The sequence below is a fragment of the Haladaptatus sp. HS23 genome (genome assembly GCF_056892285.1).
On the sequence record NZ_JBXGLH010000006.1, the window covers coordinates 230,685 to 286,878 of the forward strand.

57 protein-coding genes, 1 tRNA gene and 7 pseudogenes (1 of these 65 running past the window's edge) are annotated in these 56,194 nt (G+C 51.9%); 27 read left to right on the plus strand and 38 right to left on the minus strand.

Annotated elements, in window-relative coordinates; translation table 11 throughout:
* Positions 1-88: 88 nt before the first annotated feature.
* The 6 genes from AC1XDK_RS17530 to AC1XDK_RS17555 all read left to right on the plus strand — a co-directional run bounded on the left by AC1XDK_RS17530 (position 89) and on the right by AC1XDK_RS17555 (position 3,519).
* Positions 89-394: a hypothetical protein gene (locus tag AC1XDK_RS17530; RefSeq protein WP_483351258.1), complete on the plus strand. Its 306-nt coding sequence runs from the start codon at positions 89-91 to the stop codon at positions 392-394.
* A 524-nt stretch (positions 395-918) separates the two neighbouring features.
* Positions 919-1,003, plus strand: a tRNA-Leu gene (locus AC1XDK_RS17535).
* 108 nt (positions 1,004-1,111) lie between these two features.
* Positions 1,112-1,390: an ArsR family transcriptional regulator gene (locus tag AC1XDK_RS17540; RefSeq protein ID WP_483351259.1), complete on the plus strand. Its 279-nt coding sequence runs from the start codon at positions 1,112-1,114 to the stop codon at positions 1,388-1,390.
* Between the two features lie 229 nt (positions 1,391-1,619).
* Positions 1,620-1,988 (plus strand): hypothetical protein, encoded by a 369-nt coding sequence (locus tag AC1XDK_RS17545; protein WP_483351260.1) that lies wholly within the window; start codon positions 1,620-1,622, stop codon positions 1,986-1,988.
* A 581-nt stretch (positions 1,989-2,569) separates the two neighbouring features.
* Positions 2,570-3,046 (plus strand): helix-turn-helix domain-containing protein, encoded by a 477-nt coding sequence (locus tag AC1XDK_RS17550; RefSeq protein WP_483351261.1) that lies wholly within the window; start codon positions 2,570-2,572, stop codon positions 3,044-3,046.
* On the plus strand, positions 3,043-3,519 hold the full coding sequence (locus AC1XDK_RS17555; RefSeq protein ID WP_483351262.1) for a PIN domain-containing protein: 477 nt from the start codon (positions 3,043-3,045) through the stop codon (positions 3,517-3,519). Before AC1XDK_RS17550 ends, AC1XDK_RS17555 begins: the two co-directional genes overlap by 4 nt.
* A 255-nt stretch (positions 3,520-3,774) precedes the next feature.
* Here the strand turns inward: AC1XDK_RS17555 and AC1XDK_RS17560 are convergent, their stop codons facing one another.
* A complete protein-coding gene (locus AC1XDK_RS17560; RefSeq protein ID WP_483351263.1) occupies positions 3,775-3,999 on the minus strand; it encodes a DUF7961 domain-containing protein in 225 nt (74 codons plus the stop codon).
* Between the two features lie 301 nt (positions 4,000-4,300).
* Between AC1XDK_RS17560 and AC1XDK_RS17565 the strand changes: the two genes are divergently transcribed.
* The 4 genes from AC1XDK_RS17565 (at position 4,301) to AC1XDK_RS17580 (ending at position 9,600) form a co-directional block, all read left to right on the plus strand.
* Positions 4,301-5,287, plus strand: a complete 987-nt coding sequence (locus AC1XDK_RS17565; RefSeq protein WP_483351264.1) for a bile acid:sodium symporter family protein — start codon at positions 4,301-4,303, stop codon at positions 5,285-5,287.
* Between the two features lie 257 nt (positions 5,288-5,544).
* Positions 5,545-5,763 (plus strand): DUF8118 domain-containing protein, encoded by a 219-nt coding sequence (locus AC1XDK_RS17570; RefSeq protein WP_483351265.1) that lies wholly within the window; start codon positions 5,545-5,547, stop codon positions 5,761-5,763.
* Between the two features lie 414 nt (positions 5,764-6,177).
* Positions 6,178-8,109, plus strand: a complete 1,932-nt coding sequence (locus AC1XDK_RS17575) for an alkaline phosphatase D family protein (protein WP_483351266.1) — start codon at positions 6,178-6,180, stop codon at positions 8,107-8,109.
* A gap of 1,143 nt (positions 8,110-9,252) precedes the next feature.
* Positions 9,253-9,600: a DUF7344 domain-containing protein gene (locus AC1XDK_RS17580; protein WP_483351267.1), complete on the plus strand. Its 348-nt coding sequence runs from the start codon at positions 9,253-9,255 to the stop codon at positions 9,598-9,600.
* Between the two features lie 64 nt (positions 9,601-9,664).
* On the opposite strand, the gene ddfA is transcribed toward AC1XDK_RS17580, so the two are convergent.
* Complete coding sequence (ddfA, locus tag AC1XDK_RS17585) at positions 9,665-9,994, minus strand: DdfA family disk-determining factor (RefSeq protein ID WP_483351268.1); 330 nt, start codon at positions 9,992-9,994, stop codon at positions 9,665-9,667.
* Between the two features lie 531 nt (positions 9,995-10,525).
* Positions 10,526-11,986: an amidase gene (locus tag AC1XDK_RS17590; RefSeq protein ID WP_483351269.1), complete on the minus strand. Its 1,461-nt coding sequence runs from the start codon at positions 11,984-11,986 to the stop codon at positions 10,526-10,528.
* 658 nt (positions 11,987-12,644) lie between these two features.
* On the opposite strand from AC1XDK_RS17590, the gene AC1XDK_RS17595 reads away from it, so the two are divergent.
* Positions 12,645-13,196 carry a nicotinamide-nucleotide adenylyltransferase gene (locus AC1XDK_RS17595; RefSeq protein WP_483351270.1) on the plus strand — a complete coding sequence of 184 codons (552 nt, stop codon included), beginning with the start codon at positions 12,645-12,647 and terminating at the stop codon, positions 13,194-13,196.
* A gap of 44 nt (positions 13,197-13,240) precedes the next feature.
* On the opposite strand, the gene tbsP is transcribed toward AC1XDK_RS17595, so the two are convergent.
* The 3 genes from tbsP to AC1XDK_RS17610 all read right to left on the minus strand — a co-directional run bounded on the left by tbsP (position 13,241) and on the right by AC1XDK_RS17610 (position 15,707).
* Entirely contained in the window at positions 13,241-14,044 is an 804-nt protein-coding gene (gene tbsP, locus AC1XDK_RS17600; RefSeq protein ID WP_483351271.1) for a transcriptional regulator TbsP, read from the minus strand.
* A gap of 817 nt (positions 14,045-14,861) precedes the next feature.
* Positions 14,862-15,035 (minus strand): hypothetical protein, encoded by a 174-nt coding sequence (locus AC1XDK_RS17605; protein WP_483351272.1) that lies wholly within the window; start codon positions 15,033-15,035, stop codon positions 14,862-14,864.
* 408 nt (positions 15,036-15,443) lie between these two features.
* Positions 15,444-15,707, minus strand: a complete 264-nt coding sequence (locus AC1XDK_RS17610; protein WP_483351273.1) for a HalOD1 output domain-containing protein — start codon at positions 15,705-15,707, stop codon at positions 15,444-15,446.
* Positions 15,708-16,362: 655 nt separating this feature from the next.
* On the opposite strand from AC1XDK_RS17610, the gene sugE reads away from it, so the two are divergent.
* Complete coding sequence (gene sugE, locus AC1XDK_RS17615; protein ID WP_483351274.1) at positions 16,363-16,683, plus strand: quaternary ammonium compound efflux SMR transporter SugE; 321 nt, start codon at positions 16,363-16,365, stop codon at positions 16,681-16,683.
* Positions 16,684-16,688: 5 nt separating this feature from the next.
* Here the strand turns inward: sugE and AC1XDK_RS17620 are convergent, their stop codons facing one another.
* From AC1XDK_RS17620 to AC1XDK_RS17630, 3 genes and pseudogenes are all read right to left on the minus strand, one after another.
* Complete coding sequence (locus AC1XDK_RS17620) at positions 16,689-17,498, minus strand: TrmB family transcriptional regulator (protein ID WP_483351275.1); 810 nt, start codon at positions 17,496-17,498, stop codon at positions 16,689-16,691.
* A gap of 367 nt (positions 17,499-17,865) precedes the next feature.
* Complete coding sequence (locus tag AC1XDK_RS17625; RefSeq protein ID WP_483351276.1) at positions 17,866-18,714, minus strand: bile acid:sodium symporter family protein; 849 nt, start codon at positions 18,712-18,714, stop codon at positions 17,866-17,868.
* 365 nt (positions 18,715-19,079) lie between these two features.
* Positions 19,080-19,661 (minus strand): annotated as a pseudogene (locus tag AC1XDK_RS17630) (HAD-IC family P-type ATPase); the annotation flags it as partial.
* A gap of 178 nt (positions 19,662-19,839) precedes the next feature.
* Between AC1XDK_RS17630 and AC1XDK_RS17635 the strand changes: the two are divergent.
* The 3 genes and pseudogenes from AC1XDK_RS17635 to AC1XDK_RS17645 all read left to right on the plus strand — a co-directional run.
* Entirely contained in the window at positions 19,840-20,133 is a 294-nt protein-coding gene (locus tag AC1XDK_RS17635; RefSeq protein ID WP_483351277.1) for a HalOD1 output domain-containing protein, read from the plus strand.
* A 630-nt stretch (positions 20,134-20,763) separates the two neighbouring features.
* On the plus strand, positions 20,764-21,552 hold the full coding sequence (gene pheA / locus AC1XDK_RS17640; RefSeq protein ID WP_483351278.1) for a prephenate dehydratase: 789 nt from the start codon (positions 20,764-20,766) through the stop codon (positions 21,550-21,552).
* Between the two features lie 28 nt (positions 21,553-21,580).
* Positions 21,581-21,803, plus strand: a pseudogene (locus AC1XDK_RS17645) (IS200/IS605 family transposon protein TnpB); the annotation flags it as partial.
* Here the strand turns inward: AC1XDK_RS17645 and AC1XDK_RS17650 are convergent.
* The 3 genes from AC1XDK_RS17650 to AC1XDK_RS17660 form a co-directional block, all read right to left on the minus strand.
* A complete protein-coding gene (locus AC1XDK_RS17650) occupies positions 21,757-23,220 on the minus strand; it encodes a TIGR00341 family protein (RefSeq protein WP_483351279.1) in 1,464 nt (487 codons plus the stop codon). The pseudogene AC1XDK_RS17645 and the gene AC1XDK_RS17650 overlap by 47 nt on opposite strands.
* A gap of 101 nt (positions 23,221-23,321) precedes the next feature.
* Complete coding sequence (locus AC1XDK_RS17655) at positions 23,322-24,329, minus strand: formylglycine-generating enzyme family protein (protein ID WP_483351280.1); 1,008 nt, start codon at positions 24,327-24,329, stop codon at positions 23,322-23,324.
* A gap of 18 nt (positions 24,330-24,347) precedes the next feature.
* The gene (locus AC1XDK_RS17660) at positions 24,348-25,967 is read right to left on the minus strand and encodes a sulfatase family protein (RefSeq protein WP_483351281.1); all 1,620 of its coding nucleotides are present in this window, start codon (positions 25,965-25,967) and stop codon (positions 24,348-24,350) included.
* Between the two features lie 347 nt (positions 25,968-26,314).
* Here AC1XDK_RS17660 and tnpA point away from each other — a divergent pair.
* A pseudogene (gene tnpA, locus AC1XDK_RS17665) lies at positions 26,315-26,612 on the plus strand (IS200/IS605 family transposase); the annotation flags it as partial.
* Between the two features lie 68 nt (positions 26,613-26,680).
* Here tnpA and AC1XDK_RS17670 read toward each other — a convergent pair.
* A complete protein-coding gene (locus tag AC1XDK_RS17670; protein WP_483351282.1) occupies positions 26,681-27,760 on the minus strand; it encodes a pyridoxal-phosphate dependent enzyme in 1,080 nt (359 codons plus the stop codon).
* Positions 27,761-28,988: 1,228 nt separating this feature from the next.
* Positions 28,989-29,245, minus strand: a pseudogene (locus AC1XDK_RS17675) (IS1595 family transposase); the annotation flags it as partial.
* A 370-nt stretch (positions 29,246-29,615) separates the two neighbouring features.
* Between AC1XDK_RS17675 and AC1XDK_RS17680 the strand changes: the two are divergent.
* The gene (locus AC1XDK_RS17680) at positions 29,616-29,726 is read left to right on the plus strand and encodes a DUF8156 family protein (protein WP_483351367.1); all 111 of its coding nucleotides are present in this window, start codon (positions 29,616-29,618) and stop codon (positions 29,724-29,726) included.
* Between the two features lie 224 nt (positions 29,727-29,950).
* Here the strand turns inward: AC1XDK_RS17680 and katG are convergent, their stop codons facing one another.
* The 9 genes from katG to AC1XDK_RS17725 all read right to left on the minus strand — a co-directional run bounded on the left by katG (position 29,951) and on the right by AC1XDK_RS17725 (position 38,669).
* On the minus strand, positions 29,951-32,113 hold the full coding sequence (gene katG / locus AC1XDK_RS17685) for a catalase/peroxidase HPI (protein WP_483351283.1): 2,163 nt from the start codon (positions 32,111-32,113) through the stop codon (positions 29,951-29,953).
* A 181-nt stretch (positions 32,114-32,294) separates the two neighbouring features.
* Positions 32,295-32,420, minus strand: coding sequence for a hypothetical protein (locus AC1XDK_RS17690; protein ID WP_483351284.1), 126 nt, complete (start codon positions 32,418-32,420; stop codon positions 32,295-32,297).
* Between the two features lie 228 nt (positions 32,421-32,648).
* Complete coding sequence (locus AC1XDK_RS17695) at positions 32,649-33,596, minus strand: ring-cleaving dioxygenase (RefSeq protein WP_483351285.1); 948 nt, start codon at positions 33,594-33,596, stop codon at positions 32,649-32,651.
* A 618-nt stretch (positions 33,597-34,214) separates the two neighbouring features.
* Complete coding sequence (locus tag AC1XDK_RS17700) at positions 34,215-34,661, minus strand: ester cyclase (RefSeq protein WP_483351286.1); 447 nt, start codon at positions 34,659-34,661, stop codon at positions 34,215-34,217.
* A 235-nt stretch (positions 34,662-34,896) separates the two neighbouring features.
* Positions 34,897-35,319, minus strand: a complete 423-nt coding sequence (locus tag AC1XDK_RS17705) for a CoA-binding protein (protein WP_483351287.1) — start codon at positions 35,317-35,319, stop codon at positions 34,897-34,899.
* 201 nt (positions 35,320-35,520) lie between these two features.
* Entirely contained in the window at positions 35,521-36,360 is an 840-nt protein-coding gene (locus AC1XDK_RS17710; protein WP_483351288.1) for a VOC family protein, read from the minus strand.
* Positions 36,361-36,390: 30 nt separating this feature from the next.
* On the minus strand, positions 36,391-36,882 hold the full coding sequence (locus AC1XDK_RS17715; protein WP_483351289.1) for a DoxX family protein: 492 nt from the start codon (positions 36,880-36,882) through the stop codon (positions 36,391-36,393).
* Positions 36,882-37,583 (minus strand): SDR family NAD(P)-dependent oxidoreductase, encoded by a 702-nt coding sequence (locus AC1XDK_RS17720; RefSeq protein WP_483351290.1) that lies wholly within the window; start codon positions 37,581-37,583, stop codon positions 36,882-36,884. Before AC1XDK_RS17720 ends, AC1XDK_RS17715 begins: the two co-directional genes overlap by 1 nt.
* A gap of 327 nt (positions 37,584-37,910) precedes the next feature.
* On the minus strand, positions 37,911-38,669 hold the full coding sequence (locus AC1XDK_RS17725; protein WP_483351291.1) for a glucose 1-dehydrogenase: 759 nt from the start codon (positions 38,667-38,669) through the stop codon (positions 37,911-37,913).
* Between the two features lie 178 nt (positions 38,670-38,847).
* Here AC1XDK_RS17725 and AC1XDK_RS17730 point away from each other — a divergent pair, with 178 nt between their 5' ends.
* Positions 38,848-39,201 (plus strand): winged helix-turn-helix transcriptional regulator, encoded by a 354-nt coding sequence (locus tag AC1XDK_RS17730; RefSeq protein WP_483351292.1) that lies wholly within the window; start codon positions 38,848-38,850, stop codon positions 39,199-39,201.
* 189 nt (positions 39,202-39,390) lie between these two features.
* Here the strand turns inward: AC1XDK_RS17730 and AC1XDK_RS17735 are convergent, their stop codons facing one another.
* From AC1XDK_RS17735 to AC1XDK_RS17770, 8 genes and pseudogenes are all read right to left on the minus strand, one after another.
* Complete coding sequence (locus tag AC1XDK_RS17735) at positions 39,391-39,708, minus strand: DUF7344 domain-containing protein (protein ID WP_483351293.1); 318 nt, start codon at positions 39,706-39,708, stop codon at positions 39,391-39,393.
* Between the two features lie 230 nt (positions 39,709-39,938).
* Entirely contained in the window at positions 39,939-40,157 is a 219-nt protein-coding gene (locus tag AC1XDK_RS17740; RefSeq protein ID WP_483351294.1) for a hypothetical protein, read from the minus strand.
* A gap of 267 nt (positions 40,158-40,424) precedes the next feature.
* The gene (locus AC1XDK_RS17745; RefSeq protein WP_483351295.1) at positions 40,425-40,796 is read right to left on the minus strand and encodes a DUF7344 domain-containing protein; all 372 of its coding nucleotides are present in this window, start codon (positions 40,794-40,796) and stop codon (positions 40,425-40,427) included.
* A gap of 361 nt (positions 40,797-41,157) precedes the next feature.
* On the minus strand, positions 41,158-41,448 hold the full coding sequence (locus AC1XDK_RS17750) for a HalOD1 output domain-containing protein (protein WP_483351296.1): 291 nt from the start codon (positions 41,446-41,448) through the stop codon (positions 41,158-41,160).
* Positions 41,449-42,822: 1,374 nt separating this feature from the next.
* Positions 42,823-43,078: pseudogene (locus AC1XDK_RS17755) on the minus strand (type II toxin-antitoxin system HicA family toxin).
* A gap of 15 nt (positions 43,079-43,093) precedes the next feature.
* Complete coding sequence (locus AC1XDK_RS17760; protein WP_483351297.1) at positions 43,094-43,366, minus strand: type II toxin-antitoxin system HicB family antitoxin; 273 nt, start codon at positions 43,364-43,366, stop codon at positions 43,094-43,096.
* A complete protein-coding gene (locus AC1XDK_RS17765) occupies positions 43,363-43,602 on the minus strand; it encodes a helix-turn-helix domain-containing protein (RefSeq protein WP_483351298.1) in 240 nt (79 codons plus the stop codon). The genes AC1XDK_RS17760 and AC1XDK_RS17765 overlap by 4 nt, the downstream gene beginning before the upstream one ends.
* 218 nt (positions 43,603-43,820) lie before the next feature.
* Positions 43,821-44,477: a helix-turn-helix domain-containing protein gene (locus AC1XDK_RS17770; RefSeq protein WP_483351299.1), complete on the minus strand. Its 657-nt coding sequence runs from the start codon at positions 44,475-44,477 to the stop codon at positions 43,821-43,823.
* A gap of 141 nt (positions 44,478-44,618) precedes the next feature.
* Here AC1XDK_RS17770 and AC1XDK_RS17775 point away from each other — a divergent pair, with 141 nt between their 5' ends.
* Together AC1XDK_RS17775 and AC1XDK_RS17780 are read left to right on the plus strand one after the other, a co-directional pair.
* Positions 44,619-44,855 (plus strand): DUF2249 domain-containing protein, encoded by a 237-nt coding sequence (locus AC1XDK_RS17775; RefSeq protein WP_483351300.1) that lies wholly within the window; start codon positions 44,619-44,621, stop codon positions 44,853-44,855.
* 53 nt (positions 44,856-44,908) lie between these two features.
* Positions 44,909-45,142 carry a DUF2249 domain-containing protein gene (locus tag AC1XDK_RS17780; protein WP_483351301.1) on the plus strand — a complete coding sequence of 78 codons (234 nt, stop codon included), beginning with the start codon at positions 44,909-44,911 and terminating at the stop codon, positions 45,140-45,142.
* 104 nt (positions 45,143-45,246) lie between these two features.
* On the opposite strand, the pseudogene AC1XDK_RS17785 reads toward AC1XDK_RS17780, so the two are convergent.
* Positions 45,247-45,846 (minus strand): annotated as a pseudogene (locus tag AC1XDK_RS17785) (DUF488 domain-containing protein).
* A gap of 103 nt (positions 45,847-45,949) precedes the next feature.
* Entirely contained in the window at positions 45,950-46,219 is a 270-nt protein-coding gene (locus tag AC1XDK_RS17790; RefSeq protein ID WP_483351302.1) for a DUF2249 domain-containing protein, read from the minus strand.
* Between the two features lie 654 nt (positions 46,220-46,873).
* Between AC1XDK_RS17790 and AC1XDK_RS17795 the strand changes: the two genes are divergently transcribed.
* Entirely contained in the window at positions 46,874-47,158 is a 285-nt protein-coding gene (locus tag AC1XDK_RS17795; protein ID WP_483351303.1) for a CGCGG family putative rSAM-modified RiPP protein, read from the plus strand.
* 33 nt (positions 47,159-47,191) lie between these two features.
* On the plus strand, positions 47,192-47,512 hold the full coding sequence (locus AC1XDK_RS17800; RefSeq protein ID WP_483351304.1) for a hypothetical protein: 321 nt from the start codon (positions 47,192-47,194) through the stop codon (positions 47,510-47,512).
* Positions 47,513-47,600: 88 nt separating this feature from the next.
* On the opposite strand, the gene AC1XDK_RS17805 is transcribed toward AC1XDK_RS17800, so the two are convergent.
* Positions 47,601-47,879: an OsmC family peroxiredoxin gene (locus AC1XDK_RS17805; protein ID WP_483351305.1), complete on the minus strand. Its 279-nt coding sequence runs from the start codon at positions 47,877-47,879 to the stop codon at positions 47,601-47,603.
* Between the two features lie 82 nt (positions 47,880-47,961).
* Here AC1XDK_RS17805 and fer point away from each other — a divergent pair.
* From fer to AC1XDK_RS17830, 5 genes and pseudogenes are all read left to right on the plus strand, one after another.
* Positions 47,962-48,349, plus strand: a pseudogene (fer, locus tag AC1XDK_RS17810) (ferredoxin Fer).
* Between the two features lie 176 nt (positions 48,350-48,525).
* Positions 48,526-48,855, plus strand: coding sequence for an antibiotic biosynthesis monooxygenase family protein (locus tag AC1XDK_RS17815; RefSeq protein ID WP_483351306.1), 330 nt, complete (start codon positions 48,526-48,528; stop codon positions 48,853-48,855).
* Positions 48,856-48,881: 26 nt separating this feature from the next.
* Positions 48,882-50,336 (plus strand): heme o synthase, encoded by a 1,455-nt coding sequence (cyoE, locus tag AC1XDK_RS17820; RefSeq protein WP_483351307.1) that lies wholly within the window; start codon positions 48,882-48,884, stop codon positions 50,334-50,336.
* A 283-nt stretch (positions 50,337-50,619) separates the two neighbouring features.
* Positions 50,620-51,210 carry a DUF7998 family protein gene (locus AC1XDK_RS17825; RefSeq protein ID WP_483351308.1) on the plus strand — a complete coding sequence of 197 codons (591 nt, stop codon included), beginning with the start codon at positions 50,620-50,622 and terminating at the stop codon, positions 51,208-51,210.
* A gap of 155 nt (positions 51,211-51,365) precedes the next feature.
* Positions 51,366-51,590, plus strand: a complete 225-nt coding sequence (locus tag AC1XDK_RS17830) for a DUF7987 family protein (RefSeq protein WP_483351368.1) — start codon at positions 51,366-51,368, stop codon at positions 51,588-51,590.
* 279 nt (positions 51,591-51,869) lie between these two features.
* Here AC1XDK_RS17830 and AC1XDK_RS17835 read toward each other — a convergent pair whose 3' ends face one another.
* The 4 genes from AC1XDK_RS17835 to AC1XDK_RS17850 all read right to left on the minus strand — a co-directional run.
* Positions 51,870-53,243, minus strand: coding sequence for a hypothetical protein (locus tag AC1XDK_RS17835; RefSeq protein WP_483351309.1), 1,374 nt, complete (start codon positions 53,241-53,243; stop codon positions 51,870-51,872).
* A gap of 337 nt (positions 53,244-53,580) precedes the next feature.
* A complete protein-coding gene (locus AC1XDK_RS17840; protein ID WP_483351310.1) occupies positions 53,581-54,519 on the minus strand; it encodes a halocyanin domain-containing protein in 939 nt (312 codons plus the stop codon).
* Between the two features lie 4 nt (positions 54,520-54,523).
* Positions 54,524-55,663: a multicopper oxidase domain-containing protein gene (locus tag AC1XDK_RS17845; protein WP_483351311.1), complete on the minus strand. Its 1,140-nt coding sequence runs from the start codon at positions 55,661-55,663 to the stop codon at positions 54,524-54,526.
* 242 nt (positions 55,664-55,905) lie between these two features.
* Positions 55,906-56,194, minus strand: the end of a protein-coding gene (locus tag AC1XDK_RS17850) for a nitric-oxide reductase large subunit (RefSeq protein WP_483351312.1). Its footprint extends 2,027 nt past the window's final position; 289 of the gene's 2,316 nt are visible here — the last part of the coding sequence; the start codon falls outside the window, past its right edge — the gene reads right to left on this strand; the stop codon is at positions 55,906-55,908.

Genomic DNA, 56,194 nt, shown 5'->3' on the forward strand with positions numbered 1-56,194 from the left:
AACAACTATCCGTACGTAAAAAATAGAGGATCATTCTATCACAGCAGAAACCAGAATCGACATGCCAACTCGCACTGCCACTGTATCTATGCCACAAACCGTCAACGAACTCCGCAACGAAATTCGACAGGCTGTTGGGAGATACGAACGGATTGAATCGACGTCCTTCACCAAAGAAGCCCTTGCAGCAATCTGTGCGGCTGTCAACTACGATATCGACACGACCAATCTCCCACCCAAACCCCAGATGCGGGCTGGAATCCTCTGGAAAATCGGCGAACTGGACGACGATAACCCAGACCATACGTCAAACGCGTTCCGGAAGGCAGAGCTCGAAGCGATTGCAGCTGCGCTGCAAGACAACGAGCGACCTCGAACTTCCTCACGCCAATAACAGTAGTATAGACAGTTCAACCGGATCAGCTAACTCAAACTGGACTCACTGACGATAGTATCTTGTTGGGTTCTCTTGAATACGATCCGCCCCCGGGAGATTTCCGCCGGAAGCATGACAGCGGGACCACGCCCCCATATGAGCCGGATTGAGAGATGCTGCGGGTTGGATGACAAACGGGTAGCCGCTGTGACCTGAACTGCGTTCACAGCTACCCTGGGGAGGTAGCGCCTCTGACGTTACTTCGATTAGGGATGGTGGCCGAGTTTCCTCGGGCCACCGAGTCCAATGAACAGACCAGAAAAAGGCGTTCTGACCAGTCTCTCAAAACCAAGCTCTAACAGTAATTTCTACGGTGCTAATGGATCGAGACCTCATCGGTTAACCGACGTAGCCATTCAGGCTCTTCAGCACTCTCACTCGGCACAAGAGGTTTAACTAACTGCTCCCGGCACAACGCTATTGCTTAGCGCTCTCCGACAATTAGTAATTCATTTATCCAAACCAAAATAATCGTCCGATAAGCGAGGGTTGCCAAGCCAGGCCAACGGCGGTGGGCTTAAGACCCGCTCGTGTAGACGTCCATGGGTTCGAATCCCATCCCTCGCATTCGGATTCACACCACTGAAACGATATCTGTAGGAGACCAGTTTCAACCCGACAGACGTCTCTGCCATATCAATAGTGCCTTGGCTAACTAGCCACATCTGCCGACCAATGGAACAACGTACCCCAACGTCAGACGATACAGATGATCCAAACACACCCCCACCGACTGATGTGCTGTCTGAGCTCACTCCAAGTGCAAAACTGGTCGTGAAGACACTCGAATACAACAATGATTCGCTCACACAAGGAGAACTCGCCGATAAATCTCTCCTTCCAACACGCACGGTTCGCTACGCACTTACGCAACTCGAAGACCACGATCTCGTCGACTCACGCTTCTCGTTTGCCGATGCACGAAAGCGCTACTACTCTCTTGCTTTCGACTAAGCATGCAGAATTGGCGTGAGAGACGACGGCTCTGCACAATCAGCTCAGACCGACGCTGAAATCAGAGACAAAAACGAACGACAGTCGCTAATTGAAACCGATTGCTTTGCAATCTACCCTCGTTCAATTGATCCCAGCGCCATACACAAGACATACCGATGACCGCAAACGCTCTTGAAAAGATCATCAGTCGCCATTCTTTTATGACAAAGGGATCAGAACCAGACGTATGGTTGACGACAATACCGAAACAAGCGACGAACCCACACAAGAAGCGACAGATTCTCAAGACAATTCCGAGGAACAATCGTTCCGAGAGCGTGTCGAAGAAATGCGTGAACAACGCGCTGAAGAGGGGGAAGGTGAACGACCTGAGAGCCCCTTCGGTAGTAGTGGGGGCCCTGGCATGGGCGGCGGTAATCCAATGGCACAGATGATGGGTGGCATGATGGGCGGCGGTGCTCCCGGTGGTCGACCTGGTGAGAGCGAACGTGGCGGTAATGAGGAACTCGTCAAGGAAGTTCGTCAACTCCGCGATGAGGTACGTGACGTCACTCGGCAACTCCAGCGTATCGCCGATGCAGTAGAAGATAACTAGTGCGTTCAATTGGCACGACTGTGGTTGCACTGCATAAGGGGAGTGACCACTGACCCTGGCGGAAGAACCCGGTTATCGATGGAGTCACTACAATCGATCGCATCCTTTCCTATCTCTTATCTACAGTTATTCAGTCTATTGGATGGTATTTTGGAGGGAATGTCGCCTGCTGTAGATAATAGAAGCCGACGATGAAGAGACCCTGTCCTATGAACAAGAAAATGAGTATTTCGATTGGAACGTGGTATTTTCCGATGAGCTGAGCGGTAACTAGACTAACGAACACACTCCCGATTACGAACCACGAGGCTGTTTTCACAATTTGTTCAGAGAGAAGGAATTCAGCGAGACGGACGTTATTTCTGCGGAGAAGTGATTCCCCACCTACTGAATCAGTACCCTGAATGGACATCGTCGTTGTGATAAATGGTAGCAAATCACATTAATACCCCTGATTGTACAGCAACATTATCATCGGACAACGACCGCTTGTGACCGAATACATAATATCTCCTCTCCGAACGTAGGCAGTGCGAAACGCTTAGGGATATACGAGTAACTCGTATATTCGTGAATTTCGTATGAGCGTCACAGACGATACTCCCATCTCGCGAAAACGTCTTCAAACTGTGTTTGAACAACTCGCAAACGATCGGAAGCTTGATATCCTTAGCTACGCGGCCGATCACGAGTGGTTTACCGTAACAGCCCTCAAAGACGACCTCGGAATTCCCCACACGACAGCGCACGACTATTGCCGTGAGTTGCACCAAGCGGGGCTCCTGCATCGCGAGCAAATGAAGCCTGCAACCTACAGTGCCGTTGAATTCGATATTCAACTGTCACTGGATGCCATAGCAACAGCTGTCGAGACAGAGTCTGAAACAATCGGTTATATGCTTGCGACGTATGGTGACGGTATCATCGACGAGCTCCTCGATATCTGGGAGCGTGTCGATGCCGGAGAACTCACCTATCGCGAGGCGAGTGGCATGCTTGACATGCAGCACGCCGATTTCCTTCGACTGGCGTCTGAACTCGAGTTGTTTAACCGATGACTGTCGTTGTACTGGATGCAAACGCAGTTATCAGGCACGGCCGAGCATTTCCGGATCGCGTTCGTACCGCCGTCAAAGGGGGAATCACCCTTATCCTCCCGCGTTCGGTAAAGCAAGAACTCGTTGACGACGTGCTTGCAGCTGACAATGCACCTGCTAATCATCGTGCCTCGGCACAAGCAATTCAGGATCTCGTCGACGAAGGATTTCTCGTGCTTCGAACACCGAATTTTGAGAGATATAGTGGTGTCATTGACGAAGCGCGTCGACGGATTGCAGACGATACACTTCCGGAACACACTGTCAAAGCCGACCAATACATTCCAGCACTCGTCTGTGGCCTCGCTACCGATGATACCGTCCATCTGGTTACCGCCGATACAAAACTTCGTACTGTTGTCCGAGACATCACAGCCCAGCACGAAATCGCAGAGGACGTTAAATTGTGTGATCCATTGACGATCCTCTCGTGAGTGCGTTCCGAATTCGATTCTCTTTTGGCTAGTCTTCCGCAATCCACCGGACAACACCCGCGGACTCAATTTTCCACGTTCCAACGCATCCAGATCATGCGGGTCTTCGAGCCGCTGAAGCACTGGCTGCTGTTTCATCCCAACCGTATCTGCATCCCACCGAGCGATCACTGCCGGAAACTCGACCGCACGAATCACTCTACGAATATCGTCATAGCTCTTTTTTCCACAAATCATCCAGTAGGGAAAGATGGACTACGACAGCGTCACAGACTCTAGTTCACCAACCTCGTACAAATATTGCTTAATCCCTTTCTCCTCACACTTTCCAGGAAATTCCGTGGGGACAATATACTCCCGTTCACTGTTCTCCTCAAATTGATTCAGAAACACCACGCTCACTACATCCACTGAAACCACAACACCAATCGTCAGATCAGAATCGTCGTGAGTAGTCTTGTAAATGTAGTCATTAAACATAAACGGCTACTCGCTTATCTTACTAACCTTCGCGATGCGAGTCGTCCTCGGGAACTGCCGGAATGATGTCCCCTTTGTGTGGAAAACTCCTCTTCTGGGTTTTGCACTCGGATATCGACGAGTTCTTCGGTGATGAGATTGCGAAGTCGTTCCAATCGTCCAAATTGGGCACTATTCAGTCTACGTCCTGTATGGAGCACCAATATCGGCAATTTTGGGCATGTCCGGCAGGAATAAATCTGCAACCGGGAATTTTTCAAGATATGAATCAAAGACAATTACGGACTATCGTGGAAGAGCTATGAACAGTCTGAACGCCGCAAAACGTGTTAGTGCATTTGCGAATCGATACTTCGTCGTCTGGGTGCTTGCGTTCTCCGCTATCGCGTTCGTCGTTCCACCGGCGTTCACATGGATCGGCCCGTACATCACGCCACTTCTCGGCATCATCATGCTTGGGATGGGAATCACGCTTCAGCCAGTGGACTTTGAGCGGCTTTTCGAGCGACCACGTGACGTCTTCATCGGGGCACTTACTCAGTGGGTGGTCATGCCGACCGCGGCCTATCTCGTCGCCGTCGTACTCTCGCTGCCTCCAGAACTCGCCCTTGGCGCTATCCTCGTCGGCGCGGCACCTGGTGGTACCGCCTCGAACGTGATGACTTACCTTGGGGACGGCGATGTGGCACTCTCTGTTGCCATCACCACTGTGACAACGCTTGCGGCACCTATCGTGATGCCTGCATGGGTCATCTTCCTCGCGGGGGAGCAGCTGAGTGTCACCTTCGCGGATCTGTTTTTCAGCATCGTGCAGGTAGTGCTAGTCCCTGTGACTGCCGGTTTCGCCATTCGGTATGTACTTGACCGGAGGGCACCGTCTGTCGCCGAAGCGAGCATCGAGGTATTCCCAACAGTGAGCGTCGTCGCAATCGTTGCTATCGTCGCGGCCGTCGTCGGCCTCAGTCAGGAAACGATCGCGACCGCCGGAGCCGTCGTCGTGGTCGCTGTCATTGCACACAATTCGATTGGTCTCGGGGCCGGGTATGGCGTCGGCCGTCTTACCGGAATGAGTGAGAAACGGGTTCGTACCTGTACGTTCGAGGTCGGACTGCAAAACAGCGGTCTCGCCGTAGCGCTCGCGACGTCATTCTTCTCGCCAACTGCGGCGCTCCTTCCAGCATTGTTCAGCATCTGGCACAACGTTAGCGGTCCGGCGTTGGCCTCCTACTTCTCGCGGGAAGACAAAGCTGGATCGGCAGCACCAGCACCGGTTTCCACTGACGACTAAGCAGGATCTACTCGACCAAGCACAACACCAAGCCAGAACATCAAATGGTAGTCGGCGATTGCTGATTTCCCTCGTTTTACTGCGTTCACAACTGCACTCTTCTGTCTACAGAGGCTCATCGGTCGTATCGAACAGAAAACCAATAGGGAGAGAAGACCGTCACGGTCTACTTGTGCTCTTTCCCAAACATAGAATCCGATGAGCGAACGCTTCAGCTACTCCGGAGCACCACACGCCTCTCAACTAATGGCCTGTACGTGCCTGCATCACATCCACTACAACGCTTCCTGCAAACACATGGCCGCCGTCGAACATGCAACCGACGACAGAACACTCGTGCTTTCCCCTCCGAGGAGCGTGTCAGTGGCCCGTACACGGGCAACGACACGTACGGCAGCGCCGATCACACCTACTGGACGTGTAAGGACTGTGGTACGGAAGCCACTGACGAGTGTGCGCTCGCAGACTGCTGCTAGCTTACTTCTTCCGTTTCTTCACTGCGAACGAACCGATATCGTCTCTAACAGAAATAGCGCACCTCTTAATGATCAAGTGATTAATACCTCGAATTTGAGCATTTACCAGTCATCACTGACCTAAAATCCCCGGAATAAACTAACGAGCACTATCTAGCACTCTTGACTTCGGCTCAATTTGCCGTTCAGCAAAAAATGTTGGTAAGGAATCACTGTTATCCCATCTCTTCTTGTGAGTTGCCGAACCATCATGCGCTCGTCCACACTGTTTAGTTGGATACCAACCACTACGTTGTCTACATACCACGATTGATGTGTCCAGTTCTTTCCTAGCTTTTCTCTACCAAATATATATTGGTAGAGAACTATTATAAATATTCTTACGCCGACGATTGAGCATATTATGCGGATAAAATGGCAGAAATTGACAGTAATAATAAGACGGATTTCCAACAAACCAAACTCCTTTCCTCTAAACGTCGTGAATTCCTCCGGACGGCAACAGGCGTGGCAGGACTTACGACATTCGGGACAGTCGGACTTGCTGCTGGAAAAAAGGACAGTTCGACCAAGCAAAGTGATAACCTCTTCACCCTAGGCGTCGCTTCTGGTGATCCTCTTCCTGACTCGGTCGTCCTCTGGACGCGTCTTGCACCAAAGCCACTCCAAGCCGATGGTGGCATGTCGGACAAAAAAGTCCCTGTCGCTTGGAAGGTAGCCACCCGAGAGAATATGCAGCACGTCGTGAAAGACGGAACAGCCTACGCTCGTCCAGAACATGCCCATTCCGTGCACGTTGAACCGGAAGGACTTGAGCCCAACACAGAATACTACTATCAATTCCATGTTGGCTCAAATAAAAGCCCAGTCGGCCGAACGAAGACTGCCCCCGCAGCCGACTCGGATGTCGACGAACTTAGCTTCGCATTCGCCTCCTGTCAGAACTATCCATCCGGCTATTACACCTCCCATCAGCACCTCGCCGAAGAAGACCTTGACCTGGCCTTCCATCTTGGCGACTACATATACGAAGGTGGCGCAGAAGGATCGTTCGACCGGGCCCACGAACCACCACGTGAGATCAAGAGTTTAAGCGATTACCGCATTCGCTATGCGCAGTACAAAACGGATTCGAACCTCCAGGATGCCCATGCGGCGTTCCCCTGGATCGTTACCTGGGACGACCACGAAGTCGCAAATAATTACGCCGACGAGATAGACGAGGGAACACCCCCAGAAGAGTTCCTCAAACGGCGAGCCGCGGCTTACCAAGCGTACTGGGAGCACCAACCGATACGCCGGTCACGAATGCCTGATGGCCCAGACATGCCGCTCTACCGTCGATTTACGTTTGGCCAACTGGCCGAGTTCAACGTGCTCGACACCCGGCAGTATCGTGATGATCAGACCTCTTCCAGCGAGGAAGCGAAGGATCCGGAACGAACTATTCTCGGCGACGAGCAGGAACAATGGCTGCTCAATGGATTTGATAAGTCCACATCCAAGTGGAACGTCCTTGCGAATCAAGTTCCCCTCGCGGCAACGGATGAAAACGCAGACCCGACCAAGGTGGATTTCGGCGGCGGCGACAAGTGGGATGGCTACCGGGCTGATCGGCAGACAGTGCTCGATGCGATGGCAAAAAATGACGATCTCAACCCTGTGGTCATCACTGGTGACGTCCACCACAACTACGCCTATAATCTCAAGGCTGACTTTTCGAACCCTGACTCCGACACAGTAGGTACAGAATTTGTCGGCACGTCGATCTCATCGTTCGGAGATACGTCGGGGCTCACCCAGTATGGTCCCTCGGCGGGCGAACCATGGCAGCGACTTTCGAATGCTGATCGAGGTTATGTCCGCTGTACGCTTACTCCCGAGCAATTGCAGACCGACTATCGAGTTGTCTCGACCGTTGAGGAACCGACCGCGACAATCGACACCCTCGCATCGTTTGTGACTGAAGCTGGCAATCCTGGTGCACAACTGACCTCTGAACAGCCAGAGGAAGAACCGGTTGTGATCACCGACATTCGCCCGAATCAGGATGGAGATCTCAATAACGAGTACGCCACACTCAAGAACGATGGTAATTCGGCTATCGACATGACAGACTTCATCCTCAGCTTCGAAGACGGACGCGGACAAAACTATACGTTCGGTGACTTTACTCTTGGAGCAGGCGAGTCAGTTACTGTCCGGAATGGGAGTGGTGAGGACACTCAGTCGACTCTCTATACTGGCTGGGATCATGCAGTTTTGAACAACAGCCACCCCGATACCGTGGTTATCGCCAACGACGAGAAGATCATCCTCGACGATAAATCGTACCAACCAGCATAAAATCGGCGGACCTGCGTGAGTACGGGACGAAAAGAACTGACGAACTAACCACCATTACAGCTCTTTTTATCCCTGGTACGGTAGACAACCCTCTCAAGCTCACTCTACCTAAGCCCTAAATGAATTAGCATGAGTATCCCCGTGCTAATTCAGTCGAATATCGGCGAGGGATCTGTTTGGCGGTCAGAGTCACAGAATTAGACTCTGTTATTACCCGAATCCCCGTGTCTTCCCGATAACCGCCCCCACCCACGCCCACACCACCAACCTCTAATCGATCTGCACTCACAACTTCTCGTATCCTGTGGGCAGTCGGCCGGCAGAAACAGCGCTCATCTTGACGTCACACACCCCGTTTTTCAAGTGAAATTTACCATCACAGATAGTTGTCGTCTACTACTCAGACAATCCACTAGTACCACACCATATTTCCGGAGTAAATAAGCTAAATACTACTGGGAGACGCCTTCTCCTTCCATAATCACTCTCACTCTTACAGACAGCCCCATTGGCTCACTTCCAGTGACAGTCCTGCTGCTGGTTCTCGGAAAACAGCCTGTTGGTCTAACTCGCCCACTTCACAAGAATATGCACCGATAGCGCCATCGCCCTGATGGCGCTAGATCTGCTGTCCGCGCTGTCTACGGGTCGTTGGGATGATAACGGTGGTTGGTCCGTCGCGGATCCATCTGAATCCGTGCAGCCCCGTCTCACTGCTCCTGATGTGGCGCTTGCGATGGGCGATCTGGACCCACCGCGCCCTGATGTGTGGGCGACAAACTTCCTCACTGACTCTCATTGACTCCCGCGAACGTGTTTAGTCCCCTCATTCGTTCGTTTTTCGGTTGTACAGGCGCTAATACGGGTCATAATAGTATGCTAACCTTGACGTTTTTATTTCTGGACTGGTTGGCGATTGTTACGGTATATTATAGCGAACTGTCTGTCTATGCTCCGTAGGTTTGAATCAACGTTGATTTAATTCATCACTAATAGTATCATAACATTTAAGTATTATGCTACCGCTTTCTCTGTGAACAAATAGCACAGACCGCCTCCGGATAATTTGCTGATTTCGTCTACGCCCTCCCGGAGTGTCGTATTGCAGCGACCACGCGCGCCCCACAACCGAACCCACTACCCATGAGTGTACCACCGAATTCCGACAACTCATTGACTCCAGAGCTCTCGCTCAGTACCGCCAGTAAATTGCTCACAAAACCTACCCGGCGGGCTGTCATCCAGCATTTCAGTGCCAGAGAGACGCCAACAGCCGAGTTCTCCGAATTGGTTGACTACGTCCACGAAAAAGTTGAGACTGTCACAAGCCCTGAACAAGCACGGATCACGCTTGTCCATATGCACCTGCCGAAACTCGCCGAGCATGAGGTCATTGACTATGATGAGCGCAGTGAGACCATTCGCTATCGCGATGGAAACCACCTCGAACACCTCCTCGAAATTATTGACTCGTACGATTCCCCAAGCTAACTGATCTCTTGCCTGAGCTATCGACAATAGAAGTGAGAGCAGTCACTTTTGCTTTCACGCCCGGTTAGTCGTCAATTTCAGAGTCGGACTGGTACACCGTGATTTGCCCAGCGGTATCGGCTCTTACCGAATATGCATCGTACTCAAATTGGAGATATGCGTTTGTGTGGCGCTGGACTCCACTAGCTTTCGGTCCGAAGAGTGCATCGAGTGCTTCGGGATCAACAACCTTCGAGAGGAGCGGGAGGTCGGTGGGCTCGACGTCATTGAGTGTCGCAACCACTCTGATCACTGTTTCACTAACGCTGTCCGTTGTCGGATCAAATTTTGTCTGGTAGACAATTGTATCGTTCTGTTCATCCTCATCGTCGGACGGCGGTGTGCGCTCGGTCATGACATTGGACGAGAAGATTTGACTTTAGAACGTACCCTACATGCGGCATAAGAACCGGTCGACCGGTGTCTGATCGGTTTGGTTCCGTTGCTTGGAAACAGATACACAGTGTGTCTTTCCCCCTATGTCATCTATTAGCATGCCATTTATATAATATTGTGGTTGGGAACTAAGTATAAAATTGTAATTTGTTGTTAATTCTCTCTCATTTCAGCGATCACTGCCCGCCTCCAAAATCTATCGGAGGTGAAAGACGTAATGTGGAGCGCTGCCTCCGTGTGAGATTGTGGGTTGTCGTAGATATGCCGTCTGTGTACGTGTCTAGGTCAGAGTGTCCCCGATGACGGTGGTCTTTGTGGTTCGTTCTGCCGTCTCGCTGAGCAGTTCTATATCTGACAAGGCACGAAACCTTCGAACTGCTCGCTTAGATTGGCTTAAGTATACAATGCTGGTGGGCCGATTGTGAGAAAGAGCTGAACCGAAGTACGGGAAAACAGTACGTCAGGACGGCTTTAGTACTCTTCCGAGAGGCTAACGGGGAGGATACGCATTAGCCCACGGATTAACTCGTTCAAACCCGGCACTTGCTGAGAAGACACGTTCATCTTGGTACCGAGGTCCAATAATTTGTAGCCCCACAGGCAGCTCATTCTGAGTAAATCCGGCAGGGATAGAGGCGTTCGGTGTGGCCGTAAAATTGAATGGCCAAGTCAAAAACCACCCGAGGGCACTAGGCATTTCTCTACCGTTTATTTCTGGAGGTCCGGAAACGTAGTCTGTAGAGGGTGGCTCTATTGAAAGTGTAGGAGTAACGAGTAAATCATACTCATCAAACAGATTATGTATGGTGCGATAGAATGCTGTGATACTTCCTTGGTGAGCACCAAGTTCGAGAGCACTTATTTCCTTACCTTCTTCTATCTTCTCAGTGACTGAATTGGGTAAATTTTCGGGTTCATCACCGTACATATCGATCCCATGCATCCCTTTGACTGCTTCGTTGATCCCTGCCATCGTGACGCTCCAGTGATCCATAAAAGCGTCCCACAGTTCGTCGAATGTTTGTTCAATACCAATTTCTACCTCTTCGACATTAGCATCCAATGTTTCAAAAGCATCTAAAGAGTCCTCGACGGTCGATTGAACAACCGGATCAACAGGGAAGAGATCGTCCAGATTGGGGCTATAAGCAATATCAAGTCCTGCGATAGGTTGTTTTGTAGCTTCGATGTAATCGACCCCATCATCCGGGAGACCGTATGGGTCCATTGGATGGGGCCCGGTCATCACATCAAGCATAACTGCGGCGTCTGATACCGACCGAGAGAGTGTCCCTATCTGGAAGAATGGGGGAGCAACGAACATATTCGGTCGATGAATGTGCGGGACACGGGTAAAAGAGGGACAATATCCAAAAACACTACAAGCAGCTGCGGGGATACGACACGATCCTCCTGCATCGGATCCCGTTGCAATTGGTACCATCCCGTCAGCGACGGCTGCTGCACTCCCTCCGGATGACCCCCCCGATGTCCGCTCAAGGTCAAACGGTGTTGGCGTTTCGCCAATCAGGAGGTTGTCTGTCTGTCCTTTGTGACCAAACTCCGGTGTATTCGTTTTGCCTACGATGATCGCCCCTGCATCCTTGAGGCGCTGAACCCCAATTGCTGTCTCTTCGGCAACGACATTTTCGAGCGGTTTAGCGCCCTGAGTGTGAAGGTTTCCTTCGATCGCCCCGAGCAAATCCTTGACTGCTATCGGCACGCCATGGAGCGGGCCTAGATTTGCCTCGGTTTGGACGGCTCGTTCTGCTTCTTTGGCTTCCTCCCGTGCTTCTTCTGTGAGGAAAGTAATGAACGCATTGAGGTCCTCATTTCGATTTTCGATACGTTCTATGTGAGCATCAACGAGATCAACCGGCGAAAGGTCGCCGCGCTTAATCTGTGAGGCCATTTCGGTTGCTGACAGGTAACACAGGTTAGTGTTACTCATGTACACTTTCTATTCTACGTATATGTTATATAAAACTTGGGCAGTTTTGAACAGCCGTATTAAGTCAAGAGCGTAGTGGTCAATGTTGGGACGCTCTATGGCCGAAATAGATCGCCTCAACGAACCTACTAAAAGCATCAACTTGGGGTTTGTAGAGCGCAAGCAATCGCCCTGTTTCGCGATTCAACTGGGTATTCAGCTCCATTTTGCCGACCTATAAATTGACTCTTTTGAAACTGATCGTCTCGAAGGAAGTGGAGTGGAGCGAGGGGTGGATCAAGGTGATGGCGCCAGATCCGGTGATGTCAAAGCATCCTCGCTACATGTTATCATACATCACAGATTGTTAAATGCTTTGTGGCACAGTTAAAACCAGCGAAATTCCCAGAAACTGAATCAGAGTTCCCTCTCCAGTAACATGAAACACCTGACATTAATGAAAGCAATATAAGCGTGGTCCTGAATGCAGCTAGTGAACACAAATAGTTCGAAATTGAAAAGGAGAGCTAAGACTGAATCCCGCTTTAAGGATAATCAATCAAGCAGCTGTACGTTGTCATCTACGACATTCTACTGATGAGGAATCCCAAGACAGCTGCCGAGCCACTCAACAACCTGTAACGGGGTCTTTTTGTCCCATCCTTCGAACAGTCGAATAATGCGGGGACTGCTGATTGGCCGATTTCAGCCATTTCACAATGGTCACCTATCTCTCATTGAGCAAGTAGCTGCGGACGTTGATGAGATGATTATTGGAATTGGTAGTGCGGAGAAATCACATTCTGTTCGAAACCCATTCACCGGTGGTGAGCGGCTCCAAATGATCTCAGACGTTGTCTCGTCATTTGAGATTCAGATTTATCCGATTCCGGTGGTTGACATCAATCGGAGTTCAGTGTGGGTCCAGCATGTCATAAGCATGTGTCCATACTTCGGTGTTGTCTACAGCAACAATCCACACGTGAAACGTCTCTTTAGCGAACATGGATTCGAGGTACGTAGCACACCGCTCTATGTGAGAGAAAAGTTCCGGGGCGCCGAAGTTCGACGGCGCATGATTGCGAACCAAGACTGGTCGATGCTCGTTCCAGAGTCTGTTCGAACAGTGATTGATGACATCGAGGGTGTACAACGATTACAGCGGATCAGTGCCTATGCGAACCCACCTGAAAAGGAATGTATTGTGACTACAGCTGAATCATCACGATAATCATCCAGTCCTCAATCGGTTCTAGGATGGCTTTTCACACACGTCTATGCTGTCATCTGATCTGCAAGCATATCAACATCCTCCAGGTCGTCAGGGACTAAGAGTAACCGGAGTCGTGGCCGACCAACATCAATCGGCACTTTCTCTGTCTCGATAAGCCCACGATCCTCGAGTTGCGTTTTGCTCCGTGAGAAGGTTGCTTTACTTGCGAGCCCAACATCCTCACCCCACTTACTGATGTCGTACAGCAGCACCTCGTTGTTTGCACCAACTAATAAGGCAATGGCTACTTCATCGAGATTATGGTTCTCACCAGGTATCGTATCAGCCGAGTCAACAACCATCATAAAGTTGTCTTCGACATCTTCACCGAATTTTTCATTCAGCGTTTCTCGAACACGCGAGAGTGGTGGTGTTCGGAGAGTGAACGCTTCCCCCTCTTCCCAGTCGTCCACAAACGCCGACCGCACGTTCTCAACTAATTCGTCGTCTGCCGAGCGCATCCCCGTCAATTCACCATCCAATGTAACGATCGTTAGGACTTCATCATCACTGACGAGCAACGAACTTCGAGCGATGTCAGTCGTCGTTCGCAATTCGAGTGAGTCTTGCTCGATCAGATCTGCCACCTGGCTCGCGAGGATGAAATCATCTACTGACGCTTTGAGTACGTCTGGAGTGGCAAGTACCTGGAGATCTGGTAGCTCACCCATAGATGATGCAGTCAGCATCAGCGTCTCGAAGACATCTGGTGCGGGATTGACGATGAGTACCGAGTCTGCGTTTTCAAAATAGGAGTCGATCATGTCAGCGAATTCTTGATCTAGAACGGTAGCATCTGGGGACATACATTTTCTCACGAGCTGCACGTGCATTGTTCTACATGCGTTACTGCTTGAAGGGTATACCTAAAGATAGAGGATGGAAAGGAGTAACTCGATGAACCTTGATTGAGTGAATCTTCTAATCTAATATATAGTTAAAACGATAGAGGGGCCGAGAGAACTAATTGATGGGGTAGATCTCATTGATTAGCTCGCAAATCTCGACAAATTTCGCGGGGATAACGTGGTGACAGAGACGAAGTTCAAAACGAAGAAAACAGCACTTTTTGAATTTGATTCGTCCGAGAATCACCGAGTTACCTTTCGATCAGATCGATAGTTTGTTGGTTTGGAAAGCACTCAGAACAGGGATCGTATCTACTTGCGTTTAACTCATCTTCGGTCATTTGCTGTTCTGTGGCGGCTTTTCGTACTTTCGATGATCGAAGCAGTATACAATTTCCATCTGGTTTGTGGTACAGAACTCCGGTAGTAACGACTTTCATTAATTGCTCTACTCCTCCGTTCCTCCGTCTGCGTGAAACAGCGCTAGTTCTTGCTTTCCTTGTGGATGGTCAACAACTGTGTCGTGTTTGGTGTACCTACGTCTCCGGTTGTTGCCTGTGGGAAAACTTGCCTGGACTATGATTTCAGCACTACACTCCCGCCATACAGCCTCCTCATTTTGATGGATGGATCGATACTGTATCATAGGATACACCACTGAAGCGATGATAATAAAACTATATTCGAAAGAAGGATGCACTCACGACTGGGTTAAATCCGTCTGCTCCCCGTTTAGTTTGGGCCTGCCACGGGTTTGGAATGGGTAATTACTGGGTTACTCGAGTCTCACCAGACTGAGTTCATAATATACCACGCCCACTGTTGCACTACTAATGGCGAGCGCAGTCACGGAGGAGCGGCCAGCAAGCTGTATCGTCGCGAAGATAGCTTGGCCGAAAACAACTGCTCCCAGTGCAGCAGTCTCCTCGTGAGAGAGGTTTTGGACCATTGATCTATCTCCTTGTTCTACGTTGTTACTTCATCTCTGCACGGATAAACAACTAACGCTTCAAGAACATTTGTTGTTTGTGATCACCACCTACGCAGAGACTAACACTCTTCTCCAATTGCTATTCCCAACCCTTACCTACTGTCTTTAAACGTAGCCACCTAATGACTCACCTTTCGAGAAATCAAATTATGATATTGTCATCATTAAGTCAACAGCAAGTCTAGTTAGTTGAGAATGTCCTCTGAAGTACTGAAATACTGGTCTTTCCCGAGTTCGCTAAAATTCTAGTGAGGGAATAATGTGGCTACACTTGCCTCCACAGCTTCCCAAGCATTTCAATCGAATTGATAAACGGGGAAAATTCACATCAAGGTGGCACTGATTTATTGATTGCCAATCGAGAGTCTACATGTTTAGTTCAGATACGAGAATGGTTCGGTCATACTGAATTGTGACCTGGTAGCCGATGTATTGGAATTGAACCCGTTGGTCGCCATGTTCATAGAGCGCCTCAAGTGCCTCTGGATCGACGGCCTCATATAGTGGCGTGACTGGTTTGCCCCCGTTTATCTCTTCAATTGCACTGATAATTGCTGTGACAATTGACTCTGATGGTTTTGGTGATCTACGTATCACGGTAAATGGCCGCGAATTAGATGGACTGCTCATTGCTGTTGTGAACGGGTGACGGTCGAATAAATTTTAGGGTTCTAACAAATTTACACGGTCAGAAATCACGAATGCGAAAGCAAAAGCGTCCACACTGATCCACTTGTTCTCGTGCCGAATAGATTTTAATAAAAATCATGGATGCACGACGTACCGTACTCTCTGATCGCTTCAATTCTCTGTTTTATCATACCAATTTTCGGTTCGAACGGCTACATTCGACGCGAACCATAGAAATATCAGGCAATAAAATAAACTGAGTCACTGTCGAACACGTACCCGATAGCCTGTGGAAAGTGTTCGACAAAACGTGGACGTACATCTACGCCTAGCGATTCGATTGCCTTACCAGCGTCCACGTTTTTACTAGTGCGTCCCGATATGACCGACATTTAAATCAAGCGAAAGTGGCGGATTGAATCGTACCAATTACGTCTGTTACTGTGCGAGTTCAGAAGTCGAGCGAGAGGGTTCTGACTGTGGGCTCACTAATAGCAGTCTACACCATTACCTGAACACCGACTGTAATCACATGGCGATTGTCGAGAATACGATTGCTGAGGGCATAATTGTTATTCTGGATTTCTCAATAAACACACAACAAGATGCGATAAAATTGACAATGATTATTCTTTCTTCTCCCTGATTTTCAGCCATGTCATGGACGTATCTCCTCATCGCTGCCGTCTTTGAGGTTGGCTGGGCGGTTGGTCTTGAATACACTGAAGGGTTCACTCGCCCCGTCCCCAGCGTATTGACTGTTATAGCGATGGTTATCAGTATGGGACTACTCGCACAAGCGGTCAAAACACTTCCAATCGGAACAGCCTATGCTGTCTGGACTGGCATTGGAGCAGTTGGGACTGCTATCGCTGGAATTCTCCTTTTCGGAGAACCACGAAATGTGTCTCGATTTTTGTTCGCCGGGTTCATCATCGCTGGTGTTGCCGGGTTAAAACTCACTGGGGGTCACTGACCGGTTCAGCTACTCTCAAGACTGGAGGCAGCCTGCCACCGAGGTTGCCATTGATTCTGGACGAACTGGACGATGTTCTCATTGGTCACTTGGACTGTCCCAAGGATTGAATTTTGGTCAAATGGATTCGCGACGTATACACAGATATTTTTCTCATCAACAACATCGTAGGTGTTGTAGAGCGTGGCTGTCGTTCGAAGCTCAAAGCTCTCGTAGACATCAAGAAGCTGGTTGAGTTCTGTAACGAGTGAGTCGGGCATTTCCGTAACAAGCCGGTCTGTAAATAGGAATCGAACGCTCACACCACGATCAAGCGTATCGGTAAGGCGACCGATCGTTTGTGTATATACTTTCTTGAAGCCGAAGAGTCCGCCAGCGGTCGTAGTTGCGGTAATTACAAGATTGTTGGTAGCGGCATCTAATCGATCGGCCAATAACTCTGCAATTTCGTCCTGACCAACCATCGCAGGCCAGAAACGGCCTTCCACCGGAGCAATGGTTTCCAACTCGGCGAGAACTTCCGCTGCGACCGTTTCGTATTGTGTTTGTTGTCGGTGAAGATCACGGCGACGTGCCGTGAGCAAGCGGTCGACAGTGCGGTCAGGTTCGACAGCAACGTATGTTCGTGGGTGGCGGTCTGGTTGCCGACGGATAACGTTCTGTGACTCAAGACTGGAAAGAACATTGTAGATACGACCCATCGGGACATCACTTGCCTCTGAGACTTCTTCTGCGGTACCAGATCTGAGCGTCAACAGCCCTCGATATGCTTTTTCCTCATAACTTGAGAGTCCGAGATCACGAAGTGAAGTCATATCCGGTTCTCGATTCTACGATGTGATAAACTCTGATACTACGCCGTAGGGCCGGATTTTGATATCGCCGTATAATTTATCAACAGTTGGGTGGCTGATTCTGGCAGATAGAGCGTTTCTATCGGCGGAATACACTGGAAGTAGTAGTGTCTGGGTCCTGGTATTCTTAGACGGTCCATCAAGAACATTCCGTGGTAACATTCACATCAGCGAGTACAGTCCTTCCGACGAGCTTTCGCCACTAGGTGGGTACCCGAGATAGGTTTGCCATACGAAACAAACAGGGTTCGGCTTTCGCGTCGTCTTCTCTCTTTACCCGACGTGTGTTCCCAATTAATCGTGATTTGGTACTTTCGTTCAAGATTCGTCACTCGTCCGCACGCCGTCTCCACTCGGCAGCGATTAATCCGGAAATACCGACACCGATAAATGAGAATGCTATAATCATCGTGAGAACATTCGGATCGGAAAAGCTAGCTGCTGCGATGAATAATGCAATGGCAGCGTTTCTCGCAGCAGTTGTGGTCGCGAGAACCTCTCGTTTATCCTGTATTGGACCTCCAAGAGCGTATCCAAGCAGTAACGCACCCACGACAATGACAATTGAGACGAACAGCGTTCCAGTCCCAATAAGTTGAACCATCTTGTCGAAGTAAACAGCTGCCAAGAGGCCGATTAACAGAAGAAACGTGTAGTTCGAAAGTCGCTGTATGGGCGGATGTAAACGGGTAGCAATGGGGACATAACGAACTTTAAGTCCGAGTCCAACGATTAACGGCAGAAGCTGGACAACGAGAACCATCTGGGCGATTCCCAGCGGATCTGTAGCTACATCGCCAGGCATGAGAAGCGCTACTGTTATCGGTATCGTCGCAACGGAAATAATACCCAAAACAGCCATAAGACCACTGGCGAACGCAATGTCGCTGTTTGATATCTCGGCGAGTTTTGGCCCAAACGGGGCTCCTGGTGCCATGGCAATTAGGAGGATTCCGACCCTATATCCCGTTTCCATTGGGATGGCAAAGATAAGAACATACGCCAAAAGCGGAACAAATACGAGGTTTACTAGGAGGGATCTCACCATTAGTCGTCGCAGCCTGAGTGATGATAGAATCTGATGAACGGTCAACTCAAGCCCCATTGAGAACATTGTTGAGAGCACAAAAATAGTTGTGACGAACTCAACGACTGCGTCAACTGTGACTTCCACCATCCGTTTACCACCAATTTCGACAACTAGTCACAAATAGCTACTCGCTCTGGTATAGCACGTTACTGGTTCCAAATCTTTCTCTAATAGCGTGTTTGAGCACTCTCTATTCTTATTTGTGCTGATAGTAACAGACGCAAGACATCGAGACGTAGCAAATACACGATTTCGACTGTCGATTCACATCTACGAGGACAGAGAGAAGAACAACTCCTATTCCTCCACGATTCTCCTTCGACACTGCGTCCCGTCATTCCAGTGACTCTTGGGTTAATTTCTTCTATGAGGGCCCACATATGAACGTCTCCTTTACTTCGTCGATAGACCGGGTGCAACTCGCTCTACCCACCAAATTCGATTGATTTTGTTCATCCTGATTGGGGTTCTCTCGGCGATGAGAGCGGCGATAGATCGGGGAGTGACAGATCCACACGCCGAAGCAATTGTGCGTTGATCGCGACAATCACTGTACTGAGCGACATCAAGAGCGCACCGACAGCCGGTGACAGTAGAATCCCGATCGGAGCGAGCACACCAGCAGCCAGTGGAATCGCGACCACGTTGTAGCCAGCCGCCCAGACGATATTCTCCTGCATCTTCCGGAAACTCGCTTTGCTTAGTTTCACGAGTCGAACCACATCCATCGGATTGTTCTGGACGAGGATGACATCCGCCGATTGGACGGCAACATCGGTGCCGCTGCCGATGGCGATACCGACATCGGCTCGCGCCAGCGCTGGCGCGTCGTTCACGCCGTCACCCACCATTCCGACGAGTTTTCCTTGTTCCTGGAGTTCCTGGACTTTCTTGTCCTTTTCTTCGGGGAGCACTTCAGCGAACACCGTATCGATACCCAGTTCGTCGGCCACTGCAGTCGCCACGCCTTCGCTATCACCAGTCAGCATCGCCACCTCAATACCAAGGTCATAGAGTGCGTCGACGACTTGGTAGTCAATATATCGACATCTCCCTGTCGTCACGCCTCCGGCGGGGCCAGCAAGCACTGCTACGTAATACCCTGGCTCAGGAATCATCTATATAAATCCCGAATTGGGTGAACCCGTGATGACTCAGACGTCGCTCTCTAAGCAATAGATGATGACGGAATGTGAAACTGACAGAGGAGATATGGCTGACGGGGAGTACACCTACCGCGCAACGGAGGGCCAATCCTTGTCCGAGGCAGTGATTCATGCGGTAGCGGATTTTACGAACCGCAAGACGATTGCAGCAAACGCTAACAGATTAGAGGAGGTACTTGACTCGCTCTACGAGACGATAGACCCGGATGCCTTAAATTCGCTATTTCAGACATCAAGAGATGAGGCACCACTAACAGGGAGTGTTGAGTTTTGGTACTCTGGGTGTGAGGTAACCGTCCAAAGCTCCGGATTAGTCATAGTTACGAAACAAGAATTCTAGTGGTAAGTGCGGGCTCATCGAGGGGGCAAGAGAGCTAACCGACGTCGTTTCTTTTGACTCTCGCCCAGCCATCGGCAGAAGCTCCGAGATGGCAGTCGACGGTGGCACGTGGGCAGTCAGCGGTGAGGTAGAACTCACTACGAAATGAACCAACGGACAGATTGTGCTCCACATCGCGGCGAGTACTGAATCCGTCAGCAAGTACCCCTTATGCAGGTGATCGCCGAAGAGTCGAAGAGTGAGGGATCGATCTCGACGCTCTCGAAAATTCCGAGAACATCCCTGGCCACTGCTGTTAAATGACACATCTGACTGCGTAATCACTGCCAGCTCAATAAATCCGAAGACGACACCGAACAACTCACTCATGCCGAACGCCTCCTAGGGGAGGAACACCTTGGCAAAGCCGATTGTCAGGAGCGAAATTAGTTTTGAGAGAATCGACGCAGTTCCACTGGGGACAATCTGTTGGCCGACGTTCAACAGGACGTTATGTGCATACTAGTCAAATCGAATTTGCATGTGTCAGATCATTCTATCCGTCAATCAATTCTAAGATAGCGAATTGATGGAGTGGGCGTGATCCCAAGAACATATTTGCGTCTACAGTCTTGGATTGAGTAGACCACAATGGAAGTCGCACTTCTCGGTCCCGAAGGGACTTATACCCAGCAAGCAGCAGATGAATATTTTTCCGACTACGACTACACACCAATCTTCTATTCGACGATCACGGATATCTTTGACTCAAACATCGAGACCGCAATCATCCCCTTCGAAAACTCCCTCGGCGGCGGCGTCGAAGGAATGATCGACCTACTTTGGGAGCGAGACATGACAATCACAGGGGAGCAGATCCTCGACATTAACCACTGTCTGCTCTCTAGAGAGAGTAACCTCAAGGCGATCGAACGAGTTCGATCTCACCCACAGGCACTTACCCAGTGTGAATCGCTCATTCAAGAACATGACTGGGTGACTGTTGAAGCACCCTCAACTGCGAAAGCAGCTAACGAGGTCGGACCAAACGAGGCCGCGCTCGCATCGGCGCTTGCTGGAACCATTCACAATCTAAACGTTCTCGGGGAAGGCGTCCAGGACACGAAATCGAACGCTACCCGATTCTTGATCCTGAACGGACCGATGAACAAAGAGGTTGACAAGACGTCACTCACACTTGACCCAAGTGAAGATCGTCCAGGCCTGCTCCACAGCATTCTCGGCTGTTTCAGTGGGCATGAAATTAACCTCTCATACATTCAATCGCGGCCAACGAAACGCGAACTCGGCGACTATTACTTCTACATCGAGGCGGAAACTGATCAGGAGAGCGAGGCGTTCGAGAAGGCTCATCAGTGTCTAGAGACGTACGCTACAGTGGATGTCTTAGGTTCGTATCGAAGTGCGAATCATCTATAGCAGATTGGAGGCCCGTTTCTCCTCGTAGACGTTTTGTTACGAAGATACACTAACATGTCTATATGGTTTTGAGGAAGACGCCGCCCTCGCAGCGTTGGAGACATTCTTTCGGGAAACAGCGATACGGGAGTCAAGCTGATGACACAGCCCGTGCGATTCGAGCGAGATGACCACAACTGGTCGGAGAAACCACACCCTCACATCCTATAGAAGTGCGCATGAATCCCGAAGTTGCCTCCGTGGGTCAGTAGCCGAACCCCCAACAGAGGAATCCTCACGCTTGAGCGCGGAGAGGTTGTCAAAAACCGGTGATGTTCGCGATGAACGCGACGGGGTAGTTTGGTCAGCGTCGACGAACCGAACTTCGACGGTTACGTCGTGTCCAGTGCGCTGGGTAAGCCGGCGATCAAGTGTCGTGGCAAACGTAGGGTAATTTGCTTCGGGAGGTTTGTCGACCTTCACTACTACTTGGATCGGTTCACCAGCGGTAAGACCAGCTTCATCGAAGGCGATCGTCGTCTGACTCGACCCGACTGTAAAATCCAATAGTGCAAGGTTACGATAGGGTTGTTCGTTGAGCAGGTCGTGAACTTCGTCTTCGACCTGTTGTTCGAACTGCGTAGACTGGTATGAAAGATATGTAACTCCTCCAAGAAACACCGAGAGTATGACGAGAGCCAAGGCGAGTATACGAATCCGTTGCTTCATGGTGGCTCGAACCGCTTCCCAGGTGAGAGGATCGCGTGGTCGGTACCCGATAATCCAAAGAACAATTAATGCGGCGAGGCTGATTGAGAGGACATTTACGAGCGCAAGTACCCCAGAGCCAAGGCTTACCAGTGGTTGTCTCCACGCAAGACCAATTCCAACGGTAGCGGCCGGCGGAATGAGCGCGACTGCAATCATCACGCCCACGAGTGCTGCACCAGCGCCAGTCGTGAGACTGATTGCACCAGCAACACCCGCACCGAGCGCGGCCGCAAGCGAGAGAAAGTCCGGCGCCAGCCGACTGCGAATTTCAGGGATTTGTGTGATAGCGGTTCCTGGTGGCACTAACCCGACGTATCGGGCAACCGCTGCGAATGCTGCTGCACTCACGATCGCAAGCCCTAGCCCGAGAATCTGCAATCTAACACCGCGAGTGGTCAGTGCACTATTATCAGTAACCGTGCCCACAGCAGCAGCCATCGCAGGACCGATCAGCGGGGCAATCACCATCGATCCAACTACCACGGCAGCCGAATTTTGAAGGAGACCAACAACAGCAATAACAGCGCTAATGACAGTCATCGCCACGTACGACCAGCCCTCGGAACGTTCGGGAGCAAGGTCTTCAGCCGCTGTCTGGAGTTCCTCACGTACGATTACACTGAGACGTTCAATCCGGTCAGTGTCTCGCATGCTGGACCGATCAAGTCGATGTGAAACAACAGTTTGGGCGTCAAGCACGACAGTCCACGCGTCATCACTAACGTCGACATCGCGGAGACAGTCAAGTGTTGATTCGACAGCATCCCGAGGAAGTGGGAATGAAACCATGGCATCGTAGTCACTTTCGCCTGATTCGTCAGTGATGGCGTAATCGATATTCTCCTCGTCGAGTAGCCTGAGGACGTCGGTGTGCTTTTTGTTGGGATGGATACATGTACGAATCGCATAGATACTCATTCGAGTATGAGACATATACGGTTCTTGGCTGACGCAATGGTCCCCACAATCGAGGCGTTCGACGTTGTTGACTCGATAAACTCGCGACGAGCCTCAAAGGATCACTCTGGTGTCGCGTCAATGACACACCGGAATCCGATATTCGTTGTCGAGCTATCGGGAGTGTTTTTCGAGCGAGCTGCAACCCGGTAGCGATTACACCACGACTGGTGACACAGATGTGAGCCACCTCGCATCACCCGCTGATGGCCGGTATCTGGCCCAGTTGGGTTCTCCGAATCATAGGAATCGGTAGTGTGATAGTTGGAATTGAACCAGTCGGCACACCACTCCCAGACATTACCCGAAATATTATACAAGCCATAGCCATTTGGTTCGTATGCATTTACGGGTGCAGTCCGGTGATAGCCGTCAACACCGGTATTGAGCTCGGGGAATTCTCCCTGCCAGATATTACAGCGGTGCTCGCCATCAGGCGTAAGATCGTCACCCCACGGGTAGTGCTTATCTTCGAGTCCACCACGAGCGGCGTACTCCCACTCGGCCTCCGTCGGCAGGCGCTTTCCCGCCCACTTCGCATACGCCTGTGCGTCGTTCCACGAAACGTGTGTTACAGGGTGTTTGAGGAGATTTTGGTCGTCAAGTATGCTCGAACTTGGTCCGTACGGTCGTAACCAGGTAGCGCCCTCGACAGCAACCCACCAGGGCGCCGTGGCGACGTTTTGCATGGTGTGTTTGCGATCTTCGTTGGCAATGAAGTCTTCAAAGACAAACGACCAACCGTAGCGCTCGGCGTCGGTCGTATAACCTGTCTCGCGGACAAACTTGAGGAAGTGGACGTTCGTCACAGCATACTTGTCGACGTACAAAGGATCAAGAGTCACTTCGCGTGACGGCCCTTCACCGTCTTGTGGGAATCCCACATCAGAGTCGGTTCCCATCGTGAACGTCCCTCCCTCTAGCCGAACCATCGACGACGTTCGGTCGTCATCTGGCGTTGCGGGCACTGTTGACAAGCGCGCTTTGGTAGCACTGTTATCCTTGTGTCCCCCAGACAGCGTCTCCTCCTCATCAGAGGGTGGGCAGCAGGCAGGATTGTCTTGAGCCATGGATGAATTTCTGAGATTTTATAACTCCTCGGCTTGTTCGTGATAATCATCATATATCAATTCCGGATATCGACAAATTACGTGCGGATTGTAAATCGCTGAATCAGCGTCGATAACTCGTCCATCCGGGAAATGATACTGATTTGGATCGCCTTGTGATGTTCCCAGTTTATACTCGTCTAGAAGTTCGGAGTCCTCTTCGCGGATTGTATCGACTTCATCAAAGTCGAGCGTTTTATCCACTACCGACTGGAGATGGTCAAAGATCTCGTCGTCTCTTGCATCAGAGTCATTTACGAGATTCCGCGTTTCCAGAGGATCACTGCTCAAATCGAATAACAATTCTGGAGCATCTCTAAATCTCACATATTTGTAAGACCCATCTCGAACCATTCGATATTCATAGCGTTTCTTGCTTTCGACGGTTTCTTTTTCACGCTCTGTTTCCTCCTCGTTCGATTTTGCTTCGTCACCAAAGAAAAAGCCATCTACGAAAATCGGTCGAGACTCCGGTTCAGATTCAGTTCGTACACTTGAAGAGAGATCAGCTCCGTCCAAATCAGGTGGCACGTCAATATCTCCGAACCCACAAAATGTTGGGTAGAGATCAATTAGACTAACTGGTGTGTCGAAATTTGTTGCATCCTGTTCTCCAGACCGGTGTTCTGGGAGCTGGATTAACAGCGGCACTTTACACGACGCTTCATGCCACGTCATTTTGTCCCAGAGGCCATGTTCCCCGGCTAATTCGCCATGATCACTTGTGTAAACGACGATCGTGTCATCAAGAAATCCATCTCGTTCGAGTTCATGAAGAAATCCATTGAGGATCTCATCGATATAATCAACACATGCAAAATAAGCAGCTCTTGCTCGAAGCATTTCCTCTTCAGTGATGTCTCTTGACTTCGTGAATTCGGCCATACTGAGTGTAGCCGGATGATCGTACGTAGCTGAATTTTCCACAACTTTTGGATGCGAGATGTTATCCGGCCAATATCGCTCAAAATGCCGACGAGGTGCCGTACGAGGCCAATGTGGCCGACTGAACGATGCACAAAGGAACCATGGTTGATCTGGATTCTGGTGACGATGCTCACGTAAAAATGAAAGTGACTCCTGGACAATATTCTGCTCCTGAAGAAGGCTCTCTGGAATGTTTGTGACTCCAACATCGGTGAGGAGGGCTTTCCAATCTGTTGGAGCTCCTTTGAGTGGATTTGGCGGTTCACCCTGGTGTCCCATGAATCCGGTGAGGTCGCCATAGGGACGGTGATCGAATCCAACAAACTGGCGGGTTCCACCCAAATGCATTTTCCCCATTAGGCAGGTATTGTATCCCCCGTCAGACAGCGTTCCAGGGAGTGTCGGGAGATCGGGCGGAAGCACTGCCCAATTGGACCACGCCCCTGCTCGAATCTGTTCTCTCCCAGTCAGGATGCTAAGTCGAGAGGGCGTGCATAGCGGTGTGGCGCAGTATGCATTGTTGAATCTCGTAGATGATTCTGCAAGTCGATCAAGTGCTGGTGTGTGAACGGATTCTGACTCACCGCCTTCGCTCGCATCTTGGACACCAAGATGTCGGAAACTATGTTGATCGCTCATCACGAAGAGGATGTTCGGTTGGCTCTCTGTCATGCAGGGAATGACGGCTGAAAAGTGTTTATACGTATTCCTCAGGTGCAACGGTGGTGAGGTAAGATTGAAGAATAGGACGGAAGTATTTCATGCACCCATAGTTAAAATCACCAAGCTCAGTCGTTGTAGTGAGCATAACAAGTTTGGTTGGGCACTGTCAACTTAGCAGAAAGTATACAGGAAGCTGAAAGAACTGGCACCGGTCGCCAAGCAGACGAGATACATGCTAGGGCTCAAAACCCATCTATTCCATGCAGGTGACGATGTTCTCGACGGTAGTCACGCTCGATCAGGTCCGCGAACTCGTTGATGACGTTCCGAATGCAGGGAATTGTCTTCGACAGGTCGAACTCACAGAAATGTTGCACGAGACCGCAAAACGGCTTGGTCACGAGCTATTCTCCCTCGAAATTGCCCCGGACCACGTTCACTTGTTCGTGCAAGTGGACCCGTCCTCCAGTCATTCGGAAGTCGCCAAGCAATTCAAGCGGCCCTCAGGAAAGACGATACTGAAAGACATCCGGAGCTGAAAGAGGCGTATCTGTGGGGAGTGGTCCGTGGAAAGATGGCTACGACGTCGGAACGACGGGAGTTGTTTCGGCTGACGTAGTACAGCGGTATATGGACGAAACCCAAAACACATGAACGAACGAATCAACGTACGTGATTCGCCCACAGGTCACCTGACCCGTGGAACTCTCGCTGTATTTTCTTTAGATTTTCAAGCCATGCCCAGTTAGCGGCATGACGACATCTGCATTTGGCTCAAGAACTCCCCGATCACGGTATTCATTAAGTGCCGCCGGAGCGATCGCCGAAGTTGGTTCCACGTAAAATCCGTTTCCATGAAGTCGATCTAACTCAGTTTGCACTGCATCTTCTGTAATTGCTATTGCATCACCATTCGTCTCGGCGACCGCATCGAGCAGTTGCTGTTTTCGCGTCGGCTCCCGTATCTGAATCCCGTCTGCAACATCATTATCGCTTGTAGGCACAGAATGCAGTTCAGTTGCAATCGGTGCATAGCCTGCCGCTTGTGCACCAAGAAGACGCGGGATCGAATCAGTCCAGCTAGCCTCATATAATGCCTTGAAACCTCGATACACCCCTAGGAACAACGTTCCGTGCCCAAGTGGCATTACGATAGCATCAGGAACGTTCCAGTCACGCTGCAGCGCAACTTCATACGCAAACGTCGCAGTTCCTGCGAAGAATGCTGGACTCCATGAATGGCTTGCATACCACGCATCACCAGACTCAACAGTATCAATACATGCGTCAGTTACGGCTTGACGACCCCCTTTAATTCGAACTGGGGTGGCACCCGCACGTTCAATTGCCCGAAGTTTGGCCGTTTTAACCGATGCTGGAACAAAGATTTCGGCATCCAGCCCAGCCTGAGCGGCATACGTTGCAATTGCGGCCCCAGCATTGCCGGAGGAGTCTTCAACGACTCGATTTGCACCACACATAATCGCGTGACTGAGCGTGGTGGTTGCACCTCGGTCTTTAAAGCTTCCTGTCGGCGAGATATATTCGAGTTTGTATTGGGCATCCCACGTTGGTGCGGTCACAAGTGGAGTCATCCCTTCACCAAGGGTTGGTCCTTGCTCAACGGGAAGGAACATCTCGAACGACCAAAGTCCATCTCGAGTATCAAACTGACCGGGATCTGGACGCGAGGACGTCGGGAGCGATTGGTCAATAAAGTCGAGGACGCCACCGCACTGACATCGCCACTGATCGGTAAATGTCTGACCACATGAAGAACAGACAAGTTCCGTGCTGGTCATAATTTCTTCTTAGCTTTCGATATCGAAAGCGCCACCGATTTCCGGTACGTAGAAACATCCCTCCATCTCTCGTCTGGTTTTGGACATCATACTCGTTGAGAATAGCGACAAACCTCAATTAACTACGTTGGGCACGATTTAAGAGACAATTAATCCCCAAGAGATCTATTATGAACTGTCATAAATTGATTCGAGAGTACCGTGGTAGGTACGCTTTCGATTACTAGGTAGCAGAAAATAACTTCATACTGGGTAGAAAACGTGTTTGGATTGTGAGTGAGTGTAGACATCTCTCGAATCACCTAATTGTCTCCCTCATCAACGATTGTTCGACGTCGTGGACGTGAAAAAGCCGATAGAGCAGCTGTTGGCGGCAATAGCTTACAAAAATGGTGCAATGCAGGCTGAGTTAGCTCAGTGGTGCGGCGTTGAGCGGAAAACAATTTACCGAAAGCAGTGGCATTACGCCCCCAAGAGATTAGAAACAAAGGGAGTGCGTGTTCTATCACAGGATACCGCACCCCCAGTGATTAACGGAGTATGTTTTAATAGTTGCAACAAAGAAATTCGCAAGTGAAGACCACGAGAACTCACTTATAGGAACAACAGCCAATAGTGATTATTGTACTGTTCCAGAAGATGCATACCTAAGAAGGAACGTTCTGTGAAGACCGAATAGTATGAGTAGAATTAGGCACATAAAATGGATATGGCCTGTACTTTTTGGTTTTACAATGGGTACTAGTATGACTATTTTCTATATGGGGTGGGAAATCCGAGAATCCGCTCCGGTTATCGCATGGACGATGATGAGTGTGTCGTTCTTTTCCGCGTTTATCATCGGATTATTTCTTTGGAAAAAGACAACAAACCGCAGTTTTTAATATTGGAATTGGAATGATGGCCACCCATTAAACCAATACTACCGCAATCTCATCTGGAATTCGTGAGTTATGAAATTAACAAGAAATCGTACAACAGTGGTTCTACCAGGATTTCCCTCAGTTACTGTCCCGCTTAATGATCCAGTTCTAATTTGGATATTACGATAGGTGCATTTTGGTTGCGCTATTTTTGGTGAACAGTTTGAACTTCCTGAGATTATCTCTGTGTTGATCGTTGGGGTACTTACTGGACCCACGCCTTGGTCTTCTCAACTGGAGCAAAACGATCGTGCTGCTCGGCACGGTTGGAGTTCTCTACGCTCATGTTCAGCAAATTGTTGATTTCAGAGCGTCACTTTGACAGCGTGTTTGAGTGCGTCTCGACCAGGTTTGCGGAAGAGTTCGCGGCGTAGCTGAAAGGCGCGGAGATACTGTGTTAACTTGTCTTTCGAGATGTCCCGATGTGGCTCACACAGGTGTTCACGTGGACGTTTCCATCCACATATTTCCCGTCACCGTGGACGACATCCCCGCGGCTGAACTCATCGTTGTCCCCAAGTGGATCATATGCCCGAAATCCGTCGGTGTAGACCGTGAGTGAAGTATTGCTCGACATTGCAAAGGTTTGGTATCCGTTTTTGCTCCGCTGTCTCGCTATCCGCATCACTAGCCAGCCATTAGTAGTTCTTCGCTCGAGATTGGGTGTGTCCACAACTGCTTAGGGCCAAATGAGGCAGTGACGGATGCCGATTGTCGTATCGAATAGGGAGCACTCTGCGTTTGTTTCAGGGGTGCCGCCTTGCTCAACACTCCAGTATTTCCTATGCTTTTCTTCGTATCATATCCCACACCTTTCTGTTCTTGACCTCCCTTTTCGTTATTATCGTTGCTCACTGTTGGGGATTTTAAGCGTGTCGTGAGTTAGTATACTCTACTAACTTCTGTATACCCACTTTGGCTTTGGCAGGCGACTGTTTACAGCGGTTTCGAGCGAGGGGTTCACGACGGGATGGGACGAGTATCGCCAAGCACTTCGATCGACTGACCAAGCAGTCTTTGATCGACTCTTCGAGTACGCCTAGTTGCATACCGATCCCAGCACGGTTTCGAAGAGGCGGGAGGACTACACGCAATCGACACGGAGTGTGGCAGCACTGGAGCGGGCGGCTGATTTGGGATTGGCTAGTGCGCCTGGTCAGAGCGTGTCGTATGTGGTGGTGGTTGATTCGAAAAAATTGCGTGAGTGGGTGCTGTTGGCGAGTGAGGAGTTAGATGAGTATAATACTAGATTTTATATGCCGACGTGTTACTCGAGGTCGAATCGATCGAGCTGCATCACCTTATTCCACGCGTCGACAAAGTCCTCAATGAACTTCCTCTCAGCGTCGTCAGCGAAGTAGGCGTCCGCAGTGGCACGAAGTCGGGCGTTCGAGCCGAAGATCAGATCAAGGCGGGTGGCCTTCCATTGGAGTTCATCGGTGTCGCGGTCGCGGACCTCAAAGACTTCACCATCTTCGTCGACTGATTCCCACTCATAATCCATATCGAGCAGGTTCACGAAGAAGTCGTTCGAGAGAGTGCTGGGGTCATCAGTGAAGACACCGCGGTCAGTGTCCCCGTAGGTCGCGCCGAGCGTGCGCATCCCACCGACGAGCACCGTCATCTCGGGAACAGACAGATTCAGTAGGTCCGCCTTGTCGACCATCCGCTCTTCCGGGGAGTCGTAGAGGTCGTTGTACTCGCCACCAAGATAGTTTCGAAATGCGTCGACCTTTGGTTCAAGCACCTCGAAGGACTCAACATCGGTCTGCTCTTGTGAGGCATCTGTACGACCCGGTTTGAACGGCACGTCCACATCGTAGCCGGCTTCGGCAGCTGCTTGTTCGATAGCTGTGTTACCACCAAGTACGATCAGGTCGGCAAGCGACACGTGTACGTCGCCCTGCGAACTATTGAACTTATCCTGAACCGCTTCTAGGGTCTCCAGAGTCATCTCCAGTTCCTCGGGCTCGTTCACCTCCCAGCTTCGCTGGGGTTCCAGGCGGATGCGCGCACCGTTCGCGCCACCGCGTTTATCGCTGTCGCGGTACGTCGACGCCGACGCCCAAGCAGTCTTGACCAGCTTGGAGCGCGAGAGGTCCGAGGCAATAATTTCGTCCTTGAGTTCGGCAATCGCTTCGTCACCGATAAGCTCGTAGTCGGCATCAGGAACTGGATCCTGCCAGGCGAATGTCTCGTCTGGGACCTCCGGGCCGAGGAACCGTTCAGGCGGTCCCATATCGCGATGGATAAGCTTGTACCATGCCTTCGCGAACGCCTCCTGGAACTCGTCGGGATTCTTTTGGAAGCGCTCGAGGATCGCTCGGTAATCGTCATCGTGTTTAAGCGCGATGTCCGTCGTCAGCATCATCGGCTGTTCCGTCTCCGATGGCTCCCGCGCTCCTGGCGCGTAGTCGACCTCTTCATCGCCGACCGGCCGCCATTGCCAGGCACCACCCGGGCCCTTGACTGAGGTCCAATCGTGCTCTAGTAAGTTGTTGACGTATTCCATGTTCCATCGGGTCGGTGTGGCGTTCCAGGGACCCTCGATACCGCTCGTAATGGCGTCGAGACCACCGATCTTGTCACCGTGCTCCTGTGCCCAGCCAAGGCCCTGGTCTTCCATAGGTGCTGCCTCGGGCTCGGGGCCAACATGTTCGTTGGGATCGTCCGCCCCGTGAACCTTCCCGAAGGTGTGGCCGCCCGCAATGAGCGCGACCGTCTCTTCGTCGTTCATCGCCATGCGGCTGAATTCCTCGCGAATGTTCTTCGCGGATCCTTCGACGTCCGGTTCACCGTACGGTCCTTCGGGATTCACGTAAATGAGTCCCATCACAGTGTTCCCAAGCGGGTCTTTAAGATTTCCTACCTCGTCGTCCTCGAAGCGTTCAGGTGAGGTCGTCTCCCACTCTGTCTCGGGACCCCACTCGACGACCTCGTTGGACTTGAACGCGTCCTCGCGACCACCAGCGAAGCCAACCGTATCGAAGCCCATCGACTCTAAGGCGACGTTCCCAGTCAGGACGATCAGGTCGCCCCACGAGAGCTTGCGGCCGTACTTCTGTTTAACCGGCTGGAGCAGTCGACGAGCTTTATCGAGATTGACGTTGTCCGGCCAGCTACTCTCTGGCGGGAGGCGCTGGAGGCCGCCGGACGCACCGGCGCGGCCGTCGCTGGTGCGGTATGTGCCAGCGCTGTGCCACGCCATCCGGATGAACAATGGACCGTAGTGACCATAGTCGGCGGGCCACCACTCCTGTGAATCGGTCATCACATCTTTAATGTCTGATTTCACTTCCTCGAGGTCGAGCTTCTGGAACTCTTCGGCGTAGTTGAAGTCCTTGCCGTACGGATTTGTATCCGCAGTGTTATCGTCAAGGACATCTAGGCGTAGTAAATCTGGCCACCACTCTTGGTTGGACCACGTCATATCTATACAACGGGACGTTTGCCTATTAAGCGTGTTTAATTTCTCCGATTGAATTAACTAATAGTATTGGGGAGGGATCGGATTTGTCGTATTGTTCGCTGCCTTCCACTCGGTTCAAGCAGCACTCTATGACCGCGGGTTCGAGCCCATGTCTCACGGCGATGTGCTCTCCTTGTTTGGTTCAGAAATCATTGCTGTTGGGGACGCTGAACGGTGAGATGGTCGATTCTTCAGCCAACTCTCCGAGCTTCGGCAGCAAGCTGACGATGGCTACGACGAACTCAATGAGGATGTCAACGCACTCCATTCACCAACCCAACAGCTTGTCTCCGAGATGAATCTCTTGATTGGGAATCACCATAGATGAGCGTCCATATCTAAAAGAGCTAGCCGTTGAAATCCCGTCGTCTGCCATTTGATAAGCGAGCGTGACGGAGTATTCCGGTCCTCTCTACAGTGTCTGGCAGCGCATCCTCTGTACAGAGTGGCTGTTTCCGGTGTAGGCCGTCTCTCGTCTTGAGCCTGAATAGGTCACTTATCCGCTCAACTCGGACTTTGAGGGCACGTCAAGCGGTTGGAGCTGTCCTTCAATCATCTCACGGTCCTCTTCGAGCCATGGGGGGAGAAACAACGACTGTCCGAGCGCGTCAAGGTCGGCTTCAACTATGAGACCTGGCTGCTCCGTCGCGAGTTCGAATAGGATACCGCCGGGTTCACGGACATACAGCGAGTGGAAGAAGTGTCGATCTTTCACCCGCGAAACATCGTAGCCACGCTCTCGGAAGAGGTCGTGCCACTCGTAGAGTTGATCTTTATTAGGTACTCGTAGTGCTACGTGGTGGAGCGAGCCTGCTCCCTCCCGACCGAAATCACTGTCTCGGTCAAGAAGATCGATAACGGTCGCCTGATCGCCCGGTGCCTGATACCGAACTCGATCACCCTCCTGATCGATTAACTCGAAACCAAGCGTATCGAGGACGCTCGCAGTGACGAAGACGTTCGTTGAAAGCAGTGTTACACTGTGAATACCGCGAATCGTATGTTGTGCCGGAACAGGCCCGCCATCCCACGGATCGGACGGTGACGCCCCGGTAACGAGTTCAAGCTGCGTACCGTCTGGGTCGGACAACTGGAGGACTGTCTCGTCGAACCGTTCGAACGGTCCCTCGACAGAGAGGTCATAGGCAGCGAGTCGTTTCATCCAGTACTCGATGGAGTCGGGGGGAACGACGAGCGCGGCGGTAGTGATCTGTGGTTTCCCGATTCGGCCGTCGTCTTCGGCGGGATATGGAAAGAACGTCAAGACCGTGCCAGGAGAGCCAGTTTCGTCGCCGTAGAAGAGATGGCGGGTGAACTTCTCGTTGAAGTTCACGGTCCGCTTGACGAGACGAAGCCCTAGAACGCCCGTGTAGAAGTCAACGTTCTGCTGGGCATCGCGAACGATGCCCGTGATGTGATGAATTCCTGTTGTATCTTCGAGCATGAGCGCAGTTGTTGATCGTTTGGGGCCGAACTACCCAGTAATTTCGGTTGGAAAAGTACTGTGATCAGAGGGTCTTCACTCCAGAGAGAGGTAATCGCTCTCCGATCATCACTAGAAGGAGCTGACCACCGCTGTCGATGTACTGATCCGGAAGCAGGTGACGAAGAGGTTCACCTCCTACAGCGCCGAGACCCCCGGAATCGTCGCTCCAAGCGAAAGCCACAGGAGCGGACCTCGCTATACGATAGATAGTGTGTCCGCAAACACACATCACGATGAGGAGAAAGCCAACCGGATAGAACAGATTCTCGACAAGGGTTGCGGATTCGAGGGGGATGGCCGCGGTAACCGCCGACCGCGCGAGAAACATTCTAGGAGGCGAGCTGTTTATCCGTTCGCTGACGGGCCCGTGAGCGGGTGACTACAGCGATTCGGTATCGGGTATTCAATCCATTTCTGGTAGTGCTAGATCAGTCGTGACCAGCTAGGGTAATCGGCCATCGCCGGTGGAACCATAGAGCAATCCGTGCAGGAGTGTCCCCTATGCCCAACTCACGCCTGCAGGTACGGATGCCTTCCTTGTGCCAGCAGGTCGAAAAGATAGTCATCCTATATTTATTACATCTCTAGCCCGATCTGCTCCATGAACGTCACGAGGTCATACATGAGATTTTCCTCGACGATCTGCCCGTCATCCCACTGGGCAACCGTACAAAACTCAATGTCAAAACTCTTCCCAGTCGGCGGGATTTCTGTTTCATCGGGAGTGATCATCGGTCCCTTCATGGTTCCACGAAAGCGCGCGATTGAACACGTCCAATCCCCAGAGGCGAAGAACACACGATAGGGACGGTTGTCGAGTTTCTGGTCGGGGAACGTCCGCCAGAACTCCTTTGATTCCTCCGTGTGATCGTCGATGCCTACGGTCGGTTCTGGCTGTCCAGGCCAATGCACGACCACGTCAGGCTTATGCCTCTCCCTGAAGACCTCGACGTCCTGCTCGTTCCACGCGTCGTCCAGCGTCTGCATGAGCTCCATGTTGCGCTGCTCAACGTCTGTAGACATGGTTTGGGTTCACCTCAATCCCAGGTAACTGTGTCCACCTGGAACCCACATATTTTGGGCACGCAGGTTGATAACTCTTAGCACAGGCGCACGACAGGATGATAGCACAGGTGAACCCTGGCGGCGGATCATGCCGCATAAAATGGGAATCACTGACTTTCGATTGACTCTCCAACCACACCTCGTGTCTGTTGCCTGTCGTTGCGCGTGCGTAACGGGGGAATTCATCTGGAGGTCAATCCATCGGGTGGCGAATGAGTTGACCATGTTCGACGCTCATACAATGATCTTGGACAACGTCCAATCCAGCCGCTTCTGCAGCTCGTGCTGCCTCGTCGTTTCGAATTCCGAGTTGCATCCAGATTGCCTTCACGTCGTCACGAGTCACTACCTGCTCAACGATCATTGGAACCTCCTCGCTGGGGCGAAAGATCTCGACGATATCGATAGTTCTCGTAACATCGGCCAGTGAATCGTAGGCTTGTTCCCCAAATATCTCGTCCGCGGTCGGATTCACGGGAATGATTTCGTAGCCGTGACGCTGTAGGTACGCAGGCACGATGTGTGCTGCCTTCTCGTACGATGTCGATGCACCGACGACCACAACACGGTCGTAGCCGAGAATTCGACGGAGTCCGTCGGCGTCTTCGATGGGCATATACGAACTACTGGAGGCCGGAAAATCAGCGTGTCGTCTGATACCACTCCACTCTAAACAGCCAAGAGCCCGTCACTCAGCTGATCGTTCGATAAGCGTGTTGAACGTGTGAACTATCAGTGGACATCGTCTTCAGTCGGTACAACAAATCGGATTCAGTTTAGACATGATTGGCGAATCAGACATCTTTGACGGGGAGCGTTACGTTCCAACTCGGAATCGCACTTCGATCTCATCCGGGCCGATAACGGAGATTCCGTCATCCACCTCACTGACCGTATACTCACTGTCCTCGATTCGCTCTCGAACCCCATCGAGTGCCTCCGAATCTGGAAGAACCACCTCAAACCAGAACAGCCCTCTGCCGCCGACTGGCCCGGATCTGTGATGCCACGTATTTGCACCAATGTGGTGGTGGTAACCACCAGCAGCCATGAACACGGCAGCTGGCACTGTCGTTTGCACCTCGAATCCGATGCTGTCCACGTAGAAGTCTCGGAACGCCTCTAGCGAGGACACTTCGAGGTGAACGTGCCCCACGTCCGTTCCAGAAGGAAATTCTGAATCTCCTGTGGCGGCAGCTTCCATCGGGTCAAGATCGAGGGGATAAGTGCCCATACGGACCCGTCCGTTGTCGGCACGAGGCCACTCCTCCCGCGGGTAGTCTCGATAGATCTCGATGCCATTGCCCTCCGGGTCAGTCAGGTACAGCGCCTCACTGACGCCGTGGTCGGACGCGCCGCCGAGCTGCCAGTGGTCTCGAATGCGGGCTAACGCGTCACCCAGCGCCTGCCGTGATGGGACTCTGAACGCATTGTGGAAGAGGCCCGCTCCCGATCGGTGGCGGCCGAGTGCATCTTCATCACCTTCCAAGACGAGGAGCGGTGTATCCCCGACACCCAAAACGGAACTGGTGTCGGAGCGATGAAGCACGCTGAGCCCAACGACATCCCGGTAGAACTCGGTTAGCTCTTCGAGATCGTTGACGCGGAGTGCAGTCCGTCCGATGTGTGTCTCCTGTGGGATTACGTCTGTGGTCATTGAGGTCATATAGTGGTTGTAAGCGCTATATTATACGTCTGTGCCCCTCGACTGAGATGCGTCAGCGGAGGTGTCCTCTCGGTCGAACAGCACATGTTCGAGTGAGAGTGATCCAGGGCCACTCAAGACAAGCGCTATAGCGAGCAAGGCCAGCACGAGCGTCAATTCGATACCGCCACTTGTGGCCGGATATCCATTCGGAAGGTGGTAGAGAAGCGTCGCGACGAGCATGTCGACCGCGATCAGTGCGCTCGTGATTCGGACAGCTAGGCCGACCAGTAACAAGATACCGCCGACTAGTTCGAGGAGACCGACACCCCACGCAGCAATCGAGGGAAGTGGAACACTGAGGCTCGCCAAGAAGCCTGCGAAACCCCCAGGACCCAGCGGTTTCGGACCGATTCCGAAGACTTTGCCGACACCACCGACAAGCATCGGAATCCCGAGGGCTAGGCGAAGAAAGATCAGGCTCAACTGCGAAGCCGTCTCAGGTGAGTCTTGACGTGGCACGGTCTTGGCCATTACTCTTCCACCTCTGGCTGCCCGCCCGTCATCTGGACGATTTGGCCCGTGACGCCCTGGTTCGAGAGTAGGTGGAGCACTTCGTCGACGATGGCCTCCGGGGCCGTCCACGTCGAGAAGTCCGCGTCAGGCATCGCTTCACGGTTCCCAGGCACGTCAATGAGGTACGGAGCGACTGCATTGACCCGGGCGTCGAGTTCGACATCGAGCGACTCGGTCAGCGTTCGGACCGCGCCCTTACCGACGTCGTACGCGAGCGTGCCACCAACGGGGTTAATGGCGCGATCGGAGCTGAACAAGACGACGCCACTTTGCTCACTGAGGTGGTCCGCGAAGGCCTTGGCAGTCAGGAACGCCGTCGTCGCGTGGCGATTTAGTGCGGCTTGGAACGCGTCGCCGTCAGTATCGCCGATGCCGCCCATTGAGAAGCCGCCAGCGAGACCGACGATATGATCGACTGATCCGTGATCGTTGACGACAGACTCGGCCAAGGCTTCAACCGCTGCCTGGCTGGTCAGATCGACCTGGTAGTACGATACCTCTTCGGCGTGCTCAGCGCGGGTCTCGACATCTTCTCTCCCGGCGTCGTCGAAGTACGTACCGATGACATCGGCACCGTGGTCAACGAGCTGGTCCGTCACGTACGGGCCCATGTTGCCGGTGGCACCGGTCACAAGCACCGTCGAGTTCTGTAGTTCCATTGCATTACGTAGTTTGTACTCAAACCTATATATAGATCAGGCAACAATAACGTGACCAGGTAAAGCCAACCCAACCACCGGCGGCCGAACCCGACAACACTGCTATAGGAGTGTTGACTAACCGTACATTCGGAGAGCTAACTCTTTCCGGAGTCTGAAGACGCAGGAATCCCAAGCGATGGGCGTTTCAGATTTGTAGTCTACTACCGAGTGACTAGACCTGTCGGGTACGGGTAGTCACACAGCATCAGTTTGGTGGACTGCTGGCCATACCAAGTGATGTTACCTGTCTTGACCGCGTCTAAAGTCGCGAAACCCCAAGCGGAGTTACTGGACCGAGAATCCGCCATCGACGGGGAGTGGCTGCCCGGTCACATACGACGCGTCCTCGGAACAGAGCCAGACCACCGCGGAGGCGATCTCTTCTGGCTGACCGAGTCGCCTAGCGGGGATTCCGGCGATCGTTTGCTCCGTGGCTTCCGAGTCCTGTTCGCCTGAACGGGCGACCATGGGCGTATCGATGACCCCCGGAAGCACCGCGTTCACCCGGAGGCCGTCGCTACTGAACTCGACGGCCGCCGACTTCGTCAACCCGACGACGCCGTGCTTGCTGGCGACGTACGGGCTCAGGTTGGGAAATCCGAGAATGCCAGCGATCGAGGACGTGTTCACGATGGCTCCCCCGCCGCTTTCCAGCATGGCCGGAATCTCCTCGCGCATCGCAAAGAACACGCCGTTGAGATTGATATTGAGGACCTGGTTCCAGTTCGCGTTGTTCTGTTCAGAAAAACTGACCTGATCACCCTCGATACCGGCGTTGTTGAACGCAAAATCAAGGCCACCGTACGTATCGACTGCCGTTTCGACCGCTGCAGCGAGATCGCTTTCGTTGGTTACATCAGTCTTGATGAACGTCACCTCGCCTCCCTCGGACTCGATCTGAGAGACGGTCTCCTCACCACCCTCCACATCGATATCAGCGGCGACAACGCTCGCGCCTTCCTCTGCGAACCGCCGTGCAGTCGCGCGTCCGATGCCCGACGCCGCGCCCGAAACCAACGCGACACCGCCGTCAATACCGTTCATTCGAGATCACCCGCGAGTTTGACGATATCACACTTCTGCTCAACGATCTGGTCCATCATGCACGGACCCATGGTGCCGTCATCGGTCACAAGCACCGTCGTATTCTGTCGTTTCATTGCATTACCTAGTTTGATCCCCAACCCATATATAGCCCAAGCAACAAGAGTGTAACCAAGGAATGGCGACCCAACCACCATCGACTGACACTACCGAAGCCACCAAGGCTGAACAACGGAATGCGGACGTCTGCAACGTCGTGGGCTCGATCGAGGAAATGGGTTCGAAATGGAAACTCATCGTCCTCAACGACCTACGTGACGGTGAAAAGCGGTTCAACGAACTCAAGCGCTCGACGGGCGCGAGTTCCTACACGCTCTCGCGAGTCCTCGACGACTTAGTGGAACAGGGGTTCATCGAGAACCGCAAGGAGTTCGAATCGCCAGTCGCGAGCTATTACACGCTGACAGAGAAAGGCGATGCCCTCTGTCCCGTGTTCGAGTCCCTTGACGCCTGGGGCGAGGACTGGCTCTGAATTCGACGATCTCGTTTGTGCCGTTACGTGATTCGGATGCCGGTGCGCTGATGAAATACTTCGGTACGGTCGCTGGTGAAGATGAGTACAAGTATCGGGGGATTGAGTGCCGTCAGCGAAGTACGTCGTATATCGATTTTAACGTTGTAATAAAGGAGTTAGCGTGTAGGAAAATGATAATAGACTTGATTACTGAAGATCAGTAGGCGCGACAAGCTTGAGATGAGGTTGCACCTGGTCAGCAATCTCTAAAAGTTCAATCGTCTCGGACTCTACATCGTAGTGCACGATCCCAGCAGCAACTAACTTCGGGAGATGCGTGTGATGAAGGCCAGTAAGAATTCGCTCGTAGTGCTCGTACGTGGATGTGTCTTCCCAGATGGCGATTTGTTCGGCGAGATCCCCGAGTGAGATTGCCCCAACTTTTTGCGAGAGATAATGAAGCGTATATCGTCGATGGTCACTCGCGAGAAGGTCAAAGATGGTTGTCGGAGTGGGCTCACTCATAGCAGTGCTGCTTGTCGATGTATTTGGCGTTTTAGTCTTCATAATGTTTGTAATCTTTACTCAGCCTACGCCACAGTACGCAACTCGCCAGCTTCTCTCCGACTTCAGCGGAGTAGGTGCCACTATGAAGTACCAATGCATAAAGATTCGCAATCTGTTAACTAACAATGATATAATATATCTATTGTCATAATCTGACCTCTCTCACCGAACACAACAGTTCATGGCACTTATTCTTCGAGAAACTCGGGATCATACGTGCAGCCATCAGTACGATTCTTGGCAATTTCGACCGTCCAATTCGGTGCATCGGTGACCGGGAGGGTAATTTCCCACGTGCCTTCGATTGCTGCTCCGGCTGCAAACGCCTCCAAAATGAGTGTTTCAAGGTCATTTTCAAAAGTGGCTGTTGCCTTACCTGCCGCTTTGATGTTGTCAGTAGGATCCATAGATATCATGGAGACGCAGTGCCAGAGTACTTGCGATCCCCATTCAAGAGAGACGCATCATAGGAATATACTCTCATCGGTACCAACTATTCCCGAGGGTACTACAACCACGCACTATATTTTGGATAAAATTCGAGTTTCATCGTCCAGTTGAACTCCAGCAATGAGACTCTCGTCATATCGTTTCATGCTTCAGAATCTTCTGTAGGCTGGAGGCAGCTACTGTATCAGTTACAATCTGTTTCTGCAAAAGCTCAGTTACCAACGCTATTGATCGTTAATCGTTTCGAGAACCGTCTCAACGGTCGAATGGTTCCGATAGCGGATCATCTCCGACCGTGCATCGTACTCGATCACGCCACGATTTTCCAAGTGCGGCAAATGCGTGTGAATCAACTCTGTTCGTAGTGACTCAATCTCCCATGCTTCGTATTCCGTTCCTTCGAACGCTTGTGATTCCGCTCCGAACGTGCGACAGAGCGCATCGACAGGGATCGTGTTCTCTTCTCTGTCAGGGAGTTCTCGAAGCGGTTCACGTCGAAATGGGTCTTTGAGTGCGGTGAACACTCGATTGAGCTGAGCGCTGGTCGGATCACTGTTGTCCGTGTCTGCTGGATTGTTCTCACTTGTCATAGTCATTATTTGATGGTGAAGTGCAGCACCACGTCACCGCATACTATAGAACCGCGCTATCGCTAGTTACTACGCGATAAAATACTACCAATAAACGCCTGATTGCTACACTGTAATAGGCGACGATCAACTATAAATAATTTTTTAGTCTCGAGACAACTCATACCATGGTTTCACCCCGTATCGCTCGTATTCGTTTTCGTGAGCTGTCGATGAGTGATTCTCTTATCTCCAATACATATCAGACTAGTAACATAGGTTAATATGTCATACTAGCTTCAGATTAAGCATGCTCACTCGATCACTACTACATCGGATAGAACGAGATCACTACCAACTCTGGTGATTAACTGAGACCAGCAGCGTTCTATGAATCCAAGTTAGAAACGGAAACCGTGCGATCAGAATGAACCGTAACTCGGTAGCCGATATACTCGAAGCTCACCTCTGGCGACCCATGCTGGTAGAGATCTTCAAGTGCGTCGGGGTCGATGGCCTCGTAGAGGGGTGTTGCAGGTTTCGTCCCATTCGCGTCGGCTACTGCCGTTACCACAGTACCGGTAATCGATTCGGTGTCTGCGACTTTGGTGCATATCAATGGCTCTTGCTGTGAGGATGATGAGTTGGACATATCCTCTGTGATGGATGTTGTGCTCATAGTTATTCAGGTGGTGAATGGTAACATAGACCATCATTCTTCAAGCAATCTTGGTGGTTCGAAGATCCTCTCACCCCGATAACCGTCTACGCCTACCACCAACACATAGCCCTCGCTGCTCACAACCTCTCGGACCCAGTTGGGCAGGCGACCGGGTAGACACAAGGTGCTCACCCGGACGTGAATACCCCATGTTTCAAGTGGAAATCAAAATCATAGACAACAACATCAGCTATCTTGACAGTCCATTGCCACCACACCATATTTCCGGAGTAAATCGATGGTACACCATCGGAAAACGTTCTCTCCTGACACATTCACTCTTGCTCTCACAGACTGTCCCACGGGGTCGCTGCTGGACGTCGAGTTTGTCCAGGCACCAAAGAGGACAGTCCCATCAGCAAGATCACGCCGAAATTTAAGCCGTGCTGGTCGGCAAATTTGACAGTCCCTTTTGTGTGTCCGTCGGCGCACACGGCGCCATACTGCTGGATAATCTACGTGCTGGATCATTGGCTGTTGCATTCACTCTCACTGAAAATACGGTGTCTCGCCGAAGACGGCACCCCCGTGGTACGCTTGGGTCGGCACCCATTCTGTCGTCCAAGTTGGCACCCAGATTTGCGTGATGACTGTGAGCACCCCAAACAGTATTGCTACTGGCGCTCCTCTCACGTCGCTCATTGGATCTCGTCGTCCTGTCCCAGGGAGACGGACTGTCAGAATTCGTCGCACTTGGAGACTGTCCTGTGCTGTCTCACAGACCGTTGTGTCTGAGGCTATTCTCCCAACGAACGTCATTGGAATTCGGCTCTCGACGAGAGTTGCAAGGTTAAGATCCCCACTACCGTATGGCAATCCGCTGCTCTTTTCACGCGGGGAGCAGCAGAACATGGAGCAGGGACATTTCCTTGCTTTGAGGGTGATGGATGGACCTTCATGGCCACCAACATCCTTTCATCGTTGATACGGCTCCTCGATAGGGTCCTGTTCACGATGAGCAGGTCCTACAAAGCAGTGGTAAGTGATTCTGGTGCTATCACTGTGGGATCAAAAAGAGAAGTCCAACCGCGAGAAGTAGCAAAATCAGCAGAACAAGGTGGTAGGAATTGTCGAAGTATCGATGAACTCTGGTGAGCCAATTGATCGATTAGAGTAATTGCCTTGGAAGCCTTGTTTTTGATCGCCCGGTTTTGTTATGAAGCAAACCACATTCTCAGTCAAATAATCATGCTGTTGGACTCACACTCTGCAGCCAGCAAGGAATTCTCGTCAGTTACCATATTATACTACCACATTGGGTCGACTTCTGCACAAATCCATAAGCGGAAGTGAGCACCCCACGGTAGTTCCAACTCAATCTGTGCGTGGCGGTTACCGGTTGCTATCGATCCAGACTTTGAACTTTTGGTAGTCCTTTGCGCCGGCCTGATCGGCGATACTTCGGAGCGTGCCTGCGCTGAGTTCATCGTGGAGTGGGACGGGCACGGTTCGGGCGTCCGAGTTGTGACCCTCTGGTGGTTCCCACCGGAGGATTGCGTGGTCCCCCTCGTGTGTGCTTCCACTCGTAGATTCCGCTGTTGACCATTACCTTTACGACATCCTTTCCAGAAAACGGCGCATATGACATCGTCGTCGGGAAAAATCAGTCAAAGATCTCCGAGTCGTCGAGAGACTCGGACGTGTTTCGTTCAGGAGTAATCCCCATCTCGCGGAGATCCTCGTCGCTCGGAGGTTTGCCTTCGCCATGGTAGCCCTGGAGTGCTTCATCGAGATTTTCGAGGGCCTTCTGGCGGGTTTTTCCTTGGCTGGCAACGCCCGTTTCCTCGTCCTTTGCAACCCACCACTTGTCTTCGCGAGTGAGCGTAATTGTGGTACCTGTCGGCGGTTCGTGGTTGGTGCTCGAATCCGTACTCATGATTCACCCTCCGGTGTCAGACTCCACGCGAGCGAAGTGCCGATTTTCTTGCTTTTCACCATTTCCTCGTCTTGGAGTTGCCGAAGTCGGTAGTCAGCACTGGGCCGTTTGATCTCCAGTTCGTCGGCGACTTCGCTTGTGGCCGCTGGTTCGTGCTTCCGTACGTCGGCGACGACTTCGTCGTCGGTGTGCTTCGCGGAGAAGCGCCCGCGTTCGTCACGTTCGCTTGTACTCATACTCGAGAGCACGTGCTCTAGGGAGAGAAGTCCATCTACTCCGGAGTAGATGGCAAATATTCAGGGTGGAAGGCGATCAAAAAGTGGAAACTAGTGACGATCAATTGCTCGAACATTGGTTAATTGATTGTTCCTGTTCCCGTCAGTGTGATCTATGACTGTCCGGCGCATCCTGATTGAGGGAACGACACCCCCCGATAGTGTCTCGATCAGGTTGCTCATGCAGAGTCCGTCTCGGGAGTGACATCACCCAGATCCTCAATAAATTTTTTAACTATTTTCCCCTCAGCCCGGTGCAGGGTTTCACTACAGGTAGATTTCGCAATGCCGAGCTCATCTGCAAATTCAGTTAACGAGCAGCGTCTCGGGGTGTCGTAATAACCGCGTTTGGCTGCTCCGTGGAGAATCTGTAGTTGACGGCTTGTTAATAATTGTTCAGCCTCGATCTGTTGATAGATATCATTGACCGTGAATGGGATCCCGAATGATTCGAGCTGTGCGCCGAGTTCAGACAGTCGACGTTGCGGTGCAGTGACCTCCCATTCAAGCTGGCCGTCTATGAGATGAAACGGCATTTCGAGCGGAATCCCTGCCTCTTGTGCAGAGAAGAGTAACAGAGGCATCGTCGTCTCAAACTGAATCAGCGCGGTATTGTCCTGCTGTTGGAGAAGATCCATTTCAATGACCGCCTCATTGGCAGCGAATTCGGCAAGCACCGATTCTAATTCCTCCGCGGTCACTTCAGTAAGGGCGACGCCCGCGTGATCACTGGGAAATGCCGCCAGAATACGGAACTGTACCTCTGGGTGAGTGCGTGAGATATCTCCGATCCAGATTCCTTCCGGGATGGTGAGGGTGAGGTTTGCTCGTGGCATCGTCGTTCAGGTGAACATATTCGGTCTCGATTCCAATTAGTATTGCCGAACATGTTCGTGCTCCCTAGAGATTCCTACTCAATCTCCTTCCGAACATCATCGGCGGAACAACCATTCTTCTTCCTTTGTAATGGGTACTTGATGAGTGTAGAATCTATCGACGACGGAGTGTACGAACTCGATGCGCGCGAAATTGACGGTGAACCGTTTAGCAAAATCATGTCCGCATTGGAAAATCTCGATAAAGACGAGACACTCGTGCTCATCAATAGTTTCGAGCCAAAGCCACTGTACAATGTCCTCGAACAGTGGGGGTTTAGCCATGAAACGACGAAACAAGCGGCCGACGAGTGGCGTGTTTCAATTACTCATATCTGACCGGACATGTTCGGAACAACACCTTCATCGAGAGCTACTATAGTAAGATATGCATGTCCAATCAGACACTCGATCTCCGTGATGTCCCGCCTGCGGAGCGCCATCCGATGATCCACGATGCATTTGACGACCTAGAAAGCGGCGAGACGATGACGCTGATCAACGACCACGAGCCGAAGCCGCTGTTCTACGAGATGCAAGCGGAGGTCGAAGAGTTCGACGCCGAGCGGTATGAAGTCGAACAACGTGATGTGAACGAATTCGTCGCGAAACTTCCCAAGAAATAGGCGACGACGAATAGTAGTCTAACCACCGACATCCGGTTACATAATGACTTCTATATCCTCGATTTCAGTCGCATGTTCTATATGTCCAGAAATATCCGAATATGCTATGATCTGTCATCGTCAGCGGGATAAGTGACACATCCATTGAATATCTCCGCGAACCGAGTCAACTCGTGCTCATTAGCGCGATCAGCATCGAAGATACCAATGATTTCACAGCCACGAGCGATGAGCCGATCGGCGACGATTCGTCGATTACAGCGCCAGTAAACGGCCTCGGCACAGACAATCACCGGCACGTTGGTCTGAGCGAGCGCGACCAACTTGTTCAGTGGCATCTGAAACTCATCAGTGAGCGCGTAGTCAGCGTAGGCTCGAAACGAGTCGTTCTCCTATTCGCTATTCGGTGAATCTACTTCTGTTTTTAAAGGTTGCTCACCGAGCGTTTCGAGATGGTGGTAATTGATTCCGTTCCCGTTGAGAGTCGCGACCAGCGCGTCAGCATCGAACTGGCGATTCCGCTGCGAACCGAGAAACCGACGAATATTGACCACGAGAGTGATATCGTAGGCACGGAGTATCGAGATGAATTCCTTGATCGAGTGTGAAGAGTGTCCGAAGGTGTACACGCGGGTCACACAGGCTAGTAAAGAGGAGAGTAAAGTAGGCGCTCTGGTGGGAAAATATAGTTTGCCGAGATGCACGGGGAACTGGCTCAGCTTCTATGCTGTCCCAGAAATAACGATGATCGTGCGTAGGACTCCCCGTGAACACGAAATTGCAGAATATGGGAATCTGTGTGCTGAATTATGATTGGAGTCGCCAGATAACGGTGATGACAGCGAGCTCTGTCTCAAGCGTGTCGTATTCGTAGCCACGGTCAGCGAGCTGCGGATACAGGTGCTGTGGCGCTCGGTCGTTGAGTTGAACCAATACTACCTCGTCGTCCAACTGGACTAGACGTTTGAGCGTATTCTGAAGTGGTTGCGGCGGTGGCAGGTCCCGAGCATCGAGTACTTCTCGTGGTCGATCGGCGGGCGCATTCGTTTCCGTAACGAAGTTTTCGGCGGTAGCCATGTCTTCAACATCGTACCGAGTCACTACGGGCACTTCGCCGAAGATGTTCGTTACTCGGTGTTTGTCTTGACGGTGAACGGGCTGTCTGGTCCCAATGAAGCGTCGAGCACGTACTGCACCCGTCCGTGCCACCTATCGTAGCATTTCTGGTGCTCTTCATCAGAGACTTCGCCAGCGATGAATCGCAAGATGGGGTCGACTGTGCTGTCGCGTGGTTTTCCGTATCTAGACTGTGTCAAATCTGTCTGTATAAAACAAAGTGGGGATGATAAATAGAACTTCATCGAAATAACAGCTGCTGCCAATACAATCAATGTGGAAAAACATATCGGCCCTATTCAGATCGAACTCACATCTGTTGTTACTGACGACCTCGACGCGGTTCTCACTTACAAACAGCGTGTGGCGATTTTCGAGATCATGCGAACGACGAATGTGCTTTCCGGACGCCAGAAAGGATCTAAAGTGGTAGCGACGACCGGCTTTACACTGGATCTCGCTGTCGTCGGAATATTCCCCGTTGTAACCGTGATTAAGCACTAGTGGCGGACCGAACTCAAAACGCAGTTTGATTACTTCGAATCGACCGTTCGTTGAGACGAAGCGAACATGTTCGGCGGTTCGCTTTCGGTCGACAGTGACTGACCTATATCTATGGCGAGCGTATTCCACGAAGATGCCAAGTCTGTCATGGATCGCATCCATCACAGCTCTTGGTCGACGGCCCTCGAAAAACATGAGCATGCTGACGACCGCGCCCTCGTCCTCGCGCAGGCAATCGATGCCGTAAATTACATGGCGACAGCTCACCACATGAACGTGGTCACGCACGCAAATCACGACCATTCCAGCGAATTCTTGTTTCGAGCCCTCACCGACGAATTCGATGACGATCTCGAATGGAAGTATATCGATCGTGTGGGTGTAGCATACACGTGACTCGTACCTATGTCGAGTAACTCTGAATTAAATATGTGGACGAACTCACCTCACTTACCATCCATTGTGCCATCCAAACTGGACGAGGAAGCTCCTGAAGCGGTTAGTCGAGCAATTCATTGTCGCGGAGAAGAGCTGAAACAACGAGAGTTAGAGCGGGCCTTCAGCAGGCTTACTGCACGGTGTGATCTTACACAGCAACAACAAGAAATAATCGAACACATGGCATCTGCTATCGTTGACGGTATCTTGGCTACCCCGGATTCAGCGTTGGAGCACACATCTGCGTACGATGCGAGAACGGTACGAGCGGCAATCGAACTCTTTGACCCAGATCGAGAAGACTCTTCGTAATAGATGCCCATCGGAATTTCGGTCAATCAACGAGATATGTAGAGATTCTATTAGGAGATGAGAACACGAGTTGTACCCTCAGATTAAGTCATTCGAGGCGCGTCGCGACCAGTTTGATCTCTGTTCCAGCGAGGGCTTTCGATACTGGACTGCCTTCTTTTGCTTCCGCGGCATGTTCACGGAACGCGTCTCCGTTGATATCAGGAACCCTTCCTTCGACCGTGAGTTCGACACGCGCGATGGCCAGCTCATATGAGTCAAGCTGCATCTCGGCTTCGGTGTGGAGGTGCTCCGGTTCATATCCGGTTTCACCGAGCATCAACGAGAGAGCCATCGCGTAGCACCCTACGTGGGCTGCACCGGTCAACTCACTGGCACCTGCTCACCAGTGGTCGTGCCGAAGATGTTCGGAACAATCGTCATGCATTCCTGGAGGCAACCAATGAATAGTGCCAATGGTAGAGTACCTCAATTACATGATTTTAGACGATCACGGATGGACTATCGACGATGGGGCAGAGTTGTTCGAGAAAGCGAAGGAAGCAGACCTCGGCGACGAGAACTACGGCACGCTCGACGCGAACAAGGGCGAGTACATCCTTGAGACAGCGGGAGCGGCGGGATACGACTGGCCATTTTTGTGCCGGGCTGGGTATGCGTCAGTTGCGCTGCGATTCTCGTCGAGAGTAAAATCGAGATGGACATGCAACAAATCCTCCAAGAAGAAGTCAGTGAGAAAAATGTCTGACTCACCTGTATCAGTACACCAGTATCAGACGAGGTCGAGATCGTCTACAATGCCAAGCACTCGATTACTTACAGAACCGCGTGATCTAAGGAGAGAGCATCCACGTCGAATTCGATCGGGATATCTGTATTGGAAGTTCGAGTACGTCGCTGAGTGGGAGGAACTCCCGCAAGACGAAAACACTGGCAATCAGATAGTTCCGTGACACCTCGTATAGATGATCGAACGGCACTCACACAGACAACCCATACAGAAATCGAAACACATGATCGTCGTTTCAAACCGCGTTCAGATTGCTGACTCACACGCTGAGACGTTCATCCAACGACTCAAAGACAACTACGGGATCGAGGAACAACCGGGATTTCTCGGACTCAGACTGCTCGCCCCACTAGATGCCGAGACGTATATCACGATGACCTTCTGGGAGTCAGTCACGGATTACGAAACCTGGAAGGACGATGAATCATTTGAGCGAGCGCACTCGGACCGTTCGTCTGAGAGGGTGTTCACTGCCCCAAACGAGATAGAGATTCACGAAATCGTGGTTGAACGGGAACCAGAATCGAATACACAACCACCGTCACGAGACTGAGACGCGACTATACCAAGTACAAAACCATGAACCGAATCGATTCTCCTCCCTGTTCGCGTTTCCCTAGGTTACTTGCCGGGACAGCCATGGGAGTGTACTTTCTGTTGGTCGTCGGCGTGACGAGTACTATCACCGATGCAATCGTGCTCTGTTCAACATGGCCACTCTGTAGTGATGGGTTGGTCGTTCCGGTCTCACTTGAGGGCTGGGTAGTATTCGGTCACCGTATAATCGCGGTTCTCGTCGGTTTGCTTGTCCTCATCACGGGTCTCGTAGCCGTTCGTGACCACCCTTCGCGCCGTGTCTTGGTAGCGCTTGGAATCGCTGTCCTCCTCTATCCGGTACAGGTGATTTTTGGGGCATTTATCGCTATTATGGGACCTCAGATATTGATTATCACGTTGGGCAGTGTGTCATTTGTCGCGTCAACCATTCATCTCGTTGTTGGCCTCACCATCTTCGGTGGGTTACTCGCTGCACTCATATGGACACTAGAGGAAGACACAGGCGTCCCGGATAACGAACCTGTGACCCCATCAAGCAATCTTGATCCTATTGAGAATTCGCTTGATACGAACCATCCTCTGATTCCAGCATGGAGTGATGAACCACTTCGTCGTACGAGGATGACTGTCACAGCGTACGTTCAGTTGATGAAGCCGCGACTGATGTGGCTGCTATGCCTCGTCGCCGTAGCGGCCATGGCGCTTGCGGGTGGCTCTAATCTCACGTTTCGCGTCGTCGTGGTGACTCTCGCTGGCGGCGTACTCGCTATTGGTGCGTCGGGCGCATTCAATCACGCATTCGAGCGGGATACCGATCGGCAAATGCAACGAACGAAAGACCGACCCCTTGTTGTGGATCTCGTGTCCGTTTCTAATGCGATTGTGTTCGGGCTTCTTCTGTCCAGTGCGTCGCTTGCGTTGTTTGTGTCGGTCAATCTCCTCGCTGCTCTCCTCGGTCTCACGGCTATCCTCTTCTATTCAGTCGTGTATACACTCCTGTTGAAACCGAACACTCCTCATAGTACGGTTATCGGGGGGTTCGCAGGTGTGCTTCCAGCATTCATCGGCTGGGCCGCCGTCACCGGCACGATTGGCTTCGGAGCAATTGCTCTTGGGTTACTGATCTTCGTGTGGACACCAGCGCACTTCTATAATCTCGCACTCGCCTACAAGGAGGATTACGAGCGCGGTGGCTTCCCACTAATGCCGATCGTGCACGGTGAGACAGCGACACGGCGACACATCGCTTCGTATCTCACTGCGACGTTCGCAGTGGCTGCAGCAATGACTGGCCTTCCGTCGCTCGGGTGGGTGTACGCGCTGACCAACGTGAGCGTCGGCGCTATCTTTCTCTGGGCAGTTGTCCGTCTTCACTATGAGCAGACAACGAGTGCAGCGTTTCGGGCATTCTACTCATCAAACGCATACCTCGGTGCAGTCCTCCTAGCTGCCACATTGGATGCAATAATTGTATAGATTTGATAATATTGGCACTAATTCTTTTCTAGTGCGGGACCTCTGACACCATGGACGAACGAATTCGGGACGAGACCAACATTTCATCGACATCGAATGAATTCAATGGCAGACGATCCATCGCTGTTCTCCGATTCTAACGATATTGCATTTATCGATCGCGTATCAGTCGGTGATGCAATCGGCCATCCTCCACGATCTACAATATCTGTGTGATCTTGTCACCGATCACATGAACATGTTTGGGGGTAGCATCAGGGTAGTGGAGCGCCTCCAGTCAAACATGGCCAAATTTCCGTCCCCGTTCGGTGGGAATGATGGTGGACTGTTTGACGAGTATGACGAGTTCGTCCCCGAACACATTCCTGATGTGGGGCCGTTCCTCGAAGGACACAACGTTCTCACTGACGAGGGCCACAGCTTGTTCCACGAGCTGACGGAGAAATTGTTCGAAGAGCGTGGTGTCTATGATATGACGTTCGGATACAACCTCACCCGACTCAATCTCGACCATCGGCATCCGGGTGCAGGGTATCGCTACGCCGAACAGAACGACGACTCGACCGTGCTTCGAGCAGAGTTCACACCGACGACACCATTCTGTCCCCAGAGTCACACGCTTACCCTGGGTTCATTCCGTGCATGGAACGGGTTGAGCGACCAGCATGAGTACGACCTCGTTCGGGTGCGAGTCCATTCCATGCATCACAAGAGCACGGCGATCAACGAACAGCTGGAAGAGCTCGAGGGGAAGTATCTAGAGACTGGATCCGTTATGATGGTTCACGAACGAAGTGGAGATATCGGCTCGAACCCGATGGAACGGGCCATGCGAGAAGAGGATCCCAGCCGAGGCCCACAAGCACCTTTCTAGCAGAGGAAGAGCGCCTTCGAGTGATTTCAAGGAATCACTCGGACGGAGTTCCTATCCTGGAGGATGTCATAGAACGATTACCGTATCACCAATGGAGGATGGGTGAAGCGTTAGATACAGGAAAAGTATTTATAAAACTGTCGATGGTATGATATATAGTTTCTCGTGAAAACCGAGTTACCATCGTCTTCGGGGTGTTGTCACTCGTTATTCTATACGTCATGGCGACGTTAATTCACCTACCGACGTGGGTGGGTGGGAATTGCCGAAGTCATCGTCATCGGCGTAATGATTCCGAAACTCATCAACGGTACGTATACAGAATATACAGAATATACAGAATAAATCCCACTCATGCCGACGGTGTCGGGAGATTTTAATTTGCATACTCGATGAACGTCGTTTCACTCGAGGGAGTGTGGAACGAATGGGGTGTTTCTCTGAATTAGTCACGTCGTGTTAGCTTCAACTCGTGCTTTCTGAGGCATATAAGTCAGATATCCGAACAGTTCCAAGAACCCGTATACAACTCCTCGAAGTTTCGCCGAGAGCAGGGTACGATTGGTGGCATCCCAGTGGACATAGTCCCCGACTGTCGACCAGAAAACTAAAGGGTACAGGTCAGTGCCGCTCTCAGAATATGGTTGGCAGACACGTTACTACCGTCCCTCTGATGGTGGCTCCCGCAGCTCCGGGGAACAGTTCTGTTCAGCCGATCCGGACGTAGATGTGAGAATACCTCGAAGCCCGTACGGGCTGTGATCGCGAATTACGAATAGCATGTTGATGACGAACAGTCCGAAGCCAACCGTCGCCGAGAGTCCGCTGACGACTATGAGGATGGAGGGGAGCATGAACCAGTCCGAGAGGACAATGAGCCCCGTTCCAACAACCACTGCAACAAAATCGGCAGTTGCGATACGTGCATCGTAGAGGTCGTCTATCATCGGCACAGGTTCGTAACCGAGGAGGTCGCTGTAGCGGTGGACCCAGATGATGAACGGGACGATGTGATAAAGTGTACCCAGTACGACAAAGCCGATGATCCCAAACACGAGTAAGTGAGCGGTTCCAGGTGCTCCGAACAGTGTCAGTCGAGAAAGCGGATCCGTGAGCCATGTCGACGCCGTGAGTCCAGCCCAGAGTGCCATCGCCGGAGTGACGACCGCGTACCGTGACAGCATCGGCGTCCATTCGACTTGCGTCTCGTATAGTCGACGAGCCAGAATCACGCTAAATGCGAGCAGGCTGATGACCAAGAAAAGCCCACCCACACGAGCGAGCGTCGCCACAGAGAGAAAGCGTCCCAGTGCAAGGGCGATGACGCCGATAGGATAGCCGACTTCCTCGACGTGCTGAAGATACTTGTCGATTCCGTGGAAGTTGGTCTGTGTAAACATTGTCCCGAGCTGGTAGAGTGCGCCCAAAACGGTGGTGAGAACCGCCCCGAACACGGCGAGCGTAGCGTGAGTTATGACGACGGATGATCGGGAGATGCCGAGTTGATCGAATACTGGATACGTGAAATCGACCGCAAGAAGGTAGCCGAGCACGGTAAGCACCGCGAAGTAACCGAGTGCGAGTGCGAAGTGGCGTTCGGTGACATCGAGCGAGTCGATGGTGAGGAACGTCCGACTGATGTTGTAGATGAACACCCAGAATCCGGTGATCATGACCCCGCCGAAGATAATGAGCCACGAGAGGGATCCCCAGAGCAACGTTACGACGAAGCCAAGCAGTCCGACAGTGACGAGCCAGAGCTGGACGACTGCGAGCTGGCGTGAGTGTAATTCTGCCCCGGACCAGACCGGAACGAACTGCGTCATCGCACCCATGATGGTGATGCACACCCAGCCTGTGAGCAGGAGATGCACGTGGGCGAGTGTCCCGAATCCAGGAAACAGACCAAGGGCTCCGAAGACGCCGGTGATCCCACCGAGCAGCAGAAAACCGAACCCGATCACGAAATGTCGAAGCGGGACCGTCATTGGCGGCTGTTGGTCCGTCTCTAATTCGCCTGGAATAGCGCTCATAGCATTCGGTACGGATCGTATCTCCCTTGCTCTGATTCCGAAGATGTTCGGAACAGCTTTGAGCGTAGTCAGGTATACAGCCGTCAGAGGGTTATAGACCGCTTCACACACAGTTCCTTTTGTTCAATATACGTGGAATTGGCTGCTCAGTAGATGTGTGAATATACCGCTGTTACGGAGTAGAGCACATATGCAGATATAATGAAAGGTGTGTGTCTGTTGTGTAGCCATGAATTATCCGACTAGTAACAGCTACGGATAAAGCAGATGCAGTTGCTTGGCTTTCCGTATCTATACAGTGCCACGTGAAGAATTTCCTTTGAAAATGAGGAAATTATTACTGATGTGAGCTTCCTGTAACAGTATTTTCGGCTGGCGTATCAGGAGACCTACGAAAGGCCAGGAAGAGTGCGAACGCCAGTGGCGAGAGTAACGCGGCCACGAAACTCCCGCCGAGTGCCAGTTCACTTGAAGAGATATTCGCCGCTACGTCCTTCGGTTCGTTGACGACTACCGCACCCTTCATTTCCCCTCCTCGATGAGCTTCACAGACGTACTTTTCGACACCCCCTTTGCGGAAGGTATAGGTGAATGTCGCATCCGCATCGCCGTACAGGTCACTCACAAACGATCCGTCTTCGGCGACGACATCGTGGATACCATTTCCCGACCACCGCCACGTCACGGTCGTGTCGGGGTCGATTCGAATCGCCGCCGGTTCGAACCCGTACGGCCCGCCGTTCGCCTGCGCGCCGACTTCGATCGTGACGTCGTCTCTGTCGGTCATATCGACCGTCTTGTCGAAGTTATCGACGCCGTCGAACCATCCTCCGTACGCTGGTTCGGTCGCTTCGTTTTTGTCCGTCGCTCCGGGCAGAGCAGTATTACCGACGAGAACGATACCTTTCATTCCCATTGCACGATGGGGTTCACAGTAGTATCGATTGATACCGTCGGCCTCGAACGTGTGTTCGAACGTCACCCCGGCCTTTTCCTGAAGATCGCTCTCGAACGACCCGTCCTCTGCGACGACGTTGTGCATCCTGCCGTTTCCCGACCACTGCCAAACAACCGTCGTGCCGGGATCGATTCTGACCGCCGCGGGGCCGAACGCGTAAGTACCGCCGTTGCCCTCCGCACCGACCACGACGGTGACTTTCTTCTTGCCGGTTTCGTCGACAACGGTGGGCGATTCACCGGCTACCGGCGGTACCAACGAGAGCGCCGCGATGGCCGCACCACCGTGGAGAACGTCCCGACGTCCGAGGTTTGTCATGGATTCATCCCTCGTACCCCGCGTACTCCATCAGGTTGGCGAAGATATCGGTGTTCATTGCTTCCTTGTAGACGACCGCTGAGAGCATCCCGCCCGGATAGGACGCACCGTTTCTGACGTGGTCGACCTTGTGGCAGTGCATGAGGTAAATGCCGGGGTCCGCGTCCGCCTCGAACTCGATGGTATAACGTTCTGCCGGTGAGACGTTCACCACGTCCTGTGGGAACTGCATCGCCTCGGGATAGTCCGCGCCGTCCTTTTCGACGATGTGAAACCGATGGTTGTGGATGTGAAGCGGATGTGACATAAAACCGGCGTTGACGAAGTGAATCCGAACGGTGTCACCCGACTCCACGATGAACGGCGTCCCGTCTTCGGGGTGAAGAGTCCGCGGCGCGCTCTTTCCGTTGACGGTGAACACGTCGGGGCGACGGTTCGTGAGGTCGAAGGTCGCGTCTTCGCCGGCGTACGCCCGCGAGAGTCGTGAATCCCACTCCCGGACGGTCGCGAAGTACTCCTTGTCGGCCTCTTCGTACCCCTTCGGATCGACGCGAAGGATGCCGAACATCCCCATCTCCATGTGCATCGGCGTCTGGAAGTGACAGTGATAAAGATGCGTCCCGGGGACATTCGCCGGGATGGTGTACGTGTGTTTCTTCCCCGGCGCGGCGGTGATACCCGTCGTCGTCGGCACGCCGTCGTTCTCCCACGTCTTCCGGACACCGTGAAAGTGCAGGGTGTGGGGGTTCTTCATGTTCGTGTTGTCGAGCGTTATCTTCAATTCGTTCCCCTCCGTCGTTCGGAGGACGGGTCCGGGGACGCTCGGGGGCAAGTCGTTCGCCTGAAACGCCCACACATGTGGGAGCGTCACCGGACCACCCATGCTGTCGAGTGGGTGGACCTCGTGTCGGGCGGAGACAGTCCGCATCGTCACCTCGTGACCGAGCGCGTCCAGATTAACGACTTGTGGAGCACTCGTCCTCGGAAGTGCGGTATCGTCTTTCGCTGCGGCAACCCCGTCACGCTGGTCCGGTTGTGACGGTGCCGCACATCCGGCGGTGGAGACGAGGCCAACGGTACCGGTCGCTTTTACGAAATCACGTCGAGAGATTCCGGTTCCGGGTGCGCCAATCTGTGGTTTCATGGTACATGTGTAACTTCGATAGCGAAGATGATATGACTGGAAGGTGGTTCTCACAGGTTGAAACGCGTTCTCAGAGACCGGGAATGATATGGATTAAACACGAACTGAAATGTTTTTGACTATATAGATTTGATGACTGTACTAACTGGTATGGGCTGCTAGTTAGTTTTGTAAATTTATGTGACTAGCATAGTTCCTAATGTCCAAAATCAAAAGATTCCAACAAGTAAGGGAGAGGATGATCAGTCGTCGTCGAGTTCTTGTCCGATGTCATCTTCTCCGCGAAGGATGCGTCGCGAGATGACCGTTCCACCGGACGTGGCTGCTGTCTCGTCGCGGCGAACGAAGCGCTTTCTCACGACGTCGTAGCTGAACACTGCCGCACCGAGGATAATCAGAATATCACCCGGGAGTCGCGCCCAGAACAAGGTCTGGACGAGACCTCGGTTGTAGAACGCGAGCGAACGCCCGGCATCATACCCCTGTGTAAAAACGGTCTCCAGTTGGAGAAATCCAACCGGAATATCGCCC

Bases quoted from the DNA above. Each gene is read 5' to 3' on its own strand.
- AC1XDK_RS17835 (WP_483351309.1), bottom strand. From the start codon at position 53,243: ATGAGCGCTATTCCAGGCGAATTAGAGACGGACCAACAGCCGCCAATG.
- AC1XDK_RS17825 (WP_483351308.1), top strand. From the start codon at position 50,620: ATGGCCAAATTTCCGTCCCCGTTCGGTGGGAATGATGGTGGACTGTTT.
- AC1XDK_RS17550 (WP_483351261.1), top strand. From the start codon at position 2,570: ATGAGCGTCACAGACGATACTCCCATCTCGCGAAAACGTCTTCAAACT.
- AC1XDK_RS17760 (WP_483351297.1), bottom strand. From the start codon at position 43,366: ATGAGTACGGATTCGAGCACCAACCACGAACCGCCGACAGGTACCACA.
- AC1XDK_RS17650 (WP_483351279.1), bottom strand. From the start codon at position 23,220: ATGAGTATCTATGCGATTCGTACATGTATCCATCCCAACAAAAAGCAC.
- AC1XDK_RS17610 (WP_483351273.1), bottom strand. From the start codon at position 15,707: ATGAGCAGTCCATCTAATTCGCGGCCATTTACCGTGATACGTAGATCA.
- AC1XDK_RS17670 (WP_483351282.1), bottom strand. From the start codon at position 27,760: ATGACCAGCACGGAACTTGTCTGTTCTTCATGTGGTCAGACATTTACC.
- AC1XDK_RS17660 (WP_483351281.1), bottom strand. From the start codon at position 25,967: ATGACAGAGAGCCAACCGAACATCCTCTTCGTGATGAGCGATCAACAT.
- sugE (WP_483351274.1), top strand. From the start codon at position 16,363: ATGTCATGGACGTATCTCCTCATCGCTGCCGTCTTTGAGGTTGGCTGG.
- AC1XDK_RS17735 (WP_483351293.1), bottom strand. From the start codon at position 39,708: ATGAGTGAGCCCACTCCGACAACCATCTTTGACCTTCTCGCGAGTGAC.
- AC1XDK_RS17540 (WP_483351259.1), top strand. From the start codon at position 1,112: ATGGAACAACGTACCCCAACGTCAGACGATACAGATGATCCAAACACA.
- AC1XDK_RS17800 (WP_483351304.1), top strand. From the start codon at position 47,192: ATGTGGACGAACTCACCTCACTTACCATCCATTGTGCCATCCAAACTG.
- AC1XDK_RS17780 (WP_483351301.1), top strand. From the start codon at position 44,909: ATGTCCAATCAGACACTCGATCTCCGTGATGTCCCGCCTGCGGAGCGC.
- AC1XDK_RS17845 (WP_483351311.1), bottom strand. From the start codon at position 55,663: ATGAAACCACAGATTGGCGCACCCGGAACCGGAATCTCTCGACGTGAT.
- AC1XDK_RS17620 (WP_483351275.1), bottom strand. From the start codon at position 17,498: ATGACTTCACTTCGTGATCTCGGACTCTCAAGTTATGAGGAAAAAGCA.
- tbsP (WP_483351271.1), bottom strand. From the start codon at position 14,044: ATGTCCCCAGATGCTACCGTTCTAGATCAAGAATTCGCTGACATGATC.
- AC1XDK_RS17750 (WP_483351296.1), bottom strand. From the start codon at position 41,448: ATGAGCACAACATCCATCACAGAGGATATGTCCAACTCATCATCCTCA.
- AC1XDK_RS17720 (WP_483351290.1), bottom strand. From the start codon at position 37,583: ATGGAACTACAGAACTCGACGGTGCTTGTGACCGGTGCCACCGGCAAC.
- AC1XDK_RS17770 (WP_483351299.1), bottom strand. From the start codon at position 44,477: ATGCCACGAGCAAACCTCACCCTCACCATCCCGGAAGGAATCTGGATC.
- AC1XDK_RS17655 (WP_483351280.1), bottom strand. From the start codon at position 24,329: ATGGCTCAAGACAATCCTGCCTGCTGCCCACCCTCTGATGAGGAGGAG.
- AC1XDK_RS17725 (WP_483351291.1), bottom strand. From the start codon at position 38,669: ATGAACGGTATTGACGGCGGTGTCGCGTTGGTTTCGGGCGCGGCGTCG.
- AC1XDK_RS17555 (WP_483351262.1), top strand. From the start codon at position 3,043: ATGACTGTCGTTGTACTGGATGCAAACGCAGTTATCAGGCACGGCCGA.
- AC1XDK_RS17815 (WP_483351306.1), top strand. From the start codon at position 48,526: ATGATCGTCGTTTCAAACCGCGTTCAGATTGCTGACTCACACGCTGAG.
- AC1XDK_RS17560 (WP_483351263.1), bottom strand. From the start codon at position 3,999: ATGTTTAATGACTACATTTACAAGACTACTCACGACGATTCTGATCTG.
- ddfA (WP_483351268.1), bottom strand. From the start codon at position 9,994: ATGACCGAGCGCACACCGCCGTCCGACGATGAGGATGAACAGAACGAT.
- AC1XDK_RS17590 (WP_483351269.1), bottom strand. From the start codon at position 11,986: ATGAGTAACACTAACCTGTGTTACCTGTCAGCAACCGAAATGGCCTCA.
- AC1XDK_RS17605 (WP_483351272.1), bottom strand. From the start codon at position 15,035: ATGGTCCAAAACCTCTCTCACGAGGAGACTGCTGCACTGGGAGCAGTT.
- AC1XDK_RS17700 (WP_483351286.1), bottom strand. From the start codon at position 34,661: ATGTCTACAGACGTTGAGCAGCGCAACATGGAGCTCATGCAGACGCTG.
- AC1XDK_RS17795 (WP_483351303.1), top strand. From the start codon at position 46,874: ATGGCGAGCGTATTCCACGAAGATGCCAAGTCTGTCATGGATCGCATC.
- AC1XDK_RS17745 (WP_483351295.1), bottom strand. From the start codon at position 40,796: ATGACTATGACAAGTGAGAACAATCCAGCAGACACGGACAACAGTGAT.
- AC1XDK_RS17730 (WP_483351292.1), top strand. From the start codon at position 38,848: ATGGCGACCCAACCACCATCGACTGACACTACCGAAGCCACCAAGGCT.
- AC1XDK_RS17575 (WP_483351266.1), top strand. From the start codon at position 6,178: ATGGCAGAAATTGACAGTAATAATAAGACGGATTTCCAACAAACCAAA.
- AC1XDK_RS17740 (WP_483351294.1), bottom strand. From the start codon at position 40,157: ATGGATCCTACTGACAACATCAAAGCGGCAGGTAAGGCAACAGCCACT.
- katG (WP_483351283.1), bottom strand. From the start codon at position 32,113: ATGACGTGGTCCAACCAAGAGTGGTGGCCAGATTTACTACGCCTAGAT.
- AC1XDK_RS17530 (WP_483351258.1), top strand. From the start codon at position 89: ATGCCACAAACCGTCAACGAACTCCGCAACGAAATTCGACAGGCTGTT.
- AC1XDK_RS17545 (WP_483351260.1), top strand. From the start codon at position 1,620: ATGGTTGACGACAATACCGAAACAAGCGACGAACCCACACAAGAAGCG.
- AC1XDK_RS17635 (WP_483351277.1), top strand. From the start codon at position 19,840: ATGGCTGACGGGGAGTACACCTACCGCGCAACGGAGGGCCAATCCTTG.
- AC1XDK_RS17625 (WP_483351276.1), bottom strand. From the start codon at position 18,714: ATGGTGGAAGTCACAGTTGACGCAGTCGTTGAGTTCGTCACAACTATT.
- AC1XDK_RS17710 (WP_483351288.1), bottom strand. From the start codon at position 36,360: ATGACCACAGACGTAATCCCACAGGAGACACACATCGGACGGACTGCA.
- AC1XDK_RS17765 (WP_483351298.1), bottom strand. From the start codon at position 43,602: ATGAGTACAAGCGAACGTGACGAACGCGGGCGCTTCTCCGCGAAGCAC.
- AC1XDK_RS17580 (WP_483351267.1), top strand. From the start codon at position 9,253: ATGAGTGTACCACCGAATTCCGACAACTCATTGACTCCAGAGCTCTCG.
- AC1XDK_RS17695 (WP_483351285.1), bottom strand. From the start codon at position 33,596: ATGCTCGAAGATACAACAGGAATTCATCACATCACGGGCATCGTTCGC.
- AC1XDK_RS17595 (WP_483351270.1), top strand. From the start codon at position 12,645: ATGCGGGGACTGCTGATTGGCCGATTTCAGCCATTTCACAATGGTCAC.
- pheA (WP_483351278.1), top strand. From the start codon at position 20,764: ATGGAAGTCGCACTTCTCGGTCCCGAAGGGACTTATACCCAGCAAGCA.
- AC1XDK_RS17775 (WP_483351300.1), top strand. From the start codon at position 44,619: ATGAGTGTAGAATCTATCGACGACGGAGTGTACGAACTCGATGCGCGC.
- AC1XDK_RS17840 (WP_483351310.1), bottom strand. From the start codon at position 54,519: ATGACAAACCTCGGACGTCGGGACGTTCTCCACGGTGGTGCGGCCATC.
- AC1XDK_RS17705 (WP_483351287.1), bottom strand. From the start codon at position 35,319: ATGCCCATCGAAGACGCCGACGGACTCCGTCGAATTCTCGGCTACGAC.
- AC1XDK_RS17565 (WP_483351264.1), top strand. From the start codon at position 4,301: ATGAACAGTCTGAACGCCGCAAAACGTGTTAGTGCATTTGCGAATCGA.
- AC1XDK_RS17690 (WP_483351284.1), bottom strand. From the start codon at position 32,420: ATGGAGTGCGTTGACATCCTCATTGAGTTCGTCGTAGCCATCGTCAGC.
- AC1XDK_RS17790 (WP_483351302.1), bottom strand. From the start codon at position 46,219: ATGGCTACCGCCGAAAACTTCGTTACGGAAACGAATGCGCCCGCCGAT.
- AC1XDK_RS17715 (WP_483351289.1), bottom strand. From the start codon at position 36,882: ATGGCCAAGACCGTGCCACGTCAAGACTCACCTGAGACGGCTTCGCAG.
- cyoE (WP_483351307.1), top strand. From the start codon at position 48,882: ATGAACCGAATCGATTCTCCTCCCTGTTCGCGTTTCCCTAGGTTACTT.